54 protein-coding genes and 1 riboswitch (1 of these 55 cut by a window edge) are annotated in these 57,671 nt (G+C 46.0%); of the genes, 14 read left to right on the top strand and 40 right to left on the bottom strand.

Annotated features, from left to right (window positions below):
- Positions 1-120: 120 nt before the first annotated feature.
- Positions 121-807, bottom strand: coding sequence for a YqjF family protein (locus ATL39_RS08490; RefSeq protein ID WP_211326980.1), 687 nt, complete (start codon positions 805-807; stop codon positions 121-123).
- A gap of 229 nt (positions 808-1,036) precedes the next feature.
- Between ATL39_RS08490 and ATL39_RS08495 the strand changes: the two genes are divergently transcribed.
- Together ATL39_RS08495 and ATL39_RS08500 are read left to right on the top strand one after the other, a co-directional pair.
- Positions 1,037-3,463 carry an EAL domain-containing protein gene (locus tag ATL39_RS08495; protein WP_120192916.1) on the top strand — a complete coding sequence of 809 codons (2,427 nt, stop codon included), beginning with the start codon at positions 1,037-1,039 and terminating at the stop codon, positions 3,461-3,463.
- Positions 3,464-3,615: 152 nt separating this feature from the next.
- Entirely contained in the window at positions 3,616-4,197 is a 582-nt protein-coding gene (locus ATL39_RS08500; RefSeq protein ID WP_120192917.1) for an LOG family protein, read from the top strand.
- Here ATL39_RS08500 and ATL39_RS08505 read toward each other — a convergent pair.
- Positions 4,194-5,294 (bottom strand): SDR family oxidoreductase, encoded by a 1,101-nt coding sequence (locus ATL39_RS08505; RefSeq protein WP_170146878.1) that lies wholly within the window; start codon positions 5,292-5,294, stop codon positions 4,194-4,196. The two genes, ATL39_RS08500 and ATL39_RS08505, sit on opposite strands and share 4 nt — an antisense overlap.
- A gap of 69 nt (positions 5,295-5,363) precedes the next feature.
- On the opposite strand from ATL39_RS08505, the gene ATL39_RS08510 reads away from it, so the two are divergent.
- On the top strand, positions 5,364-5,558 hold the full coding sequence (locus tag ATL39_RS08510; RefSeq protein ID WP_120192919.1) for a hypothetical protein: 195 nt from the start codon (positions 5,364-5,366) through the stop codon (positions 5,556-5,558).
- A gap of 77 nt (positions 5,559-5,635) precedes the next feature.
- On the opposite strand, the gene ATL39_RS08515 is transcribed toward ATL39_RS08510, so the two are convergent.
- Both ATL39_RS08515 and ATL39_RS08520 read right to left on the bottom strand, forming a co-directional pair.
- Positions 5,636-6,520, bottom strand: coding sequence for an NAD(P)-dependent oxidoreductase (locus tag ATL39_RS08515; RefSeq protein WP_120192920.1), 885 nt, complete (start codon positions 6,518-6,520; stop codon positions 5,636-5,638).
- 112 nt (positions 6,521-6,632) lie between these two features.
- Positions 6,633-7,442 carry a histidinol-phosphatase gene (locus tag ATL39_RS08520; protein WP_120192921.1) on the bottom strand — a complete coding sequence of 270 codons (810 nt, stop codon included), beginning with the start codon at positions 7,440-7,442 and terminating at the stop codon, positions 6,633-6,635.
- Between the two features lie 127 nt (positions 7,443-7,569).
- Between ATL39_RS08520 and ATL39_RS08525 the strand changes: the two genes are divergently transcribed.
- Positions 7,570-8,136, top strand: coding sequence for a M15 family metallopeptidase (locus ATL39_RS08525; protein ID WP_245960958.1), 567 nt, complete (start codon positions 7,570-7,572; stop codon positions 8,134-8,136).
- A 20-nt stretch (positions 8,137-8,156) separates the two neighbouring features.
- On the opposite strand, the gene ATL39_RS17415 is transcribed toward ATL39_RS08525, so the two are convergent.
- The 9 genes from ATL39_RS17415 to ATL39_RS08565 all read right to left on the bottom strand — a co-directional run bounded on the left by ATL39_RS17415 (position 8,157) and on the right by ATL39_RS08565 (position 17,735).
- On the bottom strand, positions 8,157-8,330 hold the full coding sequence (locus ATL39_RS17415; RefSeq protein ID WP_170146879.1) for a hypothetical protein: 174 nt from the start codon (positions 8,328-8,330) through the stop codon (positions 8,157-8,159).
- Positions 8,331-8,401: 71 nt separating this feature from the next.
- Positions 8,402-11,029, bottom strand: coding sequence for a YfhO family protein (locus ATL39_RS08530; protein ID WP_120192923.1), 2,628 nt, complete (start codon positions 11,027-11,029; stop codon positions 8,402-8,404).
- A gap of 12 nt (positions 11,030-11,041) precedes the next feature.
- On the bottom strand, positions 11,042-11,416 hold the full coding sequence (locus ATL39_RS08535) for a GtrA family protein (RefSeq protein ID WP_120192924.1): 375 nt from the start codon (positions 11,414-11,416) through the stop codon (positions 11,042-11,044).
- Positions 11,413-12,363: a glycosyltransferase family 2 protein gene (locus tag ATL39_RS08540; protein ID WP_120192925.1), complete on the bottom strand. Its 951-nt coding sequence runs from the start codon at positions 12,361-12,363 to the stop codon at positions 11,413-11,415. Before ATL39_RS08540 ends, ATL39_RS08535 begins: the two co-directional genes overlap by 4 nt.
- 233 nt (positions 12,364-12,596) lie before the next feature.
- Positions 12,597-13,457: an alpha/beta fold hydrolase gene (locus ATL39_RS08545; protein ID WP_120192926.1), complete on the bottom strand. Its 861-nt coding sequence runs from the start codon at positions 13,455-13,457 to the stop codon at positions 12,597-12,599.
- A gap of 80 nt (positions 13,458-13,537) precedes the next feature.
- Positions 13,538-14,593, bottom strand: a complete 1,056-nt coding sequence (locus tag ATL39_RS08550; protein WP_120192927.1) for a hypothetical protein — start codon at positions 14,591-14,593, stop codon at positions 13,538-13,540.
- A 158-nt stretch (positions 14,594-14,751) separates the two neighbouring features.
- On the bottom strand, positions 14,752-15,873 hold the full coding sequence (locus tag ATL39_RS08555) for an NADH:flavin oxidoreductase (protein WP_120192928.1): 1,122 nt from the start codon (positions 15,871-15,873) through the stop codon (positions 14,752-14,754).
- A 79-nt stretch (positions 15,874-15,952) separates the two neighbouring features.
- A complete protein-coding gene (locus ATL39_RS08560; RefSeq protein WP_170146880.1) occupies positions 15,953-16,210 on the bottom strand; it encodes a DUF4190 domain-containing protein in 258 nt (85 codons plus the stop codon).
- 16 nt (positions 16,211-16,226) lie between these two features.
- Positions 16,227-17,735 carry a UDP-N-acetylmuramoyl-L-alanyl-D-glutamate--2,6-diaminopimelate ligase gene (locus ATL39_RS08565; RefSeq protein WP_120192930.1) on the bottom strand — a complete coding sequence of 503 codons (1,509 nt, stop codon included), beginning with the start codon at positions 17,733-17,735 and terminating at the stop codon, positions 16,227-16,229.
- Positions 17,736-17,963: 228 nt separating this feature from the next.
- Here ATL39_RS08565 and ATL39_RS08570 point away from each other — a divergent pair, with 228 nt between their 5' ends.
- Entirely contained in the window at positions 17,964-18,272 is a 309-nt protein-coding gene (locus ATL39_RS08570) for a hypothetical protein (RefSeq protein WP_120192931.1), read from the top strand.
- A gap of 82 nt (positions 18,273-18,354) precedes the next feature.
- Here ATL39_RS08570 and ATL39_RS08575 read toward each other — a convergent pair whose 3' ends face one another.
- The 8 genes from ATL39_RS08575 to ATL39_RS08610 all read right to left on the bottom strand — a co-directional run bounded on the left by ATL39_RS08575 (position 18,355) and on the right by ATL39_RS08610 (position 25,969).
- Positions 18,355-19,197: an STAS domain-containing protein gene (locus ATL39_RS08575; RefSeq protein WP_120192932.1), complete on the bottom strand. Its 843-nt coding sequence runs from the start codon at positions 19,195-19,197 to the stop codon at positions 18,355-18,357.
- 146 nt (positions 19,198-19,343) lie between these two features.
- Positions 19,344-20,558, bottom strand: a complete 1,215-nt coding sequence (locus tag ATL39_RS08580) for a S1C family serine protease (RefSeq protein ID WP_120192933.1) — start codon at positions 20,556-20,558, stop codon at positions 19,344-19,346.
- Positions 20,559-20,578: 20 nt separating this feature from the next.
- The gene (locus ATL39_RS08585) at positions 20,579-21,211 is read right to left on the bottom strand and encodes a GTP pyrophosphokinase (RefSeq protein WP_120192934.1); all 633 of its coding nucleotides are present in this window, start codon (positions 21,209-21,211) and stop codon (positions 20,579-20,581) included.
- A 3-nt stretch (positions 21,212-21,214) separates the two neighbouring features.
- Entirely contained in the window at positions 21,215-22,102 is an 888-nt protein-coding gene (locus tag ATL39_RS08590; protein WP_120192935.1) for a foldase protein PrsA, read from the bottom strand.
- A gap of 145 nt (positions 22,103-22,247) precedes the next feature.
- Entirely contained in the window at positions 22,248-23,645 is a 1,398-nt protein-coding gene (locus tag ATL39_RS08595; protein ID WP_120192936.1) for a sensor histidine kinase, read from the bottom strand.
- Complete coding sequence (locus tag ATL39_RS08600) at positions 23,635-24,342, bottom strand: response regulator transcription factor (RefSeq protein ID WP_120192937.1); 708 nt, start codon at positions 24,340-24,342, stop codon at positions 23,635-23,637. The genes ATL39_RS08595 and ATL39_RS08600 overlap by 11 nt, the downstream gene beginning before the upstream one ends.
- A gap of 125 nt (positions 24,343-24,467) precedes the next feature.
- Positions 24,468-25,298, bottom strand: coding sequence for a 1,4-dihydroxy-6-naphtoate synthase (locus ATL39_RS08605; RefSeq protein WP_120192938.1), 831 nt, complete (start codon positions 25,296-25,298; stop codon positions 24,468-24,470).
- Entirely contained in the window at positions 25,295-25,969 is a 675-nt protein-coding gene (locus tag ATL39_RS08610) for a futalosine hydrolase (RefSeq protein ID WP_245960959.1), read from the bottom strand. The genes ATL39_RS08605 and ATL39_RS08610 overlap by 4 nt, the downstream gene beginning before the upstream one ends.
- 268 nt (positions 25,970-26,237) lie before the next feature.
- Here ATL39_RS08610 and ATL39_RS08615 point away from each other — a divergent pair, with 268 nt between their 5' ends.
- On the top strand, positions 26,238-26,522 hold the full coding sequence (locus tag ATL39_RS08615; RefSeq protein ID WP_120192940.1) for a hypothetical protein: 285 nt from the start codon (positions 26,238-26,240) through the stop codon (positions 26,520-26,522).
- A gap of 36 nt (positions 26,523-26,558) precedes the next feature.
- On the opposite strand, the gene ATL39_RS08620 is transcribed toward ATL39_RS08615, so the two are convergent.
- From ATL39_RS08620 to ATL39_RS08660, 9 genes are all read right to left on the bottom strand, one after another.
- The gene (locus ATL39_RS08620) at positions 26,559-27,896 is read right to left on the bottom strand and encodes an SNIPE associated domain-containing protein (RefSeq protein WP_120192941.1); all 1,338 of its coding nucleotides are present in this window, start codon (positions 27,894-27,896) and stop codon (positions 26,559-26,561) included.
- 131 nt (positions 27,897-28,027) lie between these two features.
- Positions 28,028-28,447, bottom strand: a complete 420-nt coding sequence (locus tag ATL39_RS08625; RefSeq protein WP_120192942.1) for a VOC family protein — start codon at positions 28,445-28,447, stop codon at positions 28,028-28,030.
- Between the two features lie 103 nt (positions 28,448-28,550).
- Positions 28,551-28,913, bottom strand: a complete 363-nt coding sequence (locus tag ATL39_RS08630; protein WP_120192943.1) for a Na+/H+ antiporter subunit G — start codon at positions 28,911-28,913, stop codon at positions 28,551-28,553.
- Positions 28,891-29,175 (bottom strand): Na(+)/H(+) antiporter subunit F1, encoded by a 285-nt coding sequence (locus ATL39_RS08635; protein WP_120192944.1) that lies wholly within the window; start codon positions 29,173-29,175, stop codon positions 28,891-28,893. The genes ATL39_RS08630 and ATL39_RS08635 overlap by 23 nt, the downstream gene beginning before the upstream one ends.
- Positions 29,175-29,657, bottom strand: coding sequence for a Na+/H+ antiporter subunit E (locus ATL39_RS08640; protein WP_120192945.1), 483 nt, complete (start codon positions 29,655-29,657; stop codon positions 29,175-29,177). Before ATL39_RS08640 ends, ATL39_RS08635 begins: the two co-directional genes overlap by 1 nt.
- A gap of 27 nt (positions 29,658-29,684) precedes the next feature.
- Positions 29,685-31,166 carry a Na+/H+ antiporter subunit D gene (locus ATL39_RS08645; protein ID WP_120192946.1) on the bottom strand — a complete coding sequence of 494 codons (1,482 nt, stop codon included), beginning with the start codon at positions 31,164-31,166 and terminating at the stop codon, positions 29,685-29,687.
- Positions 31,159-31,497, bottom strand: coding sequence for a Na(+)/H(+) antiporter subunit C (locus tag ATL39_RS08650; RefSeq protein WP_120192947.1), 339 nt, complete (start codon positions 31,495-31,497; stop codon positions 31,159-31,161). The genes ATL39_RS08645 and ATL39_RS08650 overlap by 8 nt, the downstream gene beginning before the upstream one ends.
- Positions 31,497-31,934: a Na(+)/H(+) antiporter subunit B gene (locus ATL39_RS08655; RefSeq protein WP_120192948.1), complete on the bottom strand. Its 438-nt coding sequence runs from the start codon at positions 31,932-31,934 to the stop codon at positions 31,497-31,499. The genes ATL39_RS08650 and ATL39_RS08655 overlap by 1 nt, the downstream gene beginning before the upstream one ends.
- The gene (locus ATL39_RS08660; RefSeq protein WP_120192949.1) at positions 31,924-34,329 is read right to left on the bottom strand and encodes a Na+/H+ antiporter subunit A; all 2,406 of its coding nucleotides are present in this window, start codon (positions 34,327-34,329) and stop codon (positions 31,924-31,926) included. Before ATL39_RS08660 ends, ATL39_RS08655 begins: the two co-directional genes overlap by 11 nt.
- 254 nt (positions 34,330-34,583) lie before the next feature.
- Here ATL39_RS08660 and ATL39_RS08665 point away from each other — a divergent pair, with 254 nt between their 5' ends.
- On the top strand, positions 34,584-35,240 hold the full coding sequence (locus ATL39_RS08665; RefSeq protein ID WP_120192950.1) for an adenine nucleotide alpha hydrolase family protein: 657 nt from the start codon (positions 34,584-34,586) through the stop codon (positions 35,238-35,240).
- A gap of 123 nt (positions 35,241-35,363) precedes the next feature.
- Here ATL39_RS08665 and ATL39_RS08670 read toward each other — a convergent pair whose 3' ends face one another.
- Both ATL39_RS08670 and ATL39_RS08675 read right to left on the bottom strand, forming a co-directional pair.
- The gene (locus ATL39_RS08670; RefSeq protein ID WP_120192951.1) at positions 35,364-36,362 is read right to left on the bottom strand and encodes a DUF4003 family protein; all 999 of its coding nucleotides are present in this window, start codon (positions 36,360-36,362) and stop codon (positions 35,364-35,366) included.
- Between the two features lie 136 nt (positions 36,363-36,498).
- Positions 36,499-37,839: an APC family permease gene (locus tag ATL39_RS08675; RefSeq protein WP_245960960.1), complete on the bottom strand. Its 1,341-nt coding sequence runs from the start codon at positions 37,837-37,839 to the stop codon at positions 36,499-36,501.
- Between the two features lie 378 nt (positions 37,840-38,217).
- Positions 38,218-38,344: riboswitch (guanidine-I (ykkC/yxkD leader) on the top strand.
- Positions 38,345-38,423: 79 nt separating this feature from the next.
- On the opposite strand from ATL39_RS08675, the gene ATL39_RS08680 reads away from it, so the two are divergent.
- The 5 genes from ATL39_RS08680 (at position 38,424) to hmpA (ending at position 46,577) form a co-directional block, all read left to right on the top strand.
- Positions 38,424-39,167, top strand: a complete 744-nt coding sequence (locus ATL39_RS08680) for an urea amidolyase associated protein UAAP1 (protein WP_120192952.1) — start codon at positions 38,424-38,426, stop codon at positions 39,165-39,167.
- A gap of 38 nt (positions 39,168-39,205) precedes the next feature.
- Positions 39,206-39,859, top strand: a complete 654-nt coding sequence (locus ATL39_RS08685) for an urea amidolyase associated protein UAAP2 (protein ID WP_245960961.1) — start codon at positions 39,206-39,208, stop codon at positions 39,857-39,859.
- Positions 39,860-39,889: 30 nt separating this feature from the next.
- Complete coding sequence (uca, locus tag ATL39_RS08690) at positions 39,890-43,507, top strand: urea carboxylase (protein WP_120192953.1); 3,618 nt, start codon at positions 39,890-39,892, stop codon at positions 43,505-43,507.
- Positions 43,507-45,237 carry an allophanate hydrolase gene (locus ATL39_RS08695; RefSeq protein WP_120192954.1) on the top strand — a complete coding sequence of 577 codons (1,731 nt, stop codon included), beginning with the start codon at positions 43,507-43,509 and terminating at the stop codon, positions 45,235-45,237. Before uca ends, ATL39_RS08695 begins: the two co-directional genes overlap by 1 nt.
- Before the next feature lie 143 nt (positions 45,238-45,380).
- Positions 45,381-46,577 carry an NO-inducible flavohemoprotein gene (gene hmpA, locus ATL39_RS08700; protein ID WP_120192955.1) on the top strand — a complete coding sequence of 399 codons (1,197 nt, stop codon included), beginning with the start codon at positions 45,381-45,383 and terminating at the stop codon, positions 46,575-46,577.
- Positions 46,578-46,633: 56 nt separating this feature from the next.
- On the opposite strand, the gene ATL39_RS08705 is transcribed toward hmpA, so the two are convergent.
- From ATL39_RS08705 to ATL39_RS08730, 6 genes are all read right to left on the bottom strand, one after another.
- Entirely contained in the window at positions 46,634-47,389 is a 756-nt protein-coding gene (locus ATL39_RS08705) for a fumarylacetoacetate hydrolase family protein (RefSeq protein WP_120192956.1), read from the bottom strand.
- A gap of 29 nt (positions 47,390-47,418) precedes the next feature.
- Positions 47,419-48,873, bottom strand: coding sequence for an FAD-linked oxidase C-terminal domain-containing protein (locus ATL39_RS08710; RefSeq protein WP_374561728.1), 1,455 nt, complete (start codon positions 48,871-48,873; stop codon positions 47,419-47,421).
- A 5-nt stretch (positions 48,874-48,878) separates the two neighbouring features.
- A complete protein-coding gene (locus ATL39_RS08715) occupies positions 48,879-50,261 on the bottom strand; it encodes a (Fe-S)-binding protein (protein WP_120192957.1) in 1,383 nt (460 codons plus the stop codon).
- Between the two features lies 1 nt (position 50,262).
- On the bottom strand, positions 50,263-51,558 hold the full coding sequence (locus ATL39_RS08720; RefSeq protein WP_120192958.1) for an FAD-binding oxidoreductase: 1,296 nt from the start codon (positions 51,556-51,558) through the stop codon (positions 50,263-50,265).
- A 1-nt stretch (position 51,559) separates the two neighbouring features.
- Positions 51,560-52,279 carry a FadR/GntR family transcriptional regulator gene (locus ATL39_RS08725; protein ID WP_120192959.1) on the bottom strand — a complete coding sequence of 240 codons (720 nt, stop codon included), beginning with the start codon at positions 52,277-52,279 and terminating at the stop codon, positions 51,560-51,562.
- Positions 52,280-52,415: 136 nt separating this feature from the next.
- Positions 52,416-54,596 (bottom strand): malate synthase G, encoded by a 2,181-nt coding sequence (locus ATL39_RS08730; RefSeq protein ID WP_120192960.1) that lies wholly within the window; start codon positions 54,594-54,596, stop codon positions 52,416-52,418.
- A gap of 186 nt (positions 54,597-54,782) precedes the next feature.
- Here ATL39_RS08730 and ATL39_RS08735 point away from each other — a divergent pair, with 186 nt between their 5' ends.
- A complete protein-coding gene (locus tag ATL39_RS08735) occupies positions 54,783-55,676 on the top strand; it encodes a LysR family transcriptional regulator (protein ID WP_120192961.1) in 894 nt (297 codons plus the stop codon).
- Here the strand turns inward: ATL39_RS08735 and ATL39_RS08740 are convergent.
- Entirely contained in the window at positions 55,664-56,398 is a 735-nt protein-coding gene (locus ATL39_RS08740; RefSeq protein WP_120192962.1) for an alpha/beta fold hydrolase, read from the bottom strand. The genes ATL39_RS08735 and ATL39_RS08740 overlap by 13 nt on opposite strands.
- 1 nt (position 56,399) lies before the next feature.
- Positions 56,400-57,233, bottom strand: coding sequence for an AAC(3) family N-acetyltransferase (locus ATL39_RS08745; RefSeq protein WP_120192963.1), 834 nt, complete (start codon positions 57,231-57,233; stop codon positions 56,400-56,402).
- A gap of 103 nt (positions 57,234-57,336) precedes the next feature.
- Here ATL39_RS08745 and ATL39_RS08750 point away from each other — a divergent pair, with 103 nt between their 5' ends.
- Positions 57,337-57,671, top strand: partial view of a DUF7309 domain-containing protein gene (locus ATL39_RS08750; protein WP_170146881.1) — the beginning only. It continues 1,135 nt past the right edge of the window; 335 of the gene's 1,470 nt are visible here — the first part of the coding sequence; it begins with the start codon at positions 57,337-57,339; its stop codon lies off the right edge, out of view.

The raw sequence follows: 57,671 nt of genomic DNA on the forward strand, positions 1-57,671 counted from the left end.
ATATTTTATTAGTTATTTAATCCAGCGGAAGGCCGGAAAGGCGAAAATCCCGTCTCTTTTTTAATAAAGTTCTGTCAGATAATGTAACAAAAAAATAAGCATTTCCATAAAGGACGTTTATTATTTTCTTTTGATTAACCGCGAAGCACTTACATCGATGCCGCTGCTGTATAAAAGATGGGGAGCCGCCGCGGGCTCAGCAAAATGATTGGCTTTAAACAAATCGTTCCGCGAAGCGTCCCAGCTGCCTCTCTCAAGCGGCCAGGGGCTGTGGGCAATCTGTCCTTCAAACAAGGCATCTCTGCCTCTGCTTGTATAAAATACATAGCGCTCGGTCAGCCAGTGTTCCAGGCTCCCCGGCTCCGCATAAAAAATCTTTCCATCCCCTTTGTACCAAGCCTCGAACCCTGTCTCTGCATTTCTTCTTTTGTGAGTAAACTGCATCCGTTCCGCCGATGGGAAAACCGCAAAATCCGCCTGATAGTAAGGAATCGCAAACAGCTTTCTGGCAATATACACACCCAGGGCTGATGAAGCATCCAAATTGAAAAAGTATACACCTTTTCTGCCATTTGAAGTAACATAGGTCCGCAGATTCAGTTCTGGAAAAGCAAGCCCTGTACCCGAAGGCATAACGGAAAACCGGATATTTTTCATAAGAAAAGGCACCACCCCTAAATAAGCCCTGCCATTGAACGTATCAAGCTGAAGTCCTCTGGGAAGACGGGATGCAACGTCGGAAGGATCCCAGTCCCAGTGGGCAAAAAAAGCCTTTTCCCATGTCATTTTTAATAGTTTTGGTTTCATGAGATAACCCGCCTTTTTCCTTGTTCTTTTACAAATATAAAACGAAAAACTACCGTCAGCCAGTATCATGTATTTATTTCAGGCAAATTGCTTGCAGTTGTTTTTTCTCCACAGTATTATAGTATTATATAGATCTTTAGAATCAATACTTTTTACCTAAATAATTAACAAATTCCAAAAAATGACGATATAATGAAAAACAGCCATTCTTACTGTTACGGAGGGGATTATGGAAGAATTCACCGGATCATATAACTATTGGATTGTTGCCTTGTCTATTTTCATTGCTTCTTTTGCTGCCTATTCCGCTCTGGATTTAACCTCACGCGTGATTCATTCAACCGGCTGGAAACGGAGAATCTGGCTTTATGTAGGCTCTTTTGTGATGAGCCTGGGAATTTGGTCCATGCACTTTGTCGGCATGGTAGCTTTCCAGATGGATATGCCTATGATATATGACCAGTGGTTGATGATTCTTTCTTTTGCAGCGGCCTACATCGGCTCTTTTATTGCCTTTTTTACTATTAATCTGAAATCAAGGCTGAATAACCGCCGGCTCATTACAGCTGGCTTATTTATGGGTGCTTCTATTTCCGCTATGCATTACATTGGAATGGCTGCTATGGAAGGCATGACGATTTCCTACGATTATGCCCTGTTCTCTTTATCTATTCTGGTAGCAGTTATCGCCTCCATGACTGCTTTGAAAATGTTTTGCGAATTAGCTTTAATGGAAGCCTCTCCTAAACTATTTTTATATAAAATGTTAAGTGCCGTTTTGATGGGGATTGCTATCAGCGGAATGCACTATATAGGAATGAACGCTGCTTCTTTTTCAGGAGAAATGGATCACGTTCATACAGGCGGTATTGATTTAACAACGACCGCCATTATTGTGAGTGCTTTTATTGTGATGATCCAATGCTTCTTTGTTGTTGGAGCTTTTACAGACAGGCAGCTTGCTTCCCAGAGTGCCCTGCTTTCCGATAACGAACACCGTTACCAATCACTGCTTGACCATAGTATCGATGCCATTTTTACCACCGATCTTCACGGCAATTTTACCAAAATGAATAAATCCGGCTCTAAGCTTATCGGTATTCCCGAGTATAAATGGAAAAATGTTAGTCTGGCTTCCGTGTTTTCCGGGGAAGAAATGGATCACGTCTCTTATCAATTCCGGAAAGTCGTCTCAGAAGAGAAGCCTTCAAGCTTTGACTCCATTATTCATTCTAAAGACCAGGCTGTTCATTTAAATACGACGCTGATTCCGATGTATCTGGGCAGTGAACTTGAAGGCATTCATGGCATCGTACGCGATATCTCCGCCCAGGTGGAGGCCGAAGAAGAAATTCATGCTATTGCTTATACAGATCAGCTGACCGGCCTGCCGAACCGACGCTACTTTGTCAACAAGATTGAGAAGACGCTTGCTGTCGCTGACGGAAAAACTGTTTTATTTTTTCTGGATCTCAACCGGTTCAAAATGATTAATGACTCACTTGGTCATTCTGTAGGAGACCTGCTTTTAAAAGGGTCTGCAAAACGACTTCAGGAGTGCTTAGGGGAGACTGCGGTTCTTGCCAGACTCGGCGGCGATGAATTCACTATTTTGCTGCCTGTGGTTGAACACGATGGTTACCCGACTCAGGTGGCGGAATCGATTATCAAAGCATTTGATAAACCGATCCATGTGCTTGGACACAGCCTGTATACGTCTCTTAGCATCGGCATTGCCGTAGCGCCTGAGGATGGTATCACTTCTGATGAATTAATGAAACATGCTGATATTGCAATGTACACTGCTAAATCGAGAAGTAAAAGCAATTATGCCTATTATCATGCCAGCCTTTCGTTAAAGACGGAAACGATGCTGAAGCTTGAACAGGAGCTGAAGCAGGGAATAGCCAACGACGAGTTTTTTCTTGTCTATCAGCCGCAGATAAGCTGCGTGCAGCGCAACATTGTTGGGGTCGAAGCGCTGGTCCGCTGGAAAACCCAGTCAGGCACCATCAAAAATCCCGGCGACTTTATTCCTCTTTCGGAAGAAACCGGCTTAATTATTCCGTTAGGGGAAGCCATTCTGGATATGGCCTGCAGCCAGGCGAAAAAATGGGAACAGGCCGGTACCCCTATCCAAATTTCCGTTAACCTTTCGCCAAAGCAGTTTCAGTCTGACGATATTGTTGATTATGTAGCTGCAACGCTCCATCGTTACAACCTTTCTCCTACTCTGCTCGAGCTTGAGGTGACAGAAAGCATGACGATGGATCATATGGATCGGTCCATTGATATTTTAAATAAGTTCAGGGATTTGGGTGTTTCCTTGTCTATCGACGATTTCGGTACAGGACACAGTTCTCTTTCCTATTTAAAAGAGTTTCCTATTCAGCGGTTAAAAATCGACCGCTCATTTATTAAAGATATTCATTCCGATGCAAAAACAGAAAAAATAACCAGCGCCATCATTGCGATGGGACGCCATCTTAACCTTTCTATTACAGCCGAAGGGGCTGAAACAGCCGAACAGGTTTCCTACCTCGAAGATCATCACTGCTCGGATATTCAAGGTTTTTACTTCAGTAAGCCGCTTTCTCCCGAGGAAATTGAAGCCAATTATTTTATGAATAAAAAGAACAGCTCTGTCTCTTCCTGAGCTGTTTTCCGCCCGGCCCTGTACACTAACTGCAGGCCGGGCTTTTTATACGGAATTGGCACAGCAGCCGACATACACGTATGATAAAATTAATTCCTGTAGAACCGGAAAATAAATAAAACCGTTCAAATAAAATACAAGGAGTTTTTCTAATGAAGCGAATTGCTGTATTCTGCGGCTCCAAAATGGGCAACAGCCCGCAGTATAAAGAAGCGGCGGCTGCACTTGGATCACTGCTGGCAAAAGAAGGCATCGATATTGTATACGGAGGTGCTTCCGTCGGTACGATGGGAGCGCTTGCTGACAGCGCTCTGCAGGAAGGCGGAAAAGTAATCGGCGTTATCCCGCGCATGCTTGAGCAGAGAGAACTCGCTCATCAGGAGTTGAGCGAGCTGCACGTTGTAGAGTCAATGCATGAAAGGAAAGCAAAAATGGAAAAGCTTGCCGATGGATTTATTGCTCTTCCGGGAGGTCCCGGTACCCTCGAAGAATTAGCTGAAATTTTCACATGGGCCCAGCTCGGGGCCCACAGAAAACCCGTGGCACTGCTGAATGTTAATCATTATTATGACCATTTTTTAAGCTTGTTTGCACATATGCACCATGAAGGTTTTCTTGAAGAAAGCCAGCGTTCTATGTTGCTTTACAATGACGACCCGGAAGCACTGCTCGAAAGCATGCGCTCCTACCAGCCGACTCATGCGGCACCCCTTATCGACAGTTCTCAAACTTAACGAAGAAAAGGAAATTTGGAAGAATCGTCCTGATGATGTTCAAAATAGTGAACAGCCGGGGCGATTCTTTCTTTCAGATCGGGGCATTCAATCCCGGATCCTTCCAGATCCTTCCTTGCCCTTGTTGTATCAAAAGAAGCTTTGTACTCGAAATAATCGAGCGTTTCTTTAGGAATGCCCAGCTTTCTCCGAATCGCTCCCGTTGATAAAAGCATGCGGAGGATACTTATCGGAACTTTTCGTTTAGGTTCTTTTCCATGTATTTCAAGAGCCAGCATACGCTGAATTTCTTTCATTTTATAGGGATTTGGATCCGTCAGATGATACGTATGGTTTTCTCCTTTGGCTTCATGAGCCAGATAAAGTGAAGCCCGGACGACATAATCGATCGGCACGAAATTACCTTCCGCTTCCCCGCTCCCCGTATAACCACGAAAAGCGGCCTGCGTCGGATTGCGCATAGCTTTGATTAAATAATAAAATCCATCAAACTTATCTGTTTCTCCGGTTATGGAATCTCCCATAATAATTCCCGGGCGTATAATAGTAACCGGTACGGTCCCCTGCATCATTTTTTCAACAAGAAATTCTCCCTGAAACTTTGTCTGCTCATAATTGTTTTTAAAGTACTGCTGCTCATTAAGCTGCGACTCGAAAATATTTCCTTCCCTTTTTCCTGCGATATAGGCTGTGCTGAAGTACGTATAGCGTTTAAGCCGGGAAAGCTGCTTAACCCAGTCATTCATCATTCTGGTGCCCGTTACATTGACTGAATAAGCATAGTGGTACGATACGGACAGGTCATACACGGCTGCCAGATGGAAAACATGGGTCACCTGCTCTGTTATTCTTTTTTCATGTGCAGGATCTATATTCAGTCCGGTTTTGGTAATATCACCCGGTACGATCTCAATTCGGCTGCGCGGAAATTCCAGGGATGCTGCGATATCATTTGTTTTCTGCTCCGCCTCTTCCAGCTTTTCCGGATGGACGAGAAGATAAATCGACTCCGTATCCGGCTTTTCCTGTAGAAGTCCTCGAAGCAGTGCTCCTGCTACAAAACCGGGAAAACCTGTAATAAAATAAGAATTTTTCACGGAATTTCTCCTTTTCCTTTTTATTTCTGTTAAAATCGGGTACACACTCTAAAGAGGAGGGATGACACAATGGCAAATGAAGAAACAACAGCTCAAAAAATGGATGCAACAACAGAAGAACCGTTTAAATCATTAGAAGAGGCAGAAGCGGCAGCTAAGCCGAATCATATTATCGTATCCAATGATAACGGGGTAACATTTCTAGTTATTCCTACTGAACGTAAAACAGTAGCGAATTCGCTGGGTTATGACGTACACGAGTAATTGTGAAATAAAAGAAGCTTCTTTCTATGAACCAACAGAAGAAGCTTCTTTTTTTTGCCTATACATCGTGCCGTTCTTTACGAGCGCGCCAAAAGATACTTATAAATCGCCTGCGTACCGCTGTCCTCTTCGCCCGCTTCTGCCATTGCTTCATATACTTTTTTGGAGGTGCGGAGACCGGGTGTCTCTATGCCGAGCTCTTCTGCTGATTCAATAGCTATTCCCATGTCTTTAATAAAGTGTTTTACATAAAAACCAGGTGCATTATCTCCTTTTATCATTCTTGGAGCAAGGTTTGTTAATGACCAGCTGGAAGCAGCACCTGTGCCGATACTTTCAAGCACTTCTTCCTGGTTCAGGCCGGCAGCTTTGGCATAAACCATGGCTTCAGCCACGCCCATCATCGTAGAAGCGATGACGATCTGATTGCTCATTTTCGTATGCTGGCCGGCTCCTGCTTCCCCCTGCCATTTGATATTTGATCCCATCGCTTCAAATACGCCTGCAAGTGCATCGAATGCTTCTTTGTCGCCGCCTGCCATAATAGCAAGCGTACCGCCCCTCGCTCCAATGTCACCGCCGGATACAGGAGCATCCACAGCGTGGATATTTTTCTCTTTTGCCTGATCATAGATACTCCGGGCAAGCTTTGGTTTAGAGGTCGTCATATCAACAACATAACTCCCCGGGCCGGCTCCTGCCAGAATTCCTTTTTCACCGAAGTAAATTTCTTCTACGTCGGAAGGATAGCCGACCATTGTAATAACGACATCTGCCTGTTCCGCCAGTTCTTTGACGCTTGGAATCCATGAAGCCCCTTCTTTAATCAGGTCTTCTGCTTTTTCTTTTGTCCGGGTGAATACGAGCAGCGTGTAGCCTGCCTTCATTAAATTAGCCGCCATGCTTTTTCCCATTACTCCTAGACCAACAAAACCAATTGTCTGCAGCGTACGTTTTTCCATCTGTTCAGCCACCTTTTTGTCAGATATGTATCCTAAGCTTTGTATACCCTTCCATGCGGGAGTCCTAAAACCCTTCTTTCCAAAAAAAAGACAGAGAAGGCTGTAGTATCTTCTACAGCGGCTGGATTACCGGTTTTCTTTCTTTATAGTAGCGCCATTCTTTAAAGCCTGTTTCTTTGAGCACCTGCCGGACTTCTTCCCACTCATCGCCTACACGTTCCGGCACATGGCTGTCTGATCCAAATGTCACCGGCACGCCGTAATGGCAGGCCATTTCCAATATACCCGCAGAAGGGTACCATCCTCCGCAGTATTTCATTTTTCCGGATGTGTTTACTTCGATAGCTGTTTCTGTTTCTGCAATCACTTTCAGCGTCTGTTCTATTTCAGGAGTATACAATTCTGAAATATAAGGAAAGTACCCTTTAAGTGCATCAATATGGCCGAGAATATCAAACATCCCGCTTCGTGCCGACTGCTGGATTAAGTAGTAATATTTGTTTTTCACACGGAGCATCTCTTCCTCCGTCATTCCCTCCCAGCGGTTTTTATCAAAAATATTCCTATCTTCTACAAAATGAACGGAACCGATAAGATAATCAAGCTCGTATTTGGCAAACTCATGCTTATAGGTGGAGGCAGCTTTAGGAAAATAATCTGATTCCACCCCCGCCAGCACGTCAATCCGGCCTTTATATTTCTTTTTCAATTCTTCTATTTCCTGTATGTACTCGTCAAATCCGCTTGCTGCCATCGTTATATGAGGATACGGATGATCCATCTTTTCTGCAAAATAGGGTGAGTGGTCAGATATCCCAATGACCTGCAGGCCTGAATCCAATGCGGCTTTAATATAATCCTCTATTGTTCCTTTTGCATGTCCGCAGCGATAGTGGTGTGTATGCATATCAAATTTATTCATGCGATCCCCTCCTTTATCCAGTTTATCAGATATCCAGCCTTTATTCCCGAAGCCGGTTCTTTAATTGACAGAAAAGGAAAAATCATTATATATTCAAGGAAGTTTATAAGGAAAGGGTTTATGCGGAGTGAAATGGAGTTTTGGCTTAACTATTATGTGGACAGGTATCTTCATATTAGCCGTCCTTTTCTTTGTTGATAATACAGACATTATGGAAATGACGGAGAACCCGTTTCAGCCTGAAGTCTCAGCTGAAGAAATTATCGCATTAAATGGACTGCACCCGAGCGTAGAGGAAAAAAGAGACCGCTTAGTAAGACGGGCAGGCTCGAGAGGAATAGATATCGTTATTACAGAAGAATACCGTACAAATGAAGAACAGGAAGAACTGTATGCGCAGGGGCGCTCCGAACCGGGACAAGTCGTAACGAGTGCCCGCGGAGGACAATCCTATCATAATTACGGTCTCGCTTTTGATTTTGCCGTACTGGATGAAAATGGGGAAATTCACTGGGACACAGAACGCGATGGCAATAACAGCGGCACATCGGATTATAGGGAAGTCGGAGAGATAGGTAAAGACCTTGGTCTGGAATGGGGCGGTGATTGGCAGGGCTTTCGGGACTACCCGCATTTTCAGCAGAGCTACGGCTGGAATATCAGCGACCTGCAGCGGGCGGAAGATAATTTATAATATCTCTCCGGTTCTTTTTACTACGTATGCTCTTCGTACCGTCCTTCTTTATACCAGTAGAGCACTTGAATGACAGCCGCAATGACAACGATAAGAACCATCCATAAATAATTGACGTAACCCGGACGGAAAATACTTAGTATCACTACAAGTCCGGCAATGAACCACGCCATATGCTGGGCGTTTTTCCACATAGAGCCTCCTCCTCTTTGTTCGTCCTGTTTTTAGTATACTCTCTTTTATGAACAGACAAAAACCTTTCCACTTAATAGCGGAAAGGTTCTTTACTGTTCTTTTTCTGCTTCCATTTATACATTCCCCAAAGCGCTGTAATGATAAATGCAGCAAGCGATACGATAAAGCAGATTCGGAAAAACGGCGGGTAATAGACAAATTCGATAGTATTTTCTCCGGGCTCGATTTCCGTGCCGAGAAAAGCAAAATTCGTCTCCAGTACCTCTCTGGCTTCTCCGTTCACTTTAACACTCCAGCCCAGCTCATGAGGAACCGGGAGAGTGAGGTGAGTATCGTTTTCTGTATTATCAAATTGAAGCGACATCCGGTTTCCGTCTATGGTTACTTCTTCATCTTCATGTGTTTCAGATGCTGCTGCCTGTTCCAGCGTTTCGTAGGTTTCTCCGGCAAGTTCAAGCTCGTCGAGCGTGTAGCTTCCTTCCGGCAGACGGATGGAAACGGTATCCGCGCTATCCACGCGTACCGTTATGTCTTTTACCCCTGTCCGGTACAAAGAGTCGTAAGGCTTTCGATCTGTGCGGAATTCGTTTACCTCTACGAGAAAACCAGGAGCATTTTGATCATTATTTTCCAGATAAAAAGAAACATATAGATCTTCCCATGCTTCAGACTCTTCCCCGAGAACAATATCCAGACCGCCCTCTTCTTCTGTAATCGTCAGCTGTCCATTAGAGTAGTCGCCGTTAACTGGAACTACTTCTGCTTCATCCAAAATATCCGGACTGTTGTCGGGAAGCGTTGCTGCCTCCTGCGGATCCTCCAGTATAATGCCTGAAAGCATGGCCTGTTCGCGCTCCGGAATAGAACGGTTCAGTATTTCTTCTTTATCGTAAATAGTACGGGTAGTTTGAATAAATGGCAGAACATTTGTATTCTCATAGATCACATAGTTGTCGTTTTCCATATACTTTTCGAAACCATAAGGCACTACTTCATCTTCATTTTCTTTCGCATGCATCAGATATTTCCCGCGGAGATCGCTGTAGAGATTCGCACGGTCCCCGAATCCGGAATACCGGCTGACGCTTTCCCATTCCATATCAATTTCCAGATCTTCATAGTACAAGAAGAGCATTTTTTGATTTTGAATGCTTGAATAAGCGCTTGTCCCGTAGAATCCCTGAATTAATGGAATATTGTTTCTTACATCTTCCCCGCGCCAGTCAAGCCGGGGCAGGGTTGTTTCGTCTTCTGCCTGGAATCGGTTAATCAGTCTGATCTGTTCTTCATTCATATAATCACCGCTTAGTATATACTCACGGGTGACCCCGTCCACCCCGATCCCCTCTGAGAGCTCAAGCCGCTGATGATTGTTCAGCACCACTATATTGCCGATTACAATAACCAAAAGCAGTATATAACCAAGAGCAGGCCTGCGGAACCAACCAAACAACACAAAAGCTGCGGCAGTCACAACAGCCTGAATAAGCACCAGCAGCCCTTGATTTGTATTTTCCTCTGCTATGTCCCCCACTGCATACACTACGGCGTATGTTATGAGTGCCAGTATTCCCGCAGCTATAAGCTGACTTTTTTTCACTTTAGTCAGCAGCTGCAGGCCGACTGCCGTCATTCCTCCTATCGTAAAAGAGGCAAGGTACTCAAAGCGGTTTCTCGGTGCAGAAAAGCCATTAAATACACTGCCGGCAAGCGGGCTGAAGTGCAGAATAATTAAAAACAGACTGATCGATGCAAACAGTAGAAAAAGCTTATTTTTATAAAAGGATCCTATCCATATAAAAAGTAAAAAGATGGCCGGAAGCAAAAGCGTCAGGCTTGTAAACAGCACGTTATCGGAAAAATCCCACAGCGGTATAATCTCTTCGTACGGCGGACGATAGTTATTAAAATAACCGTAAGCAGCAGGGATAAAGCCCGGTGACCCCATTCCAAAACCGAGCAGGCCGCCAAGTGTATAGTGTTTCAGCTGTTTTTTCAACGGCGCTTCTTTTTTTTCCAGACGGATCAGCCATCTGGCCAGAATATACATGCCAATGAAAATCAAATTAATATAGGCGAAGTAAAAATTAGAAAAAACCGTCAGTGCCACAGCAATAACAAACCAGGCCGGCTGCTTTTCCCGGATTATTTTTTCGACACCAAATATGAGAAGCGGGACCCATAACATAGCGTCGGCGAAGAATTCCCAGAATACTACGTGTCGGAAATAAATAGAGCTGACAGCATATAAAGAAGCCCCCACAAAAGCTGGGACTGTCTGTATTCTCATGTATCGGAAAACGGCAGTGGTAATCAGAATAATGGCCGTCACCCGCAGCACGCTTATCCAGACATTTGCCTGAGCCCAGAACAGCGCATCCGGAGAATCAATAATACCTGTCGTATCAAGCAGAAATACAACGGCGACAGAGAAAAGGTACACCAGATTCGTAGAGTAATAATAGCCGAGCTGGCTGTAGATACCGGCGCCCATTCCAAAGGAAAAGGAGTAAAAGAAATTTCCGTTTGTGTATTCGTTATACAACAGCTCCTTAAAAGGAGCTATTTGATTAAGTCCGTCATTAGGCCCGAGCATGTAGCTCTCGTTCCACCATTCTCTTAAAAAGAAAAAGTGGGAGAAAAAGGCGGCTGCAAAGGCGGCGGCAACAAGGATAGTAATTTTTCTTTTGTTATTCATAGAGGCCCACCGTTATTTTTTTAGTATTTTTCCAGTGACAATAAACGTTATCGGGATGGTAAAGATAACAGCGAACAGCGGCGCTGCATTGCTGTTGAGCTGAAGCCATTCCACAAACACAAATACAAGCGTTGAGGAGACGGCGACATTTACAAACTGGGTAATTGGAAACTGCAGAAATTTCGAAAGCGTCGGCTTTACCCGGTACGTAAAATACGTATTCAGGAAAAAGGAAATGACGAGGCTGACAATAAAACCAAGAATGTGCGATACCATGTAGTGAAATGACAAAAGGTTGTGGCAGACTAGAAATACAACATAATAATTAAAGGTATTCATGCCGCCGACAAGGATAAATCGGGTGAATTCCGTGTTGAACCGCTTCATTCTATCTTTCTCCTTGTGGTATTTGTTTCCCGGACAAGGTAATGCGGCCGCTGCTTCGCTTCATAATAAATACGGCCGATATATTCACCGATCACTCCCAGGCTGAATAAATGCAGCCCTCCCAGAAACAAAACAGCTGAAATCGTCGTAAAGTACCCCGGAACACTGACGCCCTGCTGGAAAACCTGTACAAACATAATCGTAATATATACGAGCGAGAGCACCAGGATAAACAATCCGACATACAGGCAGATACGCAGCGGTTTATGATTAAAAGAGATCATTCCGTCAATACCATAGTTCACCAGGTTAGACATGGACCATTTTGTTTCGCCCTGCTGACGCTGCACGTTTTCATAATGAATAATCTTCTGGTCGTATCCGATCCAGGAAAATAACCCTTTTGAAAAACGATTGCCTTCTTTTAATTCCAGCATGGAATCAACAGCGCGCCGGCTCAGTAAACGAAAATCGCCGATTCCATTTTTTAAGTCGACATCCACAAGCTTATTCATCAATAAATAATACAGATTGGAAAGACCGGTACGCACCTTGGAATCTCCCGTTCTGTTGCGTTGGGCAATTACCTGGTCGTACCCTTCTTCAAACCCTTTCAGCATGTCCGGAATTAACGAAACCGGATGCTGCAGATCTGCATCAATGATAATGACTGCCTCCCCTTTAGCATGCTCCAGGCCGGCTATCAGCGCGGCCTCCTTGCCGAAGTTTCTCGTAAAGGAAATATAGCGCACTTCCTCAAAAGAGGAAGCCAGCTTCTGAAGCACCTCGAGCGTATTATCGCTGCTTCCATCATCTATATAAACAATTTCGTATTGATAGGAAAGGGATTCAAATTCTTTCCGTAACTCTTCATGAATTAACGGTACGTTTTCTACTTCATTATACGCAGGTATAATAAAGGAAACGGTTGACTGTACACCGCTCATAGCTGCTCCTCCAATACCATTTATCTCTTTTTTTACTGACCTGATTTACTCATTATTTGATTAGGGAATCATTTCTGTATCACCCGTCATAAACGAAACCGGCCGATTTTATACTATACCAGAAAGCGGCCGGGATGGTTTCAAAAGACTTATTGAAAAGCTATGTGAAATTATGTGATTTTCTGCCTTCTGCATAAATAAAGCCGGCCGGCTTCAGCCGGTCAGCTGTTATGCTACTCTGCCAGAAAATCCTCAATGATTCTATTTACAATTTCCGGCTGCTCATGATGCACCCAGTGCGTCGCTTCCTCCACCAGAACAAATTTCCCGTCCAGGCACAGCTTCAGGCTTTCTTTCGGAAGGTTTTTAGAAAGAAAAGCATCATCTGCCCCCCAGATAATCTGCACGGGTACCGGCACATTGTTATCCATTCCTTGTGTCTTTCCTGATTTTGCGATAGAACGGTACCAATTCAGCATCGTTGTTAATGCCCATGGCTGGCTCCATGCTTCTTTGTACTTTTTAATATCTTCCGGCGAAAATACATCCGGACGGCTCGATTTCAGCAGTGCTTTTTCCATCGCCAGAAAGTTATTGGCGCGAAGAGCTTTTTCCGGTGTTTCTGCCATTTGAAAAAACAGCATGTAAGAGCTTTTAATCCACTGCTGAGGCTCTGTAGCCAGTACTTTAGGCATAACTGCAGGATGCGGAATATTGATAGGGATGAGCTTTTCTACATATTCAGGACGCGTTGAGGCTAAGTGCCATCCTACTGCGCCACCCCAGTCATGTCCGATAATAACCGCCTTATTTTTATTATGATGTCTAATCAGGCCGATAATATCGTCCCGCAGTTTATTTAATGTATAGTTTTCCACGCCGGAAGGCTTATCGCTCAAGTTATATCCTCTCTGGTCGGGGGCAATTACCCTGTAACCGAGATCTGCCAGTCTTTCTATCTGGTGCCTCCATCCATACCAGAATTCTGGAAATCCATGAAGAAGAACAACCAGTTCACCGCCCTCGGGCCCAGCTGCCGCTGTATGAAGACGTATACCATTTGTTTCTATATATTCAAAAGTGATATCTGCCATAATGTCAGCCTCCCTTTTGCTGCTTATTCCTTCTATATTCCCTATGTCTAAAGGCGTAAACTTGCTATTTAAAGCCTCTTTTACTCTTCAGGCTCCCAGTCATTCTGCTTTAAAGAGCGGAGCTCTTCGTCAATGTTGTCCTTTGTTAAATGAATGCCGAAATCCTCCGGCAGTTCTTCATCCTCCACGCCTGCCATCCGGTGCGCCATTAAATCACCCAGCGTCTGGTAATAATGATGGGCATCATAAAAATAGTTCGGATTTTTTGTAATAGAATTTACATACATAAAATGTTCCACTCCGCCAAATACATCGGTAATATCACGAAGCCATGTTTCGTAATCTTTTTCCCGCCCTTCCTGCTGCATCGTACGGAACAGCTCTTCTGTCACGGGGGTGGTAAAAGCAATAAATTCAGTTTCCGGATGGGCTTCCTGAAGCTGCTGCATTTCCTCTTTGAACGTTTCATCATATGTGTACGTATTTTCATCGTACGTTACCTCTTCGAAATCCGCGTCTTTTTCTTCAATACGCTCCTGTGTTTCCTGCGGCTCCAGTTTTTCTGTTGTACCAACATTATTACGGTCATAGCTCCGGTGAAAAGGCTCTTCTGTTAAAGAAGCTTCTGCGTTTTTGAAAGACTGCTCCAGCATGTCTCTTGATAAATAAGCTTTCAGTGGGTACAGCCGGTCTTCGGCGTTTTGAATAAAGGGATCCGGATCAGTCACTCCTTTATTTTCGGAAGTCGCAAAAAAATCAAACCCTATATATACTTTTTCCAGCGGCTTTCCTCTTTTCTCTTCAACATATTCTAAGTAAGGTGCATACTCTTTGTGGCTCATATGGCCGGAAGCCATATTGAACACATTTTCGTCTCCAAACTCCTGCTGGCTGATATACGTCACACGGCTGCTGCCAATAAGAAGGGCGTCAAATTCTTCTCCGGCAAAAGCCACACGATTAATCTTCTGCTGTCTTTCGTCGAAATCCTCCTGCACTTCATTCATCCTGTTTTCGTGATTAAAAAACCAAAGCGGATCAACTATTACATTAATAGAAAACATAACAATAAACGGCAGTATAATAATAAATAATATCCCGCCGGCAAAAGCCGCCGCGTTTTTCTTTCGTATCATTTCTCTCCCGCCCTGCTCTCTCTTAGTATCTTTTTTTGTTATACCCTTAAATTTTAAACGCGGAACATCCTTCTGCATTTTATTTTTTTATTGGTGCCTTGTAAATCGTTATGGCACCTTTTCATGAAAAAAGCTCCCGCCGCAGCGGGAGCCGGTTTTTATTCGTTTGGAATCATGTCTCTGGAAAGCTCGGTGTCTTTTACATATGCTTTAGGACTCATGATTTCATCAGGGTTAAATTCATCAAGAGGCATTCCTTTTTGGATTCGGTTTGGTGCATCCGGGTTAGCAAGAGCCGCCCGGGCTACAGCTACATAGTCACATTCGCCCCGGTCTATCAGGCCGGCTGCTTTATCAGGGTCAGCCAGATTTCCTGCTGTAATAACAGGCACACTGCCGAATGCTTTAGCCGCTGCGGCCATTGTCATCGTCCCTTCACCAAATCCGGGTTCTGCCGCATCATCGTCGGAAATGTGAATATAATCCACTTCAGACCGGCCAAGTATGCCAAAAATGGTTTCGGCTTCTTTTTCTCCCCCCGACCATTTATGGTTGGGGTTTACGACTTTAATCTGCGAGATACGAATGCCAAGCACCATGTCGTCTCCAATCGCTTCTCTTACCTCTTTAATAATTTCCAGAAGAAAAGTCAGGCGCTTTTCTACACTGCCTCCGTACTTATCGGTACGTTTGTTTATTCCTTCCGACAGAAACTGGTCCAGCAGATAGCCATTTGCGCCGTGAAGCTCAATACCGTCAAATCCTGCTTCCGCAGCATAAATCGAAGCCTGGACAAAACCGCGCTTGGCTTCATCAATGTCCGTCTGCGTCATTTCACGTGCCTGCTGAAACTTTCCTTCGCCGCCATAAGCGCCTACCTTTTCAGCATTCGGGTCGTAGGGAGACGGCGCAATTGTTTCTTCGTTGTAATAACTTCCCTGCGACTGAGCTCCTGCATGCATCAGCTGCACAATTGCTTTGGAGCCGTTACTTTTTATATCTTCCACAATCGGCTTCCATGCATCCCGGTGTTTTTCTGTTGCGATACCGGCCTGATTCTCATAGCCCTGACTGTAGGCCGTATCAGGATACGTTCCTTCTGTGATTACTGCTGAGAATCCACCCCGGGCGTAGCGTACATAGTACTGGTGCACCCGTTCGTTCGGCGTTCCATCTGACTCAGAACTCACTCTTGTCATCGGCGCTACCATGTAGCGGTTTTTGAAAATGTGATTGCTTATATTTCCCTGCTTAAATAAATTATTATCGAATTTGTCCATTTTTATCACCCTGCTTATTTATAGTTAGTCATGGTAACTTCTATACCCTGTACATCTCTCTGAATAAACATTTCTTTCTCTATGCCTGGACGACGAGAACAATCATGAAAACAATAAGGTAAAGAGAAAACAGGATGCCTCCGATACCGGAAACAATTCCCGTAATAGCCATGGCCATGCCTTTCTCTTTAGCTGCCTTGATTTTTCTGCGCGCGTTTTTTCCAAAGATAATCGCCATTACCCCAAAAATAATGCCGATAACCGGCGCAAATAACGATAAAATGCCAAATACCATTGATACAATGGCATCTCTGTTTACTTCTGCTTCCTGTGCCATATACAACTGTCTCCTTTTATATAGAACGCTGCTGTCCGCAGCCATTCTGTTCAAAATATTCTTCGATCACCTTTTCATCGGAGTGGGGAATAGATTGTCCTTTTACAATCTGCGCTCCGTTTATACACCCGCTCGTTAACAGCACAATATCCCCTTCCGATGATAGGGATAATGCTTTGCGCACGGCTTCTTCCCGGTTTAAGGCGGTAGAAATAGATGGATCCTCAGGATGCCTGAACCCGGATAATACCTGATCTATTATCACCTGTGGCTCGTGGTCTCCCGGATGATCTACCGAAACGACAATTTGGTCGGCCCTTCCTTCTGCTGTTGCTGCCATCCTTGGCATTTTGGAGAAATCACGTATTCCTATACCCATAAGCATTAGTATAACCCGACGTCCATTCTGCTTTTTTACTTCTCTTAGGAGCTGATCCAGCGCTGTGGGGGTATGGGCATAATCTATAATGATTTTCTGCTTTTCTTTTCCCCATACTACTTGAAACCTGCCTTCCACCGGCTCTATCTTCTCAGCTGCTTCCAGCACACGGCTCAAGGAGTACCCGCCGTGTAGAGCTGTACAGACAGCTGCGAGAATGTTGGCTATATTATATTCTCCAAACACCGGCAGAAAAACATGTTGTGCGTGCCCGTTCATTTCTATTACGGCGCTGGTTCCTGTTTCCGAAGGCGTAATCGCATATGCATGTATATCCGCCTGTACGTCCCGGTTCAGGCTGTATGTTAATACCCTGCCCGGAAAAACCGAGAGGATTTCCGCTCCTAATACATCGTCTGCGTTTACTACGGCTTTATCAGCCTGTTTAAATAGTTTCAGCTTGGCTTCCCGGTAATTTTCAAACGTTTTGTGGTATTCCATATGCTCGGGCGACAAGTTGGTATGAACGGCTACATCAAACTGAATTCCTTCCACCCTCTTTTGATCGAGTGCTATAGAAGAAACTTCCATAACGGCGGCCTTTTCTCCATGCTCTGCATATTCAGAAAATATTCTGTGAAGATCAGGTGCTTCCGGCGTGGTCGGGGTGCTTCCCCGAAATGGAAGCTTCTCCCGGGAAGACCAGATACCGTTCGTTCCTATCATACCTGCCGGCAGACCCAGTACATTAAGAATGGATCGTATATATGAAGCTACTGTCGTTTTACCATTGGTACCTGTTACCCCGGTAAGAAATAAATCGCGGCAGCTATTATGATAAAAAGCAGCCGAAAACTGCGCAGCCGCCGTTCGTGTATTCAATACTTCAATAAACGTAAGTGCCGGATAGCTTAGGCTTAATTCCTTCATTCGTTTCCCATTCTGGCTTACAATCACCGTGCTTCCTTTTTGCAGCGCTTCATCAATAAAGGCTTCACCATCCTGGTTCAAGCCTTTCATACAGAAAAAAGCCGCGCCCTTCTGCGATTTCCTGGAATCAAATACAATAGAAGTAACTTCTGCGGCCCCTCTGCCGTAAACTTCAATATAATCAAACATTTTATTTTCGGGGAAATGTATATACATACGCTGTCCTGCTTTCTATTTTTATTCGCCATTCTTATATATGAGTGTTCTTTTCCTTTTCCCCCTATGGAAAAATGTAAGCAGCCAGTAAGGTCGTATAAAGTGTACCCTGCCGAACGGTTTATTTTCAACTTCTGCCTTTTATCTTTAACATCCTCTGTTTATTTTGGTATAATAAGTAAAATATGTTAGTTATCTTTTCGTTTCATGTAGAAAGGAGAGTCTGTGTTGGAGATTATTTCGTTACTTATTTTCGCAGCTTTCTCATTGGTTTCTTTTAATTTTTTAATGGGATATCAAGAAAAGAGCATTAGTTTCACCCCGGATGATCGGCATACGGGAATGACAAATATCGGCAAAGCTGCTGAAAAAAAATTACAGGATGATGGACGGGACGCCACCTATATAGGAAACGGCTATTGCAGAGTGGACGGAAAAGTTTATGAGGTTTCAGAACGTACTATTCCTATGTCAGGTATCCCTATGCAGCGCATTATCCTGACGAAAACAAAAAAGTCTCCACAGGATGAGGCCTGAATTATAATAGCCCGCAAAAAGGCTGTGTCCAGGGACACAGCCTTTTTAGCTTGTACACAAATCACTTCTTACCAGCTATTTACTAGAACAGGGCATCATTTAAATTAGTGACTATCCGGACCTCTTTAAAGGAAATCCCCAAATTGATGGATTTCCGGGCTATTTCCGGGCGCATGCCGGAAAGAATGGTTTCAATTCCGAGCAGTTTTAAGGCATGGGATAAATCCATCACTTTCTGCGCAACAAACCGGTCTATGCTGAGTACACCGGACAGGTCAATAAATAAATGCTCAATCTCTTTCTGCCTGCATTCTTCCAATGTTTTTTCTGCAATAATTTCACTTCTTGCGGCATCAATATTGCCGATGAGCGGCAGGAGGGCCTGATGCTTTTTCAGAACGATAACCGGAGAGCTGAGTTCGTTAATAACTTCTTCCTGCTCCTGCAGTTGTTTTTCTGTTTTCTGTATAGCTTCGCGCATAAACATCTGGATCGTAAAATCAAAAGCTTTTGTCACTTTTTCATTCCAGGCGAGAAGCTCTTCCTGGGAAATCTCCCCGTGATAGCTTTGGACAAAGGATTTGATGTATCCGAGAATCATGTCCCGATAGCGGGAAAATTCTTTTTGCAGCGTCACAAGAGGCGTATTAACATACTCCTCTTCTTTTACGGTATCAGCGAACTTCTGTTCAAACTGCTGATAGAATTCCCCTTCTTCCATATTGAATATCTCAACGAACTGCTGAATAAATGTCGTATTCATTTCTTTTAGCTTTTTGGTTGTTTCCGGGTCGGTAGACGCATAAATAGAAGATGGATCGTTATCATCTATCGATTCATACCATTCCTCGCTCAGCCGGCTCGAGTGGGATAGTAAATAATCGTGCAGAAGCTGATCATAGTTAGTTGCTGCTTTTTCCTTCACCTGTACCTACCTCGCATTACTTTTTCTGTTACGTAACCTTTATTGTACTAGCTTACCATATATCACAAGTGTTACATAAGGGCTGGAAGTAATGTCTTCGAATAAAAAAGACAAATGACATTCTCTGTCATCCGTCCTTTCTCTTATTAAAGCTGTTCTCCTCTATCCAGTGTAAGCGTGAGCTGTTCTTCTTTTCCATCTCTAATGATTGTTACGTTGATGTTATCTCCAATAGTTTTATTCGTATACACGTACTGGCGGAGCTCAGACATACTGGTGATTTCTTCATCATCTACTCCCGTAATCACGTCAAGCTCTTCCATTCCGGCTGATTCTGCAGCAGAACCAGGCTCTACAGATTGGACGACCGCACCTGTTGTTCTGTCTTCCGGAAGATTAAGCTGCTGCTGGTACTGCTGGGGAAGAGAGGTTAAATCAAGCAGCGCTACGCCTAACGCAGGGCGTTCCACTTCTCCATTTGATTCAAGGTCGTTAATAATCGGCTGGGCACTGTTGATTGGAATAGCCAGCCCAATTCCTTCCGTCGCTTCCTGGGCTATTTTCATGGAATTAATGCCAATAACCTGGCCCTGGGAGTTGATCAGTGCTCCTCCACTGTTTCCGGGATTTATGGCAGCATCGGTCTGAATAACTTCTGACTGCCAGTCTGCTGTGCCGTCTTCGTTTACATCAATTGGAATAGAACGTTCTGTACCCGATATTACTCCTGTAGTGACCGACCCGGAGAACTGCTCTCCAAGCGGATTTCCGATGGCGATAACCGGCTCTCCGGACTTCAGTACGGAGGAATCACCGAATTCTGCAATGGTTTCAATACCTTTTCCATCTACTTTCAGTACAGCCAGGTCGGTCCAGACATCCTCGCCCAGTACTTCTGCTTCTTTCTTCGTTCCATCAGCTAACGTAATTTCTACCTGGTCGGCGCCTTCTACTACGTGATTATTCGTGACAACGTAGGCGTCTCCGCCATCCTTTTTATAAATAACCCCGGAGCCCGTTCCCGCTTCCTGCTCCGTCTCTTCCGAATTTCCCGCGCTTTCCTGGTATAATCCGTTTTGAGCGGCTGCCTGAAGATTGGTTACTCCCACAATGGCGTCACTCGTTTTATCCACCGCATCAGTCACATCTGAATTTACGTCATAGGAAACAGTCTCTGCTGAAGCCTGTCCGCTTGTCTGCGCGTCGGCTCCACTTCCGCTTTCATTAATCCCGCTGATCTGCGGGCCGGCGGCCATCATAATTACGGCGCCGGCAGCCAGACCGGAAAGACTTGATAAAAAGTATCCTCTTTTGGTTTTCTTTTCTGTACGGCCTTCTGTTTTTTCCTTATAGTATCCCATCCGTCATGCCTCCCTTTATTTTATATTCGAATTGATGGCAGATCGTGAAACATATTGATTTCTTTTTTGAGTGTATTCATCTTTTCATCGAGCTCATACAAGATCTGTGCGGATTCTTTCAGATTATTCTGCAGGTACTTCGGCACATCATGCCGGAACTTATAATACATTTTGTGTTCCAGGCTGGCCCACACATCCATTGCCATCGTCCGGATCTGCACCTCCACCTGGATCATTTCTGAAATTGTTGTTCGATTTACAGGAACTTCGATGATTAAATGAAGGCTCTGGTAGCCGTTTGGTTTAGGATTTTCGATGTAGTCTTTCTTCTGTGTCAGGCGGAGATCCGCCTGCTGCTCCAGAAGACGGCTGATATGGTAGACGTCATCTGTAAACGAGCAGATAATACGCAGTCCGGCAATGTCACGGATATATCTTTCCGCCAATTTTTCCGAAACCGAAAACCCCTTTCGCCTAAGCTTTTCTTCAATTGCCTGCTGTGATTTAATTCTCGATACAATATGGTCGATAGGATTGTGCTGGTGCATTACTTTAAATTCTTCGTTTAATATATTCAGACGTGTTTCCATTTCGCGCAGGGCGAACCGTCTTTTCATTAAGCAGATATCCCAGTTGGTTTCCTGTGTCTGCATCGTTTACTCCTGTTCATCCATTAATGAATTTTTTATATCATATTTTTCTTTTGTTTTTTCCAGCCAGGTCGTGTAATTCGCATCAAGCTTCTGGTTTTTCAGCGTTTCCTCAATTTCCGCTCTGCTGTCTTCAAGAGCTGCTTCCTCGGCTTCTTTTTTGTCGGTGACATTAATAATATGGAAGCCGAATTCCGTTTCTACCGGTTCGCTTATTTCTCCCGGCTCCATGTCAAAGGCAGCTTTTTCAAAGGCTTCTGCCATTTCTCCCGTACCGAAAAATCCAAGTTCTCCTCCATTTTCAGCTGAAGCTGTATCGGTGGAATATTCTTCCGCGATCTCTGCGAAGTTTTCTCCATTATCAAGTTTGGCTTTTATCTCTTCCGCCGTTTCTTTATCTTCTGTAAGAATGTGGCTTGCTTCTACCTGAGCCGGCTCACCAAGATCTTCTTTGTTTTCTTCATAATAGGTTTCAATTTCTTCATCTGATACAGAAATGTCTGCTTCCATCAGCTTTTCTACTTTAAGTGTTGTTTCCATCTGTTCTTCCAGGTCTTCCATCGTCAGACCACTCTGCGATATGGCTGACTCCAGGCCCTCTTCCCCTCCGTATGATTCTTCCAGTGTGGCTTTTTCTTCATCAATCTCTTTCTGTGTGACTTTTACTTCAGCCTTTTCCGCCTCGGCATTAACCACTTCTTCCGTTATCATCGTATCCAGTGCCGCTTCTCCGGAAGTCGCGGCCATTTCTTCGTACAGTTCATCTTTCGTAATCTTTTCATCTCCTACTTCGGCTACCGCATCGCTGCGGCTGAAGCCTGTAATTAAAAGCCCTATTACTGCAGCAGCAATTATCGCGCCAATAAAATATCTCTTTTTTCCTTTTTTAAACATCCCCAACGCCTCTTTCTCTCTGTCTTTTCTACCTTCTTTTACAGCATAACCGGGAGTTATGAATAAACTATGAACAGAGTATGAAGGAACAAAGAAACTTTTCATAAAAAAACAGCAGGAGATTTCTCCCCTGCCGGCTGCATGTCTATTTAGGAAAGCGCACAATAAAAATCGTTCCTTTTCCTTTTTCGCTTTTCACTTCAATTGTTCCTTCATGGAGTTCAACGAGGCGCTTTACAATAGAAAGTCCAAGTCCGAATTCCCCAAATGTCAGGTTGGCTCTGGAAATATCCGCTTTATAAAAACGGCGCCAGATTGTTTTTATTTTTTCCGGATCAATGCCTTCTCCTGTATCTTCCACTTCCAGTATCGTTTCCGCCTCTTCCTCCCGGGCTCTAAGCCATACGGTTCCTTTTTCTGTGAACTGAATGCTGTTTTTCGTTATATTCATTAAGATCTGGGTAAGTCTGTCGTAATCGGCGGATGCCGTAACGTGCGGTGCTGCTTCAATAATAATCCGATTTTGTTTTTCTTCTGCCTGGGGAATTAAATGCTCTTTAATGATTTCGAACACTTCTTCTATCTGTACCTGCTCCTTATGAAGCACCAGCTGATTTGAGCGGATCTTTTCATAATCGAGATTTTCATTAACCAGCCGGATCAGCCGCTTGGTTTCTTCATTAATCAAGCGCAGCCCTTTTTCCTTCTGCTCTTCCTCAATCATTCCGCTTTCAAGACCGCCGATCACCCCTTTGATTGTCGTAAGCGGCGTTCTCATTTCGTGGGAGACGTCAGCAATAAATTGGCGGCGCCGGTTCTCCAGACTTTCTATTTCAGCATTAGACCGCTTTAAATCCGCAGCCATTTCCTGAAAATCACTGGCAAGCTCTCCAATTTCGTCAAAGTCAGAAGATGGCACGTCGACGTCGTAGTTCCCCTCCGCAATGGAGGAGGTTGCGTTTCGCAGGCGCTGAATCCGGTTTACGTGAAACCTGGACAAAAGATAGCTGAAAAGCAGTGCACCTGCGAGCGCAATCAGCGCGGTATAAAGTAAATACTGATTGATCTGTCCAATGATTTCAGCCGAACTGCTGATAGGGGACACGAGCAGAACGCCGCCGGAGAAATCCCCATTTTCAAAAAAAGGCAGTACAACCAGTGACACAGTCTGGTCAAAGCGTCCGGCATCGCGGGTTTCCTCCACGAGTTCCCCGTTTTGAATCCGGGTCCATTCTTCATCCGTCAACTGCGGATTCGGAAAGCTGCCAGCTTCCGGATAAAGCACCCTGCCTTCGTTATCGAATACGCTGAAATTAATATTCTGCACACGCAGTACTTCACTATACGGAGCAAGCGATGTCGTACTGATACCGCTGTCCAGATCGTTTAAAATGTCTTCGCCATAAGCAGTCAACTCATCTACTTTATCCTGATAAACAAATTCTTCGACAAAATTAACAAACAGCAGCCCCAGAATCAAAAGCGCCAGAATCGATACCCCAAGGTGGCTGGCCAGCAGCTGATACATATACCTAATCTTCATGAGACAAAGCTTCCATTTCTTCAAATTTATAACCTACGCCCCAGACGGTGTGGAAAATGGTGTTTTCTTCGCTCTCTATTTTTTTGCGGAGTCTTTTAATGTGAACATCCACCGTACGCTCATCCCCATAAAACTGGTAGCCCCACACCTGTTCGAGCAGCTGTTCTCTCGTAAATACCTGCCTGGGATTTTTTATTAAAAAATGCAGAAGATCAAACTCTTTCGGCGTCAAATGAAGAACCGGTGTGTCTTTATAGAATACTTCTCTCGTCCGGTCGTTTATTTTAAAATAGCGTGATGTAGTAAGGTGGGCATCTTGCGTTTCTTCTACTCCGGCTCCGGTCCTTCTCGTGACCGCCCGTATACGGGCCATCAAAGCAAGCGGACTGAACGGTTTTGTAACGTAATCATCGGCCCCCATTTCAAAACCGATAACCTGCTCGGATTCACTGTCTTTGGCCGTAAGCATAATAATCGGCACCGTGCTTTTTTCCTCCCGGATCTTCCGGCAGAGCGTTACGCCGTCCATACCGGGAAGCATCCAGTCCAGTATAAGCAGGTCCCATGCCTCTTTTTTATACAGCTCGTATCCTTTCAGCCCATCTTCCGCAAAAGTTCCTGTGATTCCTTCTTTGGAAAAAAACATATCCAGCATGGAACGAACGCTTGCATTGTCTTCTACGACTAAAATCTTCATTTGAAGCACCATCCATTATCTGTATTTGTAAAGGTATAAGCATAATACCATAAGCGCGCCCGGAAAAATAAGCCGGAACGAAAAAAAGACAGCCGGTTTCAGCGGCTGTCCACGCATTCTCGCAGTTATTTTCTTAATTTTGATAAATCAAATGAAGGCACAATATTCTCTTCTGCCGCACGGCTTAAAAGAGATTCTACAGCAGCAAATCCATCTTCGCCAAGGTCGCGTGTAAATTCATTCACATATAAATCAATATGCGATTCTGCGACATCTACAGACATTTCCTGCGCATGCTCCATTACGTAATCCTTTGATGATTCCGGATGCTCCCACGCGTAATCAACCGAAGCCCGGACCCACTCCGTTATTTTTTCTGCATCAAGCGAGCGTTTCGCAATAATAGCACCGAGGGGGATAGGAAGACCCGTGTCTTTTTCCCACCAGTCTCCCAGATCCTCCATCATGTTCAGATCATAATTCTGATAAGTAAACCGCGCTTCGTGAATAACCAGTCCTGCATCTACCCGGCCTTCCTGTACAGCCGGCATAATATCGTCAAACGGCATTACTTTGATTACAGGCAGGCTCTCCGGCATCATCTGTTTAGCCCAGAAACGAAAAAGCATATACGCCGTGGAGCGTTCACTTGGCACCGCTACCGTTTTCCCGGCCAGGTCACCTGGATTTTTTTCTCCTGCTGTCAGAATCAGCGGACCGCAGCCGCGTCCGAGTGCACCTCCGCAGGGGATAAGCGCATAGTCATCTATTACATAGGGAAGAGCCGCAAATGAAATCTTCATCACTTCCGGGCCTTCTCCTTTTGCTGCCAGTGTATTTGTAATATCAATATCTGCGTACTGAACCTCCAGCTCAGGAGCTCCTTCAATTAAGCCATGCGCCAGAGCATGAAAAACAAATGTATCATTTGGGCATGGGGAATAAGCTATATTCATTCAATAAGCACCTCCGATAATATGAAACTTGCTGCTTCAAGTGTTTCAAGCGCCTCAGTGATGCGCCAGGCCGAACGGTCACGCGGACCTACCGTATTTGAAATAGCACGGATTTCCATTGAATCCACGCCGAACATTTCCGCGGCTGTAGCGGCGCCAAATCCTTCCATTGCTTCCGCTGCTGCTCCGGGGACCTGTCTGGCCAGCTTTTCCGCTGTTTGGGCTGTACCGGTTACGGTAGACAACGTAAGCACCGGTCCTATGTTAATAACAAGGTCAGATGACCGGAGCGCCCGTTTGACGATATCTATTTTTCCTTCGTCAACGATCACACGGTCCGGTCCCATGCCTATTTCCTCAATCGTCTGAAAGCCCGTTTCTGTCTCCGCTCCCAGATCGGCTGCAATAATTTCGTTGGCGATAACGAGGGATCCCACTTCCGCCTGCCCCTCAAATCCACCGCCAATGCCTGCGCTTACTACCAGATCGTAACGGGTGCGGGCCAAAGCGGAAGCAGTGGCTGCAGCGGCTGCGGCTGATCCTACTCCCGAGGTCACCACATCAAAGCTGCTCGAGGCATTAAGCCCTCTGAGAACAGCATCTTTTTCCGCTGCAACAGACGTGACGACAAGAATATGGTAATCTCTATCTTGATTTATAGGGAAATTCATCATTCTATCTCCTTTTCCATTCACACCATTCGTACGGTTGTATTTAGTGTAATGCATAGGCGAACAGATTGGCTAGTAGTACAGTCAGAATTAATTGGAAATACCCCGGCGTGTGTTTTCTTTAAAGCTGACATGATGCATCGGCTGATCGTTTTGATGTTCCGGCTGCATTTGAGCTGCTCTTTCACAAATGGTTACTATCAGGCCTTAAAAATGTGATACGATGAAAAAAACCTTTTTTATCAATGAACACGAAGGAGGGTAACGAATGAAAGCATCCTCAACTGTTACATTTGTCCGCCGCAAAGAACGCTACGCGGTTCTGCGGGGATTTCAGCTGCTGATTGATGAAAAGGAAACCGGACGTATTAAACGGAACCAAAGGCTGTCATTTACTGTAGAGCCGGGTGTACACCACCTTCAGGTGAAAAAAGAAGCCGGCGGCTCAGACGTATTCACCTGTGATCTGGCCCCCGGCGAAGAAGCTACCTTTCTTGTACTTGGAAATAAAGAAGAACCGCCCTCTCTGCAGCGATTGGATGAACCTATTTGAAAATAATAAGCAGGAACGGCCTGAAGCCGTTCCTGCTTATTTTGCTTTTTCCTTCAATAAAATATCTTTTTCACCGGTTGCTTCCAGCATTTCATAGCAGATATTCAACTCAGCTATTTTGGCATCCAGATAATCCATCGAAAGCTCCATACCAAAGGGCAGGGCAAGCATATTAATTTGGTCAAACGCTTTATGAATACGATTGGTAGCTGTTTCAAACTGGCCTTTCACCAAAGTCGTAATCGTCAGCTCGCACTCCTCATTAAAAGCGCGGAGCATCATTTTTTTCATATTGATGTGAGAAGCCGGGATTTCGTCCTCTTCCTCAGCGCCGGCAAAAGCACCTTCATGAACCATAACAGCACGGTCTTCCACGATCATATCGCGCTGCTGCTGTTTCCAGCTGTGGTAAAGAGTCCGGTATTCATCCGCTTCTTTAAAATCAAATGCCCGTTCAAACGCATGAACATCCTGAAGATTCACTTCTTCTTTCAGCTTCCGGTATCCCTCGGCGATGCTTGCTGTTTCGGCAAGCTCCATTACTTTCATTCCCAGCTGTTCATGCTCTTCTTCCAAATGGCGCTTGGATACCTGCAGTGATTCCAGCTGGTCTCCAAACGAATTCTGCTGATCCCAGAGCTTTGTCATTTCCTGGTTCTTGGACTCAATGGTTCTGTCCAGCGCCGCTGCTTCCCCGGCACGCTGGGCCATATCACGCTCATATAGCTTTTTCTTGTCGGCGAATTCATTTTCCATCTGGAAAATTTTCTCCTGGAAACGTTTATTCAGCTCTTCGTTCATCTCCTGATAGTGATGGGTAATCGTTAACCGCTTATTCTTCTGGACATTTGCTAAAATGATGGCCGCCACTCCGCTCAGAAAAAGAGTAGGAACGGCGAGAATACCTAAAACAGTAATAAACCATGTGGAATACCACCATTTATCATTATAGGTAAACGGCACATACGCAAACGGCACCTGCTGCGAAAACTCTTCTTTTTCTTCAGCGGTGGTTTCTTCCTCCATCTGTATCTGCTGCAGCTGGTTGGAAAGCTCGGCCGCTATATCGCCGGCTTTCGCATATTTAATGTCTCGAAGCGTAATGCTGTAGGCCCCGGCTTCAAATCCAACCTTCCGTTCTTCGAGCAGTCTGATATTTTTTATTTCTTTATAATCAAACGTAATAAACTCTTCCGGCTTGTACTTTTTATTTAAAAATACGGCCCGTTCATTTGTTATGATAAATGCGCCGGAAAACTCCTGAGGCCCTGAAAGCTCTGAGCGGCACCCTCCGTAACAACTGGCAACGAGACGTTCGTTTTCCCGTTTAATGTCTTCTGTAAAATTCGTTAGAAGCGTATCGTAGCTTCCCATGTGATCCCTCTTTTCAAAAAATACGTAACTATTTTCTAGCTTATCACAGTAGCCGGGCAATCGAAAGCCGGTTTCTTTTCCCTGCCGAACACAAAAAAGGCGCTGCCGGATCCGGCAGCACCATTACCGCTTCACCCTTCCGGATCAGCCGCACTTTCATCCATATACATAACCTCCCACAGGTGTCCGTCCAGATCTTCAAAGCTCGATCCGTACATAAACCCCTGCTCTGCCGGTTCCTGCGGAGAAGTCCCGCCGGCCCCGACGGCTTTACTGATAATTTCATCGACCTTCTCCCGACTGTCCACCTGCAGAGCCGTTATCGCCTCTATGCTCCGGGACGTATCGGTAATCTCCTTTTTTGTAAACGTCTGAAAAAACGGCTCTGTTAAAAGCATCGCAAAAATTGTTTCACTAATGATCATGCACGTCGCGTTTTCATCGGTGAACTGAGGGTTAAATTCAAATCCAACCGCCGAGAAAAAATCGATCGACTTCTGTAGATCTTTTACCGGAAGATTAACAAAAATACGTTCTGCCTGCATACTCATTTCTGCTCCCGCCTCTTCGTTTTATTTGATATATTATGTATTCTACGCCGGCAGGCCGATTCCTTTGCCTATTTAAAAACGTCGTCTGCCGCGCGCTGCACATCTACTCTTCTTTTTTTACAGAGAGTACTTCTTTGAGCTCATCGCTTACGCTCCGGTCAGACATAGGGACACCCGAGCGGTAAGCGGCACGGCACATGAGATGCCCTGCTACCGGAGCCGTTAAAAACACGAATAAAATACCCAAAATCAAACGGACGCTGAAAAAATTCTCAATACCGGCGAAAAAAATGAAAGTGCCAAGCAGGGTGCAAAGCACGCCTAATGTAGCACTTTTCGTACCGGCATGGGACCTGGTATATATATCAGGCAGCCGGAGAATACCAATGGCACTGAGCAGGGCAAGCGTGGTTCCAATAAGCAGAAGAAGCGCTACAATGGTTTCAATCACCGCGTCTGGACTCAATGATAATCCCCCTCTCAATGTACTTGGAAAAAGCGACAGTGCCGATAAAGGCAATGATTCCCATCAACAGTATAATTTCCAGATAGGCGCTCGTCCGAAACGTGACAGAGAGCACAGCAACCATGGCAATTAGATTAATACCAATGGCATCAAGCGCTATGACCCGGTCCGGCATAGAGGGACCGATAATAATACGGTACAGCCCGACGAGAATAGAAACAGATAAAAAGACTAGACTGACAGCCATCGCAATCGCAAACATCAGCGTGTCACCTCCATAATAGCTTGTTCGAACGAATTTTTAGTGGCAATTACTTTATTCTGCGATTCCGGTATGTCCATCGCATGGATATACAGCACATTTCCCTCAGCAGATACTTCCATGACCACCGAACCCGGCGTCAGCATCAGCAGCATCGCGAGAAAGGTAATTTCCCAGTCCGTGGAAAGTTCTGTTTCCAGTTTAAAAATGCCGGGCGTAATGTTCAGGCGCGGACGCAGAATCTGCCGGATCACAAGGATGCTTGAGGAGACGAGTTCTCTAATGAAAATAAACAGCAGCTTAGTTATGCTCCAGAGCTTCCACAAATAGAATTCCTTTGGAAAAAAACGGCGGAAAGAGAAAATAAGTACCAGCCCGATTACATAACCTGTCATTAACGTTGTTACATAAATACCTTCTTCGTCCTGAAAAGATGCCCACAGAACAGCGATTAAAATATTAAGCAGTATTTGCGCCGGCATGTTCTATCCTCTCCTTTGCCGTTTTGATTAAGCAGGCCCGAGTACCGCTTCGATGTAAACAGCAGGATTCATTAAATCAGAGGCGGCCGCCGCTACATATGGATTCACCCATTCCACTCCAATTCCCAAAAACAGGCTCACGCATATAAGCAGGGTACAGGGCAGCAGAAGACCGTGCGTTGAGGTTTTCTCATCCTCCTTGCTTAACTGGTTTTCTCCCCAGAATCCATTCATGAAAATTTTCATCGTCGAATACAGCACGGCCAGACTGGAAAGCAGCCCGATCACTCCGAGCACATAAAACTGGGTTTCCAGCGTCCCCTGCAGTACGAGCAGCTTGCCAAAAAATCCGCTCAGCGGTGGTACTCCGACCAGGGCGAAGGAAGCGATAAAAAACATCCAGCCCAAATATGGATGATTCCGGATCATACCGCTCATTTCTTTTAATTGATAGGTACCGACAAGCCCGACCATTGCGCCTCCGAGTAGAAAGAGGAGAGTTTTTACCACCATATCATGAATCAGATAATAAATAGCCCCGGTAAGTGCCGCTTCCTGAAACACAGCGATTCCGATCACGATAAAACCAATAGCTATTACGATATTATATGCCAGCACTTTTTGAATATTGCCATAAGCCACCGCTCCGATGCTTCCCAGAATCATCGTCAAGCCGGCCATCCAGGCGATAACGCTGTGGGTGATGCCGGGTTCGTGATAAAAAATCAGGGTGAACATACGGAAAATTGCGTATACTCCCACCTTCGTCAGCAGTCCGGCAAAAAGCGCGGAAATAGCAGTCGGCGGTGCGCTATAGGATTCCGGCAGCCAATAGAAAAACAGCAGCGCCGACTTCACAGCAAAAATGACTAAAAACAGCAGGGCAATGGCCGTAAGCAGATCAGGCTGGCCGGCTTCTGCTACACGCACCGACAGATGAGCCATATTAAGCGTTCCCGTTACCGCGTACAAGTAGGCAACCGCCACAATAAACAGCATCGAAGACACGATATTAATCAATACATACATAATGCCTGCCCGAAGCTGTTTTTTTAAACCGCCCAAAGATAACAGGACATAAGAAGCGAGAAGCATTACCTCGAAGAATACAAATAGATTAAAAATGTCCCCTGTTAAAAAAGATCCGTTGACGCCGGTAATTAAAAATTGAATAAAAGCATAATAGTAAAACCGTTCTCTTTCCCATTCTATAGATTGAAAGGAATAAATCAGGCAGCCCAGGGCGACTATGCAGGAGGTAATCACCAGCAGCAGCGAGAAGGTATCCGCCACAAGGACAATACCGAACGGAGCCTCCCAGCCGCCAAGGTTCAGAATCTGAATGCCTTCTCCTCCTACCTGCTGAAGCAGGTGGACCGCCGTTCCCATTACGGCAAGAAACGAAAGCACGCTCAGCAGGCGCTGAATCATCACATATTTAGGAAAAAGTACGAGCAGTGCTCCCGTAAGAAATGGGATAACGATTGGCAGGATCACGATATTATTCATGTTCCGGTCCCCGCAGTTTCTTCATGTCATCGGATTTAAACTCCTGATAGGCTCTATAGGCAAGTACTAAGAAAAAGGCAGTAGTTCCAAAATTAATAACAATGGCTGTCAGTATTAACGCCTGCGGCAGCGGATCGGCGTAAGGAGCCGCCTCAGCCCCAAGCAGAGGCGCTCCGCCCTGTTTTAACCCCCCCATTGTTAAAAGCAGAAGCAGTGCCCCGTGTCCAATAATGGATGTTCCTAAAATAATACGGAGCAGGCTTTTCGTTAAGATTAAATACGTGCCAATGCTGAAAAATATTCCAATAACAAAGGCCATTACAGTCTCCATTATTCCTCATCCCCTTTGTTGCGGCTGATGCTTACGATTACGGTCATTGTAGTGCCGACTACGGCCATGGCCACCCCTATTTCAAAAATAATGGTCGTGGCAATATTTATTTCTTCATTAACAATAGGCATATAAAAGTGCAGATGGGCCTGGCTTAAAAATGGGACATGGAATACAAAGGAAGCCATGCCTGTAAATAAAGACACCAGTACGCCAAGTCCGGTAATCACTTTATAGTTTATAGGAAGCGTCTGGGTGACAGTCTCAATATCAAACGCCAGCAGCATTAGAATAAGTGCCGATGAAATCACCAGCCCGCCGATAAAGCCGCCGCCTGGATTATGATGCCCGGCGAAAAATAAATAAATCGCAAAAGTAAGGATAATAAACGTTACTATTTTTGTAACGGTCTGAAGAATGACATCATTAATTTTCATGATCATCCCTCTTTTCTTTCATCCTGAGACTGATTAAAGAATACACGCCCAGACCTGCAATACAGAGAACCATTATTTCAAGCAGCGTATCAAATCCGCGGAAATCAGCCAGAATGGCATTAACCATATTCCTTGATCCGGCCAGCTCGTAGGAGTCCTCGAAATATACCGAAATCGATGGAAACAGCTTATTTCCCTGGGCAGCGAGCGTAAAGGAGGTGATCAGCACACCCACACCCAACGAAATAATCAAGTTTGGAATCTGGACACGTCTTGCCGTTTCCCGAAAGCGGAACTCCGGAAGAAAGCGCAGGCAGAGAAGATACAAAGCGACAGAGACGGTTTCTACGACCAGCTGCGTTAAAGCCAGATCCGGCGCGCGGAAAATCACAAAAAACAGCGCAACCAGATACCCTACAGCTCCAATAGCAATGATGGCGGTCAGTCTCTTTGAAGCGAGCATCACCGTCAGGGCACCCGCTACAAGTCCTACAGCAAGAAGGACTTCATACACTTCTATAGTTGATACATCGATTCTCCGGAAGGAAATACCTTCCGAGAAAAGAAGCATGCCCCCCGCCAGTATAATAAGTATTCCTAAAATATACTGAATGTAGTCCCGCGTTAAACCGCTCATATAAATATTTGTAAAAGAGTATGCCGCCTGCTCCGCTTTCAATATGCCGGAAGAGTACGCATTATTAAGCGTGTAAACCTGCGGAAACAAGGTGAAAATGCCTTTCCACCGCTTCCACGTTAAAAATAAAATACTTCCAAGCACAATGACGCCAAGCGTCATAAACAGCTCCTTATTAAATCCATGCCAGGCTTCAATATGAATGGAAAAATCCCCAGCATCCCCCGGCAGAATCGAAGCTACCATAGGTTCGAGCACGTAATGGGCCAGCACGTTCGGCGCAAAGAAAATTCCAATCACAAATGCCGCAAGCACTGCAGGGGAAATCAACATCCCGGGAGGCGCTTCTTTTGGTTTTTTTTCAAGACGGCGCGGACGGTATTTCCCCCGGAACGTATGAAAGATAAGAATCATGCTGTAAACGAAGGTAAAAATACTTGCCACCCAGGCTACAGCTGGAATAAGCAGGCCGGCCGCCCCGGCTGAAAAAATCCCCGTCTCTTCTAAAGAAAGGGAGCTGGTAAAGAACAGCTCTTTACTTAAAAAACCGTTAAACGGCGGCACTCCTGCCATAGAAAGGCTGCCGATCAGCGTCAGCGTAAAAGAAATAGGCATCAGGCTCATCAGCCCGCCTAATTTTCTCGTGTCTCTCGTACCGGTTTCATGGTCAATAATACCGATCACCATAAACAAGCAGCCTTTAAACGTGGAGTGGTTTACTAGATGAAACACAGCTGCCAGAACTGCCGTCGTATATAGAGCCGTTTCTGCTTCCTCCGTGACAGCCAGAGCCAGTGACCCTATTCCAAGAAGTGATGTAATTAAGCCCAGCTGACTAATCGTGGAAAAAGCGAGCAGTGCTTTTAAATCGGTTTGCTTCATCGCATTGACTGCACCCCAGAACAAAGTAACGAGGCCAACCGATGTAATGATCCAAAACCACTCCCCGGTCCCTCCAAAAAGTGGAGTGAAGCGGGCAATGGCGTAAATGCCTGCTTTAACCATCGTCGCCGAATGCAGATAGGCGCTGATAGGCGTCGGCGCTTCCATTGCGTCTGGAAGCCAGATATGAAAAGGAAACTGGGCGGATTTGGCAAAGGCGCCAATCAACACAAAAATCATGGCCGGCAGAAACAGGGAATGCTCCTGCAGTTCTCCTGCCTGGCTTATAATGCCGCGGATGCTGTACGTTCCTGCCATAGAATGAAGCAGTACAATACCCGCAAGCATTGAAAATCCGCCGCTCACCGTAATCAGCATCGCTTTCTGCGCTCCATTCCGGGATTTTTTCCGCTGATACCAGAATGCGATCAGCAGAAAAGATGAAATGCTCGTAAGCTCCCAGAATAAATAAAAGCCTATCAGGTTGTCGGAAAATACGACGCCAAGCATCGCACCCATAAATAAAAGCATGTATACGTAAAAATTATGTAGCAGTTCCCTCGTTTTCGATAAATAGAATATGGAATATAAAACGACCAATGCACCAATTCCACTAATTAAAAAACCAAATACAAGACTCAATCCATCTACATAAAAAGAGAGATTGATACCATAGGAAGGAATCCAGGAAAGAGTGTAGAGCATCGTCTCTCCTTCACTTATATCTACCAGCCAGCTTCCCAGTACCACAAAAAGAATAAGCGGCAGCGGCAGAACAAACCAGCCGGTATGAATCCGGGAGACATATCGATAAAGGAAAGGAATCATCAGGGCATATAGAAAGGGTAAAAGAACAACAGAATGGAGCCAGGACAAAATGTAACCTCCTACTCACTGAATGTAATAGGATCCATCATTTTCAGTTTTTTTCTTCTTATATATTAGTATAAAGAAAGGCAGGCCGTTTCGCACATAATAAATGCATAAACTCTATCCAGCTCATGATATAATTTAAAAGAGAGCGCTTCCAGGTTACCCTTGATTATCAATTGACAAAATCAGGAACGAGGAGTAGCCTATGGATGAGCTTCATCGATTATCAAGAATTTATTTACACGAGGTGAAAGATCATGACCGGTAAGGGTACAATGGATGAAAGCATTCTGGTCTGTGTTTATTACGGGCCAAACGGTGCCAAATTAATACGCAGGGGATGCAAAATCGCTTCCCGCCTTGACTGTCCTTTATATATAGTATCAATCGACCCTGCTCCCGCCGATGAACTGGATCACGAGAAGAGCCAGTACATTGAAAGCTGGAAAAAGCTTGCAGAAGACTACGGGGCCACCGAGTTTATTTTAAAAGATAACGAAAAGCGCCCGGTCGTTAAAGTCATTGGAGAAGTCGCCAGGGAAAAAGGCGTGACCCAGATTATTATCGGCCAGACCGCTAAAAGCCGCTGGGAGGAAATTACTAAAGGCTCCTTTGTTAATATTCTTCTAAAAGAGCTTCCTTTCATTGACCTTCATATCATTTCTGTTTCAAGAGAGCTTAGAGGTCATGACGGTGATTACGAGAAGGGCTGTCACGCTTATCTTGTGCGGGATGGCACTCAGTATAAAATCAGCTTTAACCATACGAACGAAGCACAATACGAAGGTATCTTTTTTAAAGAAACCGGCACCGACTTTAACAACGGAACCTTTAAGTTTATGAAAGACGGCGAAATGCTGGAAATTCACGTAACCGAAGACTATGTGACAGAAAAAGAAAAGCTGGGGGTATAAGAAATATTTCCCTCTTTTCAAACAGCCTGTCCGGATAAATGTATATAAAATCAAACAATCTTTACTACTTCAAAAAAGACGAAACGCCGCAGCGTTTCGTCTTTTTATGCGTTCCCACTCTTTTTAATTGCCTCCGGAGCCAGAACCGGAGCCGGAAGCGATGGCTCCGGCCATTGCCCCGGTCATCGCTGCCTGCTGGGCCTGAAGAATACTTTCAAGCGATGTCTGAACAGCGGTTTCCATAATAGAAGCTTCTTCTGCATATTCACTGACGGAAAGCTGTACCGCAATCGTAAAATTCATTTTTTTATGCCACTTAAATTCTTTGGCCTCATTCAGGGCATTTTCAATCCTTACAATAAAATCAGCCAGCATTTCCTTTTCCTCTGCGAGTGCCATAATTCCTACTTCCGGATAATGTATCGGTCTGACTTTCTTCTCCTGTGCTTCTAGAGTGACGACTACATCCATGGCATGTTTGACGAGAATGTCAGTGTCTTCATTGTCACGCAGGGCCAGAATATGGCTCAGCATCTGCAGCTCGTTGGATTTTTTGAACCCTTTATCATTCAGGTTCCCATACAGCTCTTCGATCTTTGCCATCAGCGGTGCTTCTTCTAACGATGATGCAGCTAACAGCACGGCAATCGGATAATCGGAGCTCGACGTCAAAAACATATGATCCTTTTTCATCAAATCAAATACACGCTTGGCTCCTTTAATCAGATCATCCCTGCTGTCTGCTTCTTTTTTTAAATCAAGCACGAGAAGAGCGGAAATATACGTAAAGCTTCCTCTTTGAAAGGAGCTGTCCACCAGTTGATCGTAAACCTCCATCCATTCATGATACTTTTCTTCGGGATTATCGAAACGAATATCCAGCGTGGCCGCTCCTACATATACCTGAGCACTGTTTAAAGCACTGAACACTCCTTTTTTCTTTTTCACGTATTCGGCAATTTCTTTAAAACGTTCTACATCAAGCTCTTTTTTACGTACCACATACATAGAGGAAATCAGCATAAGCACTCTTGCATCCACTACCTGCCATTTCAGTTCCTGTTTCAGGGTGGAATAGTACTTCTCATACGTTTCAAGTTTATCCATCAGTTTGTTTTCCATGCGATTTCATCCTTTCCGCATATCTGTATCTGTCACATCTATCATTATACTGCTTTATCAACCTGAACAGTACCTTCCTCTAATGAAGACCGTTGAACAAAATAAAGCCCCTTCCGTAGTGGAAGAGGCTTTATTTCTATTTTAGTATAGCAGTTTGCTTGGCAGTACCCGGGAGCGGCTTTGTGAATGTCCTGGTCAGATAAAGCATGTAAATCAGCCCTGCCCCCACCCATACTAATCCACCTATAATGGTCGGCGTATCGAGAAGAAATAACAGCCAGAGCATAATGAATGCTCCAATGCCGGGAACTCCGATATAAAACACTTTCTGAAACAGACCGGCCGTTTCTTTTTGTCTTACAGCCAGCGCAATCACTGATATGTTTACAAAGAAGAAAGCCGTGAGTGCTCCAAAGTTAACAAAGCGGAGGGCCGCATCTACACTAATAAACAAAGCGAGAATAGACAGAACGGACGCCAGTGCAATATTGAATACCGGTGTATTAAACTTCGGATGAATATATCCAAAGAACCTTTCAGGCAGAATTTCGTCCCGCCCCATTACGTACAGCAGCCTTGACACAGCAGTAATGGATGCCAGCCCCTGCGTAAATATGGCCGCGATTAATACCGTCATAAAGATGGCATTCAGCGCGCTGCCTCCAATAAGGGCCATCAACTCCATTGCCGCAGAATCAATGTTCACAAAGGAAAATGCAGGCTGGGCCAGCTGAATTAAGTATGAACTGCTGATATGAAGCACGCTGATGATTCCGATCATAATAAAGATAGCTCTTGGGATCGTTTTCTGAGGGTTTACTGTTTCTTCCGATAATGTCGTAATAGTATCAAATCCCAGGAAAGAGAAAATGACGACAGATGCTCCTGCCAGCATAATCGGCATCGTCAGATCTCCTGCAAAAGGCTGAATCGAGAAAAGCCCTCCCGCTCCGCCCCCTGTCCACAGGCCGCGGATAAGAATAATACAAAACGCAATAATAAACACAATCTGCATGATGACAAACAGTCCGCTCAAATTAGCGGAAGAATTAATGCCGAGAACAGCAATGCCTGCCAGCAGAATAATTAAGCCTATGATCCAAACAGAAGAAGGCACGCCTGGAAACTGAGCGTTCATGAACACTCCAAATGTAATGCAGGCTATGATAGGAGCAAATAAGTAGTTAAATAAAAGCAGCCAGCCTACTAAAAATCCGGCGTTTGGATGAATAGCTTTTTTAGCAAACGTATAAGCGGAGCCGGAAATCGGAATCTTTTTCGCCATAATAGCGTAGCTGGTCCCTGTAAATATAACAGCAACAACTGCAAAAACATAAGCCGGGGTCAGAAATCCGGAAGAACCTTCATATGCTACTCCAAATACAGAAAAATAAATCATCGGTGTATTCCATGCCAGACCCATAAAAACAACCTGCCATAACGTTAACGTCCTTTTTAATTCAGCTTTTTCAGCCATGCTTTTCCTTCTTTCTATAGTGGTCTTTTTCTCCAATAAAATTATTTCGATATACTTTATTCCGTAGTCGATACAGCAGCCGGCCGGGCTGGTTGTTCTTGATGATGTTCATTCTCTGGAGTCTTTTTCTTTTAATCAACTATCCTGGCAGAAAATCTATCAATCTATTTTCGCTGAATCGTGTTACTCACTTACAGCCGCAAGGGACACATTTTCTGCTTTCAACGGCAGATGTGAATATTCTAAAAAGTATGTTAAATAACCTCACACAACTATTGTCTTCCCAGCCGGACTCCCCTACACTTTTTGTATACGCAGCACACATAGCGATCCTCAAAAATAACATAAAGGCCTCCTTGCCAATGGCATTGAGGGGCGGAAAATGCTTTCTAGGGTTCCGCTGCCGGCTTCGCTTTACCTGCCGGCAGGACAGGTCCGAGAGAAAGCGGGCACGGCCGGATAACTATGGCTGCTGTTTACACGGACGGACAAAAGCCTGGGAGATTAAATTCTCTCAGGCTTTTTTTTATTACGTTACAGGCTATCGCAGAAATGAATACATGAATCCAAGGGAGGAAATAACAATGAACAGCTATTGGAATAAATCACTTGAAGCAGGAGAAAAATGGTCCGGGGTTATAAAAAAAGGAAGCCTGCTGCGCCTAACTGCCTCCGGCAAAACGGCTAATGTATCCATGCTTCTATTCAACGCCCATGACCGTACGGAACGCTATAATATGCCGGATACGCTGAAAGCCCAGCATACATCGCATTTAACGAAGGGACATGTGTTAATGAGCGACAATGGCAAAGCGATGGCCGGGATTATCGAAGATGACACCGGATGGCATGATCCTTTTGGCGGTTTTTCCAAAACCGGCTGGACAGATGCCCAATTTGGAAAAACAACCTATCAATCTGAACGGAACGAACGCTATCGCAGCGGCGAAGAGAATTTTTCAATGGAGCTGTTCCGAAATGGACTGACGATGCGGGATACCGTCCCCGTCTTGAACGTATTTTCAAAAGTAGCCGTGCAGGATGGAGGCGAAATGGTATTTCATGAAGACAATGCCCAGACAGGTCAGGCCATTACCTTCCGAACCGAAATGGACCTGCTTATCGTCTTATCCAATACGCCCCACCCGCTTGATACATCCACCGTCTATCCGTCAGTTCCTGTAAAGCTTGAAGCAGGAGCCGCTGAGCCGGTAGGCAAAGATGATATTTGTTTGAATTTATGCGGGGAAAACCGCCGTGCCTTTGAAAACACGTGGGAAGCCAATCTTCTTGCGGAAGGACTTACTGCTGCTGTTTCCGCTGAATAAAATCGGAAAATTCAATTATCTTGAAAGGATGATCAAGAGTGACACAAGCAAAAGAAATTACAACGAGCCCCCGAAAAATAGAAGACGCCGTTTATACCCGCACGATTCCAGCCGGTAAAGGCTGGATGCACGACCTCGAGCCCGGACAGGTTTTCAGAATAACCGACCTCGAAGGCAATCAGGCGGCCGATACCCTTTTTTACGATGCTTTGAATCCGGAAGACAGCTACAGCGCGATTGAAACGGTCACCGCTCAGAAGAATATCTACCTTACTACCGGTTCGGTACTACGGGCAAAATCAGGCAGGCCGCTCCTGACGATTACCGCTGATTCCGTCGGCAGGCACGATACTGTAGGCGGGGCATGCTCTGCGGAAAGCAACACGGTCCGCTACGCCCACGAGAAAAAAGCGATGCATAACTGCCGCGATACGTTTATGTATGAATTATCGAAGCGGGGAGCCCAATTTTCCAAACAAGATCTGGCTCCAAATATTAATTTTTTTATGAACGTTCCTATTACACCGGAAGGCGGCCTTACCTTTGAAGATGGCGTCTCTGCCCCCGGCTATTATGTGGAAATGCAGGCAGAAACAAACACTACCGTATTAATCAGCAACTGCCCTCAGCTAAATAATCCGTGTAACGATTACAATCCTACACCGATTGAAGTCACGATCTGGAATAACTAATTCATTTAATAGAAGAAAGGAGAATGCTTTATGTTTAAAAAGGTACTTATTGCCAACCGCGGTGCAATTGCGGTGCGGATTGAACGAACACTAAAAAAGATGAATATTCCCTCTGTCGCTATTTACACAAAAGCCGACCAGGACAGCCTGCACGTAGACCATGCAGATGAAGCGGTTCTTATCGGGGAAGGAAATGCCCAGGAGAGCTACCTGCATCCGGAAACCATTCTTCAGGCTGCTCTTGATACCGGTGCCGATGCTATTCACCCAGGCTACGGCTTTTTAAGCGAAAATGCCCAGTTTGCCCGGACCTGCCAGGAAAAAGGAATTACGTTCATCGGCCCAACTCCTGAACAGATGGAGCTGTTTGGCTTAAAGCATTCTGCCAGAGAAGCGGCTGCCAACGCCGATGTCCCTCTTCTTCCCGGAACGAATCTGCTTGAGCATGCAGAAGAAGCGGTCGCTGCTGCAGCTGATATTGGCTATCCTGTTATGCTGAAAAGCACCGCCGGCGGAGGCGGTATTGGCATGAGAATCTGCCGGGACAAAGACAGCCTGCTTTCTTCTTTTGATGCCGTAACCCATCTGGCTGAGAACAATTTTAACGACGGCGGTCTGTTTTTGGAGAAGTACATTTCCTCTGCCCGCCACATTGAAGTGCAGATTTTTGGAAGCTGGAAAGGAGATGTTGTTTCTCTTGGAGAAAGAGACTGCTCCATTCAGCGCAGAAACCAAAAAGTAGTCGAAGAATCCCCCGCTCCCCTGCTTTCAGAAAAAGTTAGAAAAGAAATGGCAGCTTCGGCTGAACGTCTTGCATCTGCTACCGGATACCAGAATGCCGGTACCGTGGAATTTCTGTATGATCCTGATTCAGAAGCATTTTATTTTCTTGAAATGAATACCAGACTACAGGTAGAGCATGGCGTAACTGAGGAAGTAACCGGCGTTGATTTAGTGGAATGGATGATTCTTGAAGCCGCCCGGGAACTTCCTGCCTTCCCCCCTATTACCATTCAGGGCCACAGCATTCAGGCGCGTGTCTATGCCGAAGACAGCTTTCATGATTTCCGGCCGAGCGTCGGCCAGATCGACCGGGTCGAGCTTTCGTCCCTTGCCCGAAACGAATGCTGGGTACGTGACGGCCTTCAGGTCACTACGCTGTATGACCCGATGCTTGCTAAAGTTATCGTTCATTCCAAAGACCGGGACAGCGCAATAGAACAGCTGAGTGCCGCGCTGACTGAAACAAAAATGTACGGAGTGACGACCAATCTTCTCTATATAAAAAGTCTTCTGCAGGAACCGGCTTTTCAAAAAGGAGACGTACACACCCAGCTGTTGAACAGCTTCTCTCCGTCTGAAATGGCTCTCGAAGTAATAGACGGCGGCATTCAGACAACGGTCCAGGACTGGCCGGGCCGAGTCGGCCACTGGGATGTAGGAGTTCCTCCCTGCGGACCGATGGATCCTCTTTCCTTCCGCATCGGCAACCAGCTGCTGCATAATGCTGAAAAAGCGAGCGGCCTGGAGCTCACATTACAGGGCGGATCTTACCGCTTTCGTGAAGCTATGTGGTTTTGTATAACAGGTGCCGACATGCAGCCGGCACTTGATGGAAAAGAGATCAGCTTATATCATCCTATCCTCGCTGAAAAGGGGCAGGTTCTTTCCTTCGGCCAGGCTGAGTCAGGCATGCGGACATACCTGCTTATCTCAGGAGGATTTGATATGCCGCAGACGCTGAACAGCGCTTCTACATTCACACTTGGCGGATTTGGCGGCCACGGCGGCAGAGCCCTTCGTGCCGGAGACGTGCTGCGTGTACATGGGAATACTCTTCCTGCTGTCAGCGAGCCTTTAGCAGCCGCAGAAAAACCAGCTATTCAAAAAGAGTGGACGATCGGTGTCGTTCCCGGACCACACTGCACAGAGGAATTTCTGCTTCCGGCTTACCTCCAGCAGCTTGAAGAGACCGAGTGGGAGGTTCACTTTAACAGCTCCAGAACAGGGGTCCGCCTGATCGGCCCTGCCCCATTATGGGCAAGAGAAGACGGCGGCGAAGCAGGGCTCCACCCTTCCAATATTCATGATAATGCTTACGCGGTAGGAACCCTTGATCTAACAGGCGACATGCCTATTCTTCTCGGTCCGGATGGCCCAAGCCTCGGCGGATTTGTCTGTCCCGTCACGACAGCATCAGCAGAATTTTGGAAAATCGGCCAGCTTCATGCTGGAGATACGATCCGGTTTCAGCTGTTAACGTTAGCCCAGGCAGAAACACTTCGTCTGGAGCAGGAAGCCTACCTGAATGCGCTTCAGGAGAATGCTTCTTATGCCATACCTGAGCTCTCTTTTGAGAAAAATGCATTCGATCCCAGCTACCCTATTCTTGCCCGTGAAACGGAAGACAGACGCTTTCCGATAACGGTCCGCTGCAGCGGAGATGAAAATGTGCTTGTTGAATACGGAGAAATGGAGCTCGATCTGCTGCTGCGTTTTCAAGTGCAGGTGCTGATGGAGGCCATCCGCCTGGAAGATGATTTTCCTATTATGGACCTGACGCCGGGAATCCGTTCTCTGCAGATCCGTATCAACCCATTGGAAAACAGCGTTCAGCAGGTTTGCAAAAAAGTGCTGGAGCTCGATAAGCAGCTTCCCGCTTTAGAGGATATTACCATTCCATCGCGGATTGTGAAGCTTCCGCTTTCCTGGGATGATCCATCGACCCAGCTTGCCACCGAACGGTATCAGCAGAACGTCCGCCCGGATGCGCCGTGGTGCCCTGATAATCTCGAATTTATCCGGAGAATCAACGGGCTCGACAGTATTAACAATGTGAAAGATGTCGTGTTTGACGCAAATTATCTCGTAATGGGGCTCGGGGATGTTTATCTCGGAGCACCGGTGGCCACCCCAACGGACCCAAGGCATCGGCTTGTAACAACAAAATATAACCCGGCACGGACGTGGACACCTGAAAATGCCGTAGGAATCGGCGGCGCCTACATGTGCGTCTATGGAATGGAAGGCCCGGGCGGCTATCAATTTGTCGGCCGCACCATTCAAATGTGGAACAAATTCCGTGAAACCAAAAGTTTTGAACCCGGCAAGCCATGGCTGCTCCGCTTTTTTGACCAGATTCAATATTATCCGGTCAGCGCCGATGAACTGCTGGATCTTCGGGAGGATTTCCTGCGCGGCCGGTTTGAAGCAGATATTACCGAAACGACGTTTTCTCTTAAAGACTATATAGAAGATCTTGAGGCAGTAGAATCCGGTGCCGCCCAGTTTAAACAACATCAGCAGAAATCGTTTCAGGAAGAAAGGCAGCGCTGGAAAGAACAAGGCCTGGCAGAATATGTGTCTGAGCAGGATGTAAAGACCGAGCAGCCCGCCGAAGGACTGCCGGAAGGAACTTCTCCTGTCACCTGCTCTATTCCCGGAAGCGTGTGGAAAGTTTTAGTAGAAAACGGATCAGAAGTAAAACAGGGAGAAACACTTATTATAGAAGAAAGCATGAAAATGGAATTTATTATTGAAGCTCCGTGCGACGGGTATGTGACCGGCCTGTCGATTAAACCGGGAGATGAAGTGCACCCTGGACAGACTATTTTGGGAATTACCGAAAAAAAGGAGGTTTCTGTTTAATGCATGCTTATCCTTCCATTGCTGCCTTAAGAAAAGCCTATATGTCCGGCCGCATGACTCCGGAATCTCTCATTGAACAGCTTACAGCGCAGGCTGCAGAGGAGGAATCCTATAATATATGGATTACCCCTCCTTCTCTTTCCTTTATTCAGCCTTACTTGGACAGGCTTAAAGACCTGCCGATAGAGAACGCCCCGCTATGGGGAATTCCCTTTGCTTTAAAAGACAATATAGATCTAGCCGGTGTTCCGACAACCGCCGGATGCGAAGCATACAGCTACATTCCCGAAGAACACGCAGCGGCCGCCGCCCGTTTAATCGAAGCAGGTGCTGTCCCTATTGGAAAAACGAATCTGGATCAGTTTGCCACAGGACTGGTCGGTACAAGAAGCCCTTATGGGGAGACAAAAAATGCCTGGAATGCTGATTTAATCAGCGGGGGATCGAGTTCCGGCTCGGCGGTCTCTGTCGCGAAAGGACAGGCTCTCTTTTCTTTAGGAACAGATACCGCCGGCTCCGGCCGGGTACCTGCTGCATTAAACAATTTAGTGGGTTGGAAATCCAGTCTCGGTGCCTGGCCTGTCAGCGGTATCGTGCCGGCCTGCGCAAGCATTGACTGCTTAACCGTATTTACCCATACACTGGAAGATGCCGCACTTGTGGATTTCATTATCCGTGGATTTGAGGAAACAGATCCGTGGTCGCGTAACACCCCTGAATTATCGGAGAAACAGCCGCAGTCTTACCTGCTTCCGGAAACACAACCGGCTTTTTTCGGTCCTTTTGCCGACAAATACCGTCAGGCATGGGAACAAACAGTGACTGCACTCGAACGGTCGGGTCTTCCTATTGAGTATGTATCCGTTGAATTTATGGAAACCGCCGCCTCTATTTTATATGATGGACCGCTCGTAGCAGAACGCTGGGCGGAACTTGGCGGATTTGCAGACTCTCACCCCGGGGCTCTCCTGCCGGTTACCGAAAAAGTACTTCGTTCCGGCACGAATCCTGACTATACTGCCGCTGCGCTGTTTCAGGCAAAGCATCAACTTAAAGCATATACGAGAAAGGCAGAGGCTCTGCTGCAAAACAGTGTACTTATTATGCCTACCGCCGGCGGAACCTGGAGCCGAAACGAAGTAAGGGAAAATCCTATCCAGACAAACAGCGACATGGGGCGCTACACCAATCACTGCAATCTGCTTGAATTGTGTGCGGTATCTCTTCCCCAGCCGTTTGCAGATAGCCGCCTTCCATTCGGCATCACTTTATTTTCCAGCCAGGACAACGACTCTCTTCTTGTTGGCGCTTCAAGAGAAATACAGCACTGCAGGCGAAAAGAAGTAACGGTTGCTGTCTGCGGCCTCCATATGAGAGGGTTTGCGCTTGAAGAACAGATGATTGCCCACGAAGCGTATTTTGTAAAAGAGACAATGTCTGCTTCCAGTTATAAGCTTGTTGAAATACCTGGACCGCCGGCTAAACCCGGCATGATTCGTTCTGAAAAGGAAGGTGTCCCTATTGCGCTCGAGCTGTGGAGTATGCCGCTCGATCAGCTCGGCTCATTTACGTCAGGCATTCCTTCTCCGCTAGGAATCGGCAAGGTCGAATTGGAAGACGGAACATTCACTCCCGGCTTTATATGTGAGGCAGAGACCGCTGATTATGGAAAGGATATTACTTCATTCGGCGGCTGGAAAGCCTACCAGAACAGCTTAATATCTCTTTAAAAGCCCGGCGTTTGTTTCACGTGAAACAAACGCCGGGTTTTTATAGGTTTGACGGAAATCGTACGTTTTCGGTATTGCGTTGTGTTTTTCATAAGGAACTGTTTTAATATGTATTATAGATACATATTAAAAGGAGGCAATTTATGACGACCCAGGGAGCACTTTCCGAACGTACCATTGATATTGTGAAAAGCACCGCCCCGGTTTTAGCAGTACATGGAGAAGCCATCACTACAAGGTTTTACGAGATGCTGTTCGAAGCCCACCCGGAGCTGCTGAACATGTTTAATCATACAAATCAGGCAACGGGTGCTCAGCCAAAAGCATTGGCACAGGCCCTTTATGCCGCAGCTTCTTATGTAGACCGACTTGAAGTACTCGAATCATTTGTAGAAAAAACCGCACAAAAACATGCAAGTGTGGGAGTAAAAGCAGAACACTATCCCATTGTCGGACACTACTTAATCAAAGCGATGGAAGACGTACTTCAGGAAAATGCCACTCCGGATATTTTGGAGGCATGGACTGAAACCTATGGTGCCATTGCTGATATTTTTATTCAGGCCGAACAGAAACTATACGAAACAAAAAACGAAGCACCTAAAGAATGGACAGGTTATAAAGACTTTACAATAGTCGATATTGTGCAGGAAAGCAGCAGAATGAAGTCTTTCTACCTTCAGCCTGCCGATAACTCCCCCCTGCCTTCTTTTCTTCCCGGACAATACGTAAGTCTGCGTTGTTCCATACCAGGAGAAGAATACACCCATGTCCGCTCCTACAGCCTGTCTGATGCTCCTGAAACCGGCTGCTATAGAATTACGGTCAAGCATGAAGAGGATGGGATCGTTTCCTCTTATCTGCATGAACAATCAGCGGCCGGAAAGCATATTGAGCTTTCTGCTCCATACGGCTCCTTTACACTTCAAACAGATGATCGTAAACCTATTGCCTTTATCAGCGCAGGTTCCGGTCTGACGCCGCTTGTCAGCATGATAAAGTCTCTGCCGGATTCCTACGGAGCTCCTGTTACGTTTATTTACGCTGCCAAAAATCATCACCATCATCCTCTGCAGCAGGAAATCAGCAGTGCCATCCAAAAGCTTCCCGTTTCTCAGGCACTGACTTTGTATACAGCACCTGAAGCAGAACATCCATCTTCTACTCATTTCGGTACGGAAACGACGCTTACCAGGGAGGCACTTCAATCTGCCCTGCCACAGGAAGATACCCGCTGCTACGTATGTGGTCCGCCGGCTTTTGTAGAAGCAGCTGTCTCCTACCTTCATGAAATTGGCCGGGATGACATTTTCACCGAAAACTTTGTACCTGCTTCTTAGTTTTTACAAGTGAAAATAAAAGAAGCCGTTCCCTTTAAAGAGGGAGCGGCTTCTTTCTATTTTGTAAATGTGTTTTCCAGCGTGCCGATTTCATCAATCGTGCATTCCACTTTGTCGCCTTTTTTCACAAATTCTGCGCCAAGCGGGCTTCCTGTTAAGATTACGTCACCAGGCTCAAGCGTCATTACTTTGGAAAGATAGGACACCATCCGCTTCAGGGAAACGATCATCAGGTCGGATTTGCTGTTCTGCTTCTCGTCTCCATTTACAAATGCTTTCACGTACACATTAAGCGGATCCAGATCGGTTTGAATCGCCGGGCCGAGCGGCGTGAACGTATCAAATGATTTACCGACGGTCCAGTGTCCGGCTTCATGGAAAAACTGCGGGGCTGTTACGTCGTTACCTACCGTGTAGCCGAGAATGCTGTCGAGCACTTCGTTTTCTTCGATATTCTTCGTGCGTTTTCCAATGACTACAGCCAGCTCAGACTCAAACTTAATCTCGTCCACTCCTTCCGGAATGCGGACTTCTGCTCCTGAACCAACCAATGAAGACGCCGGCTTGTAAAAAAAGACTGGAATCTCCGGCTGTGTATCCGGCAGATCTTTTTTATCTCCTACATAATTGGCTCCGATACCGATAATTTTTTCAGGCTCTACCGGGGCAAGCAGGGTTACATCTGCGTGATCATGTGTTTCCCCGGTTGCTTCTCTTCCTGAAAACAGATCCCCTTTAAACGGCTTCAGCCCTTCTTCGGTCCATTCTCCATAATAATGATTCGACTGATATTCATATCTGCATAGTTTCATCGTATTCTGCCTCCATTTATTAGGGTCTGTTACTGTACAGCTTTCTTTACTTCCAGGCAGCGGCCCGGCATAGGGAAAAGCTTGCCCTGATTCAATAAGTTGCCCGGATTGAACACTTCCCGGATCCTCGTCTGTGCTTCAATTTCTTCATCTGAAAAGATAAAGCGCATTTCTTCAATCTTTTCAATGCCTACACCGTGTTCTCCAGTAATGGAGCCGCCTGCATCCGAGCAGGCTTTCAAGCAGGCTGAACCGGCATCTACCGCTTTTTGGGTTTCTCCGGGATTTCTGGAATCAAACAAAATCAGCGGATGCAGATTCCCATCTCCCGCATGAAAGATGTTGGCAATACGCAGCTCATACTTGCGGCTGATCTCATTAATTTGTTCGAGCACCTCCGGCAGACGGCTTCTTGGGATCACTCCATCCTGAACCAGATAGTCAGGAGAAATGGCTCCCATCGCCCCAAATCCGGTCTTTCGGTTCGCCCACCATCTGCCGCGCTCCGCGTCATCTTCGGCTACTTTCACTTCTTTAACATGATTGTTGCGGCAGACGGCAAGAATCTCTTCGATCTGTTCGTCAATACCAGCAGCAATTCCATCTACTTCAATCAACAGCAGTGCTGCAATATCCCGGGGGTGTCCGACAGGGAAAGATCCCTCCTCCACCCCTTCTATCGCAGTCTGGTCCATCATTTCCAGCGCCGCCGGCACGATGCCTGCGGAAATAATGTCTGATACGGCGCGGCTGCCGTCTTCTACCTGGTCAAAGTAAGCCAGTACCGTCTGCTTCATTTCAGGATTCTTTAAAATACGAACCGTGATTTCCGTGACGACCCCAAGCGTGCCTTCCGATCCGGTAAGAAGTCCGAGCAGATCGTACCCGGGAGAGTCCGGCACGCCGTCTTCTCCAATCGAAATAATGTCTCCGTTTGGCATCACGACTTCAAGACCGAGAATATGGTTTGTCGTCACGCCGTACTTTAAACAGTGGGCACCGCCCGCATTCTCCGCTACGTTTCCACCGATAGTACATACATACTGGCTGGATGGATCCGGCGCGTAGTAATAGCCTTTACTGGAGATGGAGTTGGTTAAATGAAGATTTACATAGCCCGGCTGCACGACTGCCTTTCGATTTTCATAATCCACGCTCAGCAGCCCTTTCATTTTCACCAGACTGATAATCACCTCATTATTAAGCGGTGTAGCTCCCCCGCTTAGTCCTGTCCCGGCACCGCGTGCCAGAAAGGGAAGATCATTTTGGGCACAGTATTTCACGAGCGCCGCTACTTCTCTTGTGTTTTTTGGGAACACAACTGCTTTCGGGGAATGCTGGTGAATCGTAAAGCCGTCACAGTTGTAGGAAAGCATGTCGACATCTTCAAACAGTACTTCTTTTTCTCCGACTATCTTAAAGAAGGCTTCAATATGGTGGTCCTGATTTGCGCTGACTTTCTTTTTTCTTCTCATTAACTGCATGCCATTTACCCCTTTCCAGAAGTTTGTAACTGCCGCTGTTCTTCTTTTTGCTTTTTATACGCCCAGTCAAGCAGCTGAATGGTGTGGACAATACGCTCGCTTCTGCCGTATTTCTGAACGCCCATCGCCATCTGCAGCATACAGCCCGGGTTCCCCATTGAGATCATTTCCAGATTTTCCGGTATATTCTCCATTTTCCGATCCAGAACAGCATTGGCCATATCAGGGTTTGTCAGGTTGTATACGCCGGCGCTTCCGCAGCAGGTATCTGCATTTGGCATATCCACAACTTCCACTCCTGGAATGTCCCGGAGAATTTGACGGGGCTCTTCTCTTACGCCCTGTCCGTGGGCAAGGTGGCAGGCATCATGGTAGGTAATTCTTGTTTTCATCTCGGTCTGCGGTTTCTCGTACCCTGTATCGTAAAGGTACTTTGAAATATCCTGAATTTTTTCGGAAAACTCCTCGGCCTTTTCTTTCCATTCCGGCTCATCTTTAAACAGCTCCGGGTATTCCTGCAGCGCGCATCCGCAGCCAGCCGAATTAATCACGACTGTATCGGAATCGCTGAATGCTTCAATATTTTGTTTCGCCAGCTTGCGCCCGGAATCCCGGTCGCCTGCGTGCACATGAAGCGCTCCGCAACAGGTCTGGTTTTTCGGTATGACTACTTCGCTGCCATTGTGCGTCAGAACATCGATGGTGGCGTCATTAATATCGCTGAACATCACGTCCATGATACAGCCTGTCATAAATGCCACTCTGCCTTTAACTTCGTCGCCCTTTGCAGGAATGACCGGCATGTTTTTGTATTTCTCACGAACCGGGTGGCCGACGTTTGGCATGATGGCTTCCATACCGGAAAGGTGATCCGGCATCAGGTTCATTGCTCCGGATTTCCTGGTAAGGGACTGAAGGCCGCTGGTCTGGTAAAAGCGGAGCAGGCCGCCGACTTTATTTAGGCGGTTCGTGTGCGGAAACAGCTTCTCTAAAATAGTAGAGCTGAAAGCTTTTTTCCAGCCGGTAAGCGGTTCTGCACGGCGTATCTGGCCGCGGGCCTCTTCAATCAGTCCGCCAACTTCGACGTCGGCCGGACAGGCCGTTACGCAGGCCCGGCAGTCCAGACAGGTAAAGACAGCGTCCGAGAAGGACTGATCCATCTTAATTTCTCCTTCAGCCACAGCGTGAATTAAATGCACGCGTCCTCTTGGCGAATGCTGCTCCTGCCCTGTTTCCAAATAGGTCGGACAGGCCTCGAGACACATGCCGCAGTGAACACAGTCATCCCATTTGGCTGGATCCGGATGGTCTTCCGGGAAATAGTTGCTTAAGCTTTTCGTCGAACAGGCCGGTTGCTTTTCCATTGTGTAATCCTTTGCCATACTCATTTTATATCCCTCCGACAAATCGACCCGTATTCAATATTTTTTCAGGGTCTGCTTGTTTTTTTATACCGCTCAGTAAAAAGAAATAGGATGGCTGATTTCCCCACACGCTGATCTGACGGCGTACAGCAAGCGGTAGGTGAGTAATAACGGCATATCCGCCAAGCTCCTCCGCCTTCGCCCGGATGCTTTTAACCGCCGTAATAACTTTATCTTCCGGTCCTTCTATATACATCTTTGCTACACCATGTCCCAGTCCGCCGTGTCCATAAACCGCGGCTCCGCTCTCGTGATGAAGCCGGTCGGCTTCTACCATTAAATGAAAGACATCCATATTTTTACTGCCTGTTTTCACAGAAGCTCTAATATCAGAAGAGGAGGACGGATCTTTAGGCGACAGTTCAGTAAAGCGCTTCCAAAAAGAAACAGCTTCTTCTTTTTCCATCACAGTCATGTTCATTTCCGAAGGTTTATTTTCCACCAGCCAGTTCTCCTGAAAAGCAACCGCACTTTCCACATCTTCAAAGGCAACCGCGAGCGTATAGCTCTCTATGTCCGCCAGTTTTTTTGATAAAGCAGGATTCATCAGCTCCAGAGATACAGGTTCAATCGTGGAATCAAGAAAACTTACGGTAAACGGACGGAGTTTCTCCCAATTTTCTTTTGAAAAAGACAGCAGCACGAGCTTTTCCTGCTTAGGGAGCGGACGCAGCTTCAAGGTAATTTCAGATATAACGCCAAGCGTTCCCATCGAACCGACAAACAGCTTATTCATATCGTAGCCGGCAACATTTTTTACTACTTTTCCACCGGTACGGGTAATTCTTCCATCCGGATACACAACCCGCATGCCAATAACATGGTCCCTGGCGGAGCCGTACTTTAATCGCTTCGGCCCGCTGCTGTTGCTGGCAACAATGCCCCCGATCGTCGCATACTCCGGCCATTCCGGATCAAGCGAGATCATTTGGTTATGCCCGGCCAGAAATTCCTGGATGTCTTTCATTACCGTACCGGGTTTCACTGTCACTGTCATATCGCCGGGAACATGTTCGATAACACCGGCAAATTTTTCGAGACTAAGCAGAATATCGTCGCTGTCTTTTGTACCGCCGAAACCACGCTTGGTTCCGCCGCCTATAATCGAAACACTTTTGCCATTTTCACTCGCATACGTCAGAATACGGGCAATTTCATCTTCTGTTTCCGGATATACCGTATGCTCCCCTCCATTTCCCAGCGCATGACCCTGCGCTGTTTTCATAATCTGCTGCGGTGATACTACTTCTTCAAGTTCCATATTAAACACTCCTTTCCTTATCTTCCCAGAGAATACTTTCCTGCATCTTTTCTTCAACAAATGATAAATGATCCACCATCGCCCTCCGCGCATTTTCTGGATCTGCCTCCTGTACGAAGCGGGCAATAGCGGCATGCTGGTCAATAATTTTTTGAGAGGAAGCCGGTTCCGCTGCTAAATACAGGTGAAAATCGATCATTGCTTTTTTCGTCGTCGATGACAGAAATTCCATCAGCTGCACAAGAATCGTATTTCCCGCGGCTTTGGCGATTGATTGATGAAAAGCGTAATCAAGCTCCCAGCTGTCCGGTTCAAGCGTCGTCTCCATCGCTTCTGCTGCCTGAACTACTGCATCAGCCTGCTCAGGTGTCCGATAGCTTGCTGCTTCTTTCACCATTTCTGTTTCCAGCATTTTTCTTACTTGAAACAGCTCCTGAATGGCCTGCTGATCAGGAAGCAGGGCTCCTGAGTGAAAAAGCTTTGCTGCATCAAAGGGGGATACAAAGGTGCCTTCTCCTTTTTTCACATAAACAAGCCCTTTTCCTTTCAACGTTGAAATGGCATCTCTTACGGCTGACCTTCCTGTTTCAAACAGATCACACAGCTCGCGGACAGACGGCAGCTTTTCATGGGCTTTGAATGTGCCGGTTTGAATCTGTGTTTCCAATTCAGCAGCTACGTGCTCGGAAATATGAACAACGGGAACTTTTTCCACCTCCATAATCAGTCTCCTTTCTTCGTTATCACATATCAGACAACCTGCCTTGAAAAGAAAAGCCGATCCTTGCGAAACAGGTACCGGCTTGCTGCAGTTCATGGTAAAAAAGGACCACTAATCACGTGATCCTTTTTTATTGTTATTTTCTTCCGCTGACCAATGCTTCTTTCACTTCACGGCGTCTTCTGTGCAGAATCGGCTCCGTGTAGCCGCTTGGCTGTTCGGTTCCTTTAAACACAAGATCACGGGCAGCCTGGAAAGCAATTGACTGATCCGGATCGTCACTCATATTTCTATAATCCGCATCATCGGCATTCTGCTCGTCCACCACTTTTGCCATCCGGAGCAGCGTTTCTTCAATCTGCTCTCTTGTGCATATGCCCTGATGAAGCCAGTTTGTCATGTGCTGGCTGGAAATACGGAGGGTTGCTCTGTCTTCCATTAAGCCGACGTTGTTAATATCAGGCACTGTAGAGCAGCCTACGCCGTGCTCTACCCAGCGTACAACGTATCCTAAAAGTCCCTGGGCATTATTATCAAGCTCTTCCTGGATGTCCGTTCTGTTCCAGTCCGCCTTCTTATCAACTGGAATAGTAAGAATATTATCTTTATGATCTTCATTCCGTCCGGCCAGCTCTTCCTGCACCTCGTGAACATTCACTTCATGATAATGAAGGGCATGCAGGGTAGCGGCTGTCGGCGAAGGAACCCATGCCGTATTGGCACCTGCTTTAAGCTGTCCGCTCTTTTGTTCAAGCATCAGTGCCATCAGCGAAGGCATGGCCCACATTCCTTTTCCAATCTGAGCTCTGCCTTTGAGGCCTGCACCCAGTCCTACATCTACGTTTGATTTCTCATAGCTGCCAAGCCAGATGGATGATTTCATTTCGCTTTTACGGATCATCGGACCACATTCCATGGACGTATGAATTTCATCGCCTGTTCTATCGAGGAAGCCTGTATTAATGAATACGACTCTTTCTTTTACTTCTTTGATGCAGTTTTTCAGGTTGATTGTCGTGCGGCGTTCTTCATCCATGACGCCGATCTTTAACGTATTGCGCTTTAATTCAAGCAGATCTTCAATACGTTCGAACAATTTGTTGGCAAATGCCACTTCCCTGGAACCATGCATTTTCGGCTTCACGATATAAATGGATCCTTCTCTTGAGTTGTGCAGTTCGCCGGTACCGAGAACGTCATGCTTGGCGGCAAGGCTTGTGATGACACCGTCCATAATGCCTTCCGGTATTTCATTTCCGTTTTCATCCAGAATCGCATCTGTTGTCATAAGGTGGCCTACGTTTCTCATAAAGAGAAGCGCCCTGCCGTGCAGATTCATTTTTCCACCGTCGAGGGACGTATACTCGCGGTCGGCATTCAACTTTCTTGTCATCGTTTTGCCGCCTTTATTAAATTCAGCGGTAAGCGTACCTTTCATCAGGCCTAAAATGTTGCTGTATACGTTCGTCTTGTCTTCTGCGTCTACAGCGGCTACCGAGTCTTCGCAGTCAATGATAGTCGTTGTTGCCGATTCCAGCACAACATCTTTTACGCCGGCTCCATCGGTTTTACCGATTGGATGGCTGCGGTCAATTTGTATATCTGCATGCAGGTTATTATGCTTAAGCAGAATGGAAGACGGCTCTTCAGCAGAACCCTGATAGCCTTGAAGCTGGCTTTCATCTTCAAGGGGCACGGTATCTCCGTTCTCCAGCTTCACGTGCAGGCTTTTCCCTGAAATGCTGTACTGTACAGCATCTGCGTGGGAGGCGCCTTTAAGCGGAATGGTTTTATCAAGAAATGATTTTGCATATTCTACCACTTTGGCCCCGCGCTTTGGATTGTATTCCGAGCCTGCTTCGGCCCCTCCTTCGTCGCTGATCACATCTGTTCCGTACAATGCATCGTACAGACTTCCCCAGCGGGCGTTGGCCGCATTGGCCGCATATCTCTTATTGTCAGCCGGAACAACAAGCTGTGGTCCTGCCTGACTGGTAATTTCTTCATCTACATTGTTTGTGCTGATCTTAAAATCATCCGCTTCCGGCTCTAAGTAGCCGATGGATTCAAGAAACGATTTGTATCTTCCAAAATCCCCCTGGCCGTTTTCTTTATGCCAGTGGTCAATTTTTTCCTGAAGCTCATCTCTTGTTTCCAAAAGTTTTTTATTTTCCGGGATTAAATCATGAAGCAGCTCATCAAAACCTTTCCAGAATGTTTCCTGGTTCAGCCCGCTTTCGGGAAGCGCCTCATTGTTCACAAAGTCATAAAGTTCGGAAGCCACCTGGAGTCGTCCGATTTTCTGGTAATTCTGCATATATACATTCCTCCTTCAGGAATTAGTTGGATAATATATTTTATTTTCTGATTATATCCATTGTATATGAAAGCGCTATTTTATAAAAATACTTATCTGGAATACGTGTTATGCCTTTTGGCTATAGAAAAGAAATGAATACACGTTATAATAGAAAGAAAGCGATTTCTAAAAGGAGAGAACACCATGGATATCCAACATTTGAAATATTTCTCGGAGGTAGCCAGACAGCTCAATTTCACAAAAGCATCCGCTGCCCTCCATATCTCCCAGCCTTCTTTAAGCAAAGCCATTAAGCATATTGAAGAAGAAATCGGCGTGCCGTTATTTTACCGTTATTCCAAAAAGCTCGAACTAACCGATGCCGGAAAGGCAGTACTCGTAAATGCCAAGAAAGTGCTGGAATCGTTTGATAATATGAATGAAGAATTAAGCGACATTATTGAATTAAAAAAAGGCGAAATCCGCATCGGGATTCCACCTATTATCGGAGCTGCTTTCTTTTCACAGCTCGTCAGCCGCTACAAAGAAGCCCATCCATCTATTGAACTGCTTTTGACCGAAGTCGGCACAAAATCCATCAAGCAGGGAGTAGATGAGGGAACACTTGATATCGGCCTCATCTGCAACCTCCCGGTTGAACAGCAGAATTTTGAAATGGAAAAACTTCTTAAAGATCCATTGATGCTGATTGTTCCTGCCGGCCATAAATTTGACGGCCGGTCGTCTGTTGCTGTAGATGAACTGGCAGAAGAACGTTTTATCCTGTACCGGAACGACTTCTCTTTGTACGATCGAATTATAGAAGAGTGTGAACAGCACAGCTTTTCTCCCAATATTGTCTGTGAGAGCTCACAAAAGGATTTCATGGTAGACATGGTGGAAGCCACACTCGGTGTAGCGCTTCTTCCAAGCAGGATCTGCCGGGATATCCACCAAAAGCAGATTACCGCGATTCCTCTTCATGACTCCAGCCTCCACCTCGAACTCGGCATGATCTGGAAACGCGACAAGTACCTGGCATTTGCCGTAAGGGAGTTTATTTCCATGTCGCAGGAGCACCTGCTTCACTCCACTTGACCGGTCAGCCATTCCTCCATAATATCCACTGTCCGGTTCGTCTGTTCAGCTGAGGAAATAACAGCCTCCCCATCACCTTCCTGCGGGCCGTAGCTTCCAAATCCGGCGTGATTCCCGCCGGTAAGGTCTGCAGATTCTGTTTCATCCGGCAGATAGGCTTCCGCTTCATTATAGCTATCCTGATTCAGTACGCTGTCCCGGTCTGCTGTAATGCTCAATACAGTAAGACCGGTTTGATCAAGCCGGCCGCCTTCGTCCGGATAGGACGCAAGAAAAAAGACTCCCTGTACCGTTTGTGCATTTTCGGCTGCATACCTTGACGCCATGGACCCTCCAAGGGAGTGACCACCGATCACAAATTCTTTATCCGGGTTTTCCTCCAGAATTTTTTCTGCCCTGTCTGGTGCAAGCACGGCCAGATTTACAGGCATTTTCACGATATAGGTCGTAAACCCTTTTTCCGCCAGTCCCTGTGCCAACGGAGCATAAGCCTGCTCTTCCACAAGACCTCCCGGGTAAAAAATAACGGAGGGTCCCTGCTCCTGCCCGGCCTGAAACACAAACCAGTTATCTTCTTCCACGGCGCCGCTTTCCGTCATGCTGTTCCGGGCTGCCGCATCTGGCGGATAGGGCCGCAGGTATATAAATAATGCCAGGGCGGCGGCAAATATAACGGCGGCGGCAATAAGCAGCCGCTTTCGTGAAAACAGCTTTTTATTCATATCACTGCCTTCTTTTCTGTTGTTTTTTATTTGCTTTTTTATCCTTCTGCTTAAACCAGCGGACCGCAAAGTCTACGGAGTCTTCCATTTTAAAAAGACGAATGTGGGCAGAACCGATTTTTCCGAAGCCAATGTCCTCCTCTTTTTCAAAAGCTGCCCCCAGTTCTTCAAACAGCTCCTCCCTGAATTCGAGATCTTCCCTGGCCTTCCAGATCGTTTCTCCATTTTCAATGATCGGGTGGCTCGTTTTTATCTTATCCTGATAGGTAATCCGGTACTCGGCCAGATGAAAACTTGTGTTGCTGTCAAACTCAACTCCCAATAGAAGCACGTACGCCCCTGACTTATATAATTTACCGAGAGGACTGCTTTCTCCAAGGGCAAAATCATACGGGTGGTCCTCCATGAAAAAATCTTTATTTTTCCCCCAGGCAGCGAAAGAAACGGCGGGATGGCTGCTTCTTCTAACACTTTGAAACGTACGGAATGTTTCCGGAATCACCCCCATGCCGGATGAAGGGGAATAGGCTGGATGATATCCCGGCATATCCGCTTTCAGGCGGGCATGCCACTCTTCAGGTACCGGAGGATCGTTCCACTCATATGGATCAGAGAGCATCGGAGTCTGGGTCGGCATTACAAGGGTGCCTTCTTCCGTTACGGCATCCATCAGAGCCAGTATGACATTCACTGCGCCCCCGCTCACCCATCCAATCGAAGAAAGAGAGGAGTGGACGATAAGCGTCATTCCTTTTTCTATTCCAATCGACCGCATATCTTCTATAAGAGTTTCTCTTGTCTGGAGCTTTTTTTTCGTATCTATCTTTTCAGTCATTGTGAACCTCCGGTGGTTGTGGTATTTTTAATGCTGTGTGTCTTTTATTTTACCGTGGGAAAGACAAGAAAGTATAGATATTAACAAAATGGAGGTTCTTTTTATGATTTATCAACTAAAACTGCAAATAAAGCAGAGCAAACCTCCTGTCTGGAGGCGTGTTCAGCTCGACAGCCAAACATCCCTTGCCGATGTTCATTCTGTAATAGCCACCAGCTTTCTGCTCGAAGAGAAAGCGTCTTATACTTTTTCTATAAATAATACTTCACTTGATTCCAACGCTTCCCTGGATTCTGTTTTAAAAGAAGAAAAAGACCAGGCCATTTATGACTCAGGGGCGGACAGTGAAGCAGGCTATATCGTCCAGCTTGAAAAGGTCGCAGAAGCAGATCCGAAAAAAACATACCCGCTCTGCATAAAGGTAACGAAACCTTTGGC

The organism is Sinobaca qinghaiensis, from assembly GCF_003610495.1.
In the GTDB taxonomy this organism is placed as follows: Bacteria; Bacillota; Bacilli; order Bacillales; family Marinococcaceae; genus Sinobaca; species Sinobaca qinghaiensis.

Bases quoted from the DNA above. Each gene is read 5' to 3' on its own strand.
- ATL39_RS08490 (WP_211326980.1), bottom strand. From the start codon at position 807: ATGAAACCAAAACTATTAAAAATGACATGGGAAAAGGCTTTTTTTGCC.
- ATL39_RS08495 (WP_120192916.1), top strand. From the start codon at position 1,037: ATGGAAGAATTCACCGGATCATATAACTATTGGATTGTTGCCTTGTCT.
- ATL39_RS08500 (WP_120192917.1), top strand. From the start codon at position 3,616: ATGAAGCGAATTGCTGTATTCTGCGGCTCCAAAATGGGCAACAGCCCG.
- ATL39_RS08510 (WP_120192919.1), top strand. From the start codon at position 5,364: ATGGCAAATGAAGAAACAACAGCTCAAAAAATGGATGCAACAACAGAA.
- ATL39_RS08515 (WP_120192920.1), bottom strand. From the start codon at position 6,520: ATGGAAAAACGTACGCTGCAGACAATTGGTTTTGTTGGTCTAGGAGTA.
- ATL39_RS08520 (WP_120192921.1), bottom strand. From the start codon at position 7,442: ATGAATAAATTTGATATGCATACACACCACTATCGCTGCGGACATGCA.
- ATL39_RS17415 (WP_170146879.1), bottom strand. From the start codon at position 8,330: ATGTGGAAAAACGCCCAGCATATGGCGTGGTTCATTGCCGGACTTGTA.
- ATL39_RS08530 (WP_120192923.1), bottom strand. From the start codon at position 11,029: ATGAATAACAAAAGAAAAATTACTATCCTTGTTGCCGCCGCCTTTGCA.
- ATL39_RS08535 (WP_120192924.1), bottom strand. From the start codon at position 11,416: ATGAAGCGGTTCAACACGGAATTCACCCGATTTATCCTTGTCGGCGGC.
- ATL39_RS08540 (WP_120192925.1), bottom strand. From the start codon at position 12,363: ATGAGCGGTGTACAGTCAACCGTTTCCTTTATTATACCTGCGTATAAT.
- ATL39_RS08545 (WP_120192926.1), bottom strand. From the start codon at position 13,457: ATGGCAGATATCACTTTTGAATATATAGAAACAAATGGTATACGTCTT.
- ATL39_RS08550 (WP_120192927.1), bottom strand. From the start codon at position 14,593: ATGATACGAAAGAAAAACGCGGCGGCTTTTGCCGGCGGGATATTATTT.
- ATL39_RS08555 (WP_120192928.1), bottom strand. From the start codon at position 15,873: ATGGACAAATTCGATAATAATTTATTTAAGCAGGGAAATATAAGCAAT.
- ATL39_RS08560 (WP_170146880.1), bottom strand. From the start codon at position 16,210: ATGGCACAGGAAGCAGAAGTAAACAGAGATGCCATTGTATCAATGGTA.
- ATL39_RS08565 (WP_120192930.1), bottom strand. From the start codon at position 17,735: ATGTATATACATTTCCCCGAAAATAAAATGTTTGATTATATTGAAGTT.
- ATL39_RS08580 (WP_120192933.1), bottom strand. From the start codon at position 20,558: ATGGGATACTATAAGGAAAAAACAGAAGGCCGTACAGAAAAGAAAACC.
- ATL39_RS08585 (WP_120192934.1), bottom strand. From the start codon at position 21,211: ATGCAGACACAGGAAACCAACTGGGATATCTGCTTAATGAAAAGACGG.
- ATL39_RS08590 (WP_120192935.1), bottom strand. From the start codon at position 22,102: ATGTTTAAAAAAGGAAAAAAGAGATATTTTATTGGCGCGATAATTGCT.
- ATL39_RS08595 (WP_120192936.1), bottom strand. From the start codon at position 23,645: ATGAAGATTAGGTATATGTATCAGCTGCTGGCCAGCCACCTTGGGGTA.
- ATL39_RS08600 (WP_120192937.1), bottom strand. From the start codon at position 24,342: ATGAAGATTTTAGTCGTAGAAGACAATGCAAGCGTTCGTTCCATGCTG.
- ATL39_RS08605 (WP_120192938.1), bottom strand. From the start codon at position 25,298: ATGAATATAGCTTATTCCCCATGCCCAAATGATACATTTGTTTTTCAT.
- ATL39_RS08610 (WP_245960959.1), bottom strand. From the start codon at position 25,969: ATGAATTTCCCTATAAATCAAGATAGAGATTACCATATTCTTGTCGTC.
- ATL39_RS08615 (WP_120192940.1), top strand. From the start codon at position 26,238: ATGAAAGCATCCTCAACTGTTACATTTGTCCGCCGCAAAGAACGCTAC.
- ATL39_RS08620 (WP_120192941.1), bottom strand. From the start codon at position 27,896: ATGGGAAGCTACGATACGCTTCTAACGAATTTTACAGAAGACATTAAA.
- ATL39_RS08625 (WP_120192942.1), bottom strand. From the start codon at position 28,447: ATGAGTATGCAGGCAGAACGTATTTTTGTTAATCTTCCGGTAAAAGAT.
- ATL39_RS08635 (WP_120192944.1), bottom strand. From the start codon at position 29,175: ATGTTTGCGATTGCGATGGCTGTCAGTCTAGTCTTTTTATCTGTTTCT.
- ATL39_RS08640 (WP_120192945.1), bottom strand. From the start codon at position 29,657: ATGCCGGCGCAAATACTGCTTAATATTTTAATCGCTGTTCTGTGGGCA.
- ATL39_RS08645 (WP_120192946.1), bottom strand. From the start codon at position 31,166: ATGAATAATATCGTGATCCTGCCAATCGTTATCCCATTTCTTACGGGA.
- ATL39_RS08650 (WP_120192947.1), bottom strand. From the start codon at position 31,497: ATGGAGACTGTAATGGCCTTTGTTATTGGAATATTTTTCAGCATTGGC.
- ATL39_RS08655 (WP_120192948.1), bottom strand. From the start codon at position 31,934: ATGAAAATTAATGATGTCATTCTTCAGACCGTTACAAAAATAGTAACG.
- ATL39_RS08665 (WP_120192950.1), top strand. From the start codon at position 34,584: ATGACCGGTAAGGGTACAATGGATGAAAGCATTCTGGTCTGTGTTTAT.
- ATL39_RS08670 (WP_120192951.1), bottom strand. From the start codon at position 36,362: ATGGAAAACAAACTGATGGATAAACTTGAAACGTATGAGAAGTACTAT.
- ATL39_RS08675 (WP_245960960.1), bottom strand. From the start codon at position 37,839: ATGGCTGAAAAAGCTGAATTAAAAAGGACGTTAACGTTATGGCAGGTT.
- ATL39_RS08680 (WP_120192952.1), top strand. From the start codon at position 38,424: ATGAACAGCTATTGGAATAAATCACTTGAAGCAGGAGAAAAATGGTCC.
- uca (WP_120192953.1), top strand. From the start codon at position 39,890: ATGTTTAAAAAGGTACTTATTGCCAACCGCGGTGCAATTGCGGTGCGG.
- ATL39_RS08695 (WP_120192954.1), top strand. From the start codon at position 43,507: ATGCATGCTTATCCTTCCATTGCTGCCTTAAGAAAAGCCTATATGTCC.
- hmpA (WP_120192955.1), top strand. From the start codon at position 45,381: ATGACGACCCAGGGAGCACTTTCCGAACGTACCATTGATATTGTGAAA.
- ATL39_RS08705 (WP_120192956.1), bottom strand. From the start codon at position 47,389: ATGAAACTATGCAGATATGAATATCAGTCGAATCATTATTATGGAGAA.
- ATL39_RS08710 (WP_374561728.1), bottom strand. From the start codon at position 48,873: ATGCAGTTAATGAGAAGAAAAAAGAAAGTCAGCGCAAATCAGGACCAC.
- ATL39_RS08715 (WP_120192957.1), bottom strand. From the start codon at position 50,261: ATGAGTATGGCAAAGGATTACACAATGGAAAAGCAACCGGCCTGTTCG.
- ATL39_RS08720 (WP_120192958.1), bottom strand. From the start codon at position 51,558: ATGGAACTTGAAGAAGTAGTATCACCGCAGCAGATTATGAAAACAGCG.
- ATL39_RS08725 (WP_120192959.1), bottom strand. From the start codon at position 52,279: ATGGAGGTGGAAAAAGTTCCCGTTGTTCATATTTCCGAGCACGTAGCT.
- ATL39_RS08730 (WP_120192960.1), bottom strand. From the start codon at position 54,596: ATGCAGAATTACCAGAAAATCGGACGACTCCAGGTGGCTTCCGAACTT.
- ATL39_RS08735 (WP_120192961.1), top strand. From the start codon at position 54,783: ATGGATATCCAACATTTGAAATATTTCTCGGAGGTAGCCAGACAGCTC.
- ATL39_RS08740 (WP_120192962.1), bottom strand. From the start codon at position 56,398: ATGAATAAAAAGCTGTTTTCACGAAAGCGGCTGCTTATTGCCGCCGCC.
- ATL39_RS08745 (WP_120192963.1), bottom strand. From the start codon at position 57,233: ATGACTGAAAAGATAGATACGAAAAAAAAGCTCCAGACAAGAGAAACT.